General features: G+C 71.5%; 53 protein-coding genes and 1 rRNA gene (1 of these 54 only partly in view). 16 read left to right on the top strand and 38 right to left on the bottom strand.

Annotation, left to right across the window (positions count from 1 at the left end; genetic code table 11):
* Positions 1-7, bottom strand: the 5' portion of a protein-coding gene (locus ACWD2L_RS31695) for a DUF5685 family protein (protein ID WP_351341853.1). 1,244 nt of this gene lie to the left of the window's left edge; only the first 7 of its 1,251 coding nucleotides appear in the window; its start codon is at positions 5-7; the stop codon falls past the left edge of the window.
* A 335-nt stretch (positions 8-342) separates the two neighbouring features.
* On the opposite strand from ACWD2L_RS31695, the gene ACWD2L_RS31690 reads away from it, so the two are divergent.
* Positions 343-792 carry a cell division protein SepF gene (locus ACWD2L_RS31690; protein ID WP_351341851.1) on the top strand — a complete coding sequence of 150 codons (450 nt, stop codon included), beginning with the start codon at positions 343-345 and terminating at the stop codon, positions 790-792.
* Positions 793-823: 31 nt separating this feature from the next.
* On the opposite strand, the gene ACWD2L_RS31685 is transcribed toward ACWD2L_RS31690, so the two are convergent.
* Positions 824-2,446, bottom strand: a complete 1,623-nt coding sequence (locus ACWD2L_RS31685; protein ID WP_351341850.1) for an MFS transporter — start codon at positions 2,444-2,446, stop codon at positions 824-826.
* A gap of 260 nt (positions 2,447-2,706) precedes the next feature.
* Between ACWD2L_RS31685 and ACWD2L_RS31680 the strand changes: the two genes are divergently transcribed.
* Entirely contained in the window at positions 2,707-3,840 is a 1,134-nt protein-coding gene (locus ACWD2L_RS31680; protein ID WP_351341848.1) for a hypothetical protein, read from the top strand.
* A gap of 222 nt (positions 3,841-4,062) precedes the next feature.
* Positions 4,063-5,049: a phosphatase PAP2 family protein gene (locus ACWD2L_RS31675; protein ID WP_351341846.1), complete on the top strand. Its 987-nt coding sequence runs from the start codon at positions 4,063-4,065 to the stop codon at positions 5,047-5,049.
* A gap of 127 nt (positions 5,050-5,176) precedes the next feature.
* Here the strand turns inward: ACWD2L_RS31675 and ACWD2L_RS31670 are convergent, their stop codons facing one another.
* Entirely contained in the window at positions 5,177-5,392 is a 216-nt protein-coding gene (locus tag ACWD2L_RS31670; RefSeq protein ID WP_351341844.1) for an I78 family peptidase inhibitor, read from the bottom strand.
* A gap of 375 nt (positions 5,393-5,767) precedes the next feature.
* Here ACWD2L_RS31670 and ctaD point away from each other — a divergent pair, with 375 nt between their 5' ends.
* Positions 5,768-7,453: an aa3-type cytochrome oxidase subunit I gene (gene ctaD / locus ACWD2L_RS31665; RefSeq protein ID WP_351341842.1), complete on the top strand. Its 1,686-nt coding sequence runs from the start codon at positions 5,768-5,770 to the stop codon at positions 7,451-7,453.
* Between the two features lie 10 nt (positions 7,454-7,463).
* On the opposite strand, the gene ACWD2L_RS31660 is transcribed toward ctaD, so the two are convergent.
* From ACWD2L_RS31660 to ACWD2L_RS31645, 4 genes are all read right to left on the bottom strand, one after another.
* The gene (locus ACWD2L_RS31660) at positions 7,464-8,252 is read right to left on the bottom strand and encodes a hypothetical protein (RefSeq protein WP_351341840.1); all 789 of its coding nucleotides are present in this window, start codon (positions 8,250-8,252) and stop codon (positions 7,464-7,466) included.
* Positions 8,253-8,308: 56 nt separating this feature from the next.
* The gene (locus ACWD2L_RS31655) at positions 8,309-9,556 is read right to left on the bottom strand and encodes a glycosyltransferase family 4 protein (protein ID WP_351341839.1); all 1,248 of its coding nucleotides are present in this window, start codon (positions 9,554-9,556) and stop codon (positions 8,309-8,311) included.
* 178 nt (positions 9,557-9,734) lie between these two features.
* Positions 9,735-11,027, bottom strand: coding sequence for an ABC transporter substrate-binding protein (locus tag ACWD2L_RS31650; RefSeq protein ID WP_351341837.1), 1,293 nt, complete (start codon positions 11,025-11,027; stop codon positions 9,735-9,737).
* Entirely contained in the window at positions 11,002-11,583 is a 582-nt protein-coding gene (locus tag ACWD2L_RS31645) for a hypothetical protein (RefSeq protein WP_351341835.1), read from the bottom strand. Before ACWD2L_RS31645 ends, ACWD2L_RS31650 begins: the two co-directional genes overlap by 26 nt.
* A 155-nt stretch (positions 11,584-11,738) precedes the next feature.
* Between ACWD2L_RS31645 and ACWD2L_RS31640 the strand changes: the two genes are divergently transcribed.
* Genes ACWD2L_RS31640 through ACWD2L_RS31630 form a run of 3 tightly spaced genes read left to right on the top strand, consistent with a single transcriptional unit; the run spans position 11,739 to position 15,613 of the window.
* On the top strand, positions 11,739-12,203 hold the full coding sequence (locus ACWD2L_RS31640; protein ID WP_351341833.1) for a hypothetical protein: 465 nt from the start codon (positions 11,739-11,741) through the stop codon (positions 12,201-12,203).
* 12 nt (positions 12,204-12,215) lie between these two features.
* A complete protein-coding gene (locus ACWD2L_RS31635) occupies positions 12,216-14,903 on the top strand; it encodes an ABC transporter permease subunit (RefSeq protein WP_351341831.1) in 2,688 nt (895 codons plus the stop codon).
* Positions 14,900-15,613, top strand: a complete 714-nt coding sequence (locus ACWD2L_RS31630) for an ATP-binding cassette domain-containing protein (RefSeq protein ID WP_351341829.1) — start codon at positions 14,900-14,902, stop codon at positions 15,611-15,613. The genes ACWD2L_RS31635 and ACWD2L_RS31630 overlap by 4 nt, the downstream gene beginning before the upstream one ends.
* Here the strand turns inward: ACWD2L_RS31630 and ACWD2L_RS31625 are convergent.
* Complete coding sequence (locus tag ACWD2L_RS31625; RefSeq protein WP_351341868.1) at positions 15,591-16,148, bottom strand: transglycosylase family protein; 558 nt, start codon at positions 16,146-16,148, stop codon at positions 15,591-15,593. The two genes, ACWD2L_RS31630 and ACWD2L_RS31625, sit on opposite strands and share 23 nt — an antisense overlap.
* Before the next feature lie 110 nt (positions 16,149-16,258).
* Positions 16,259-16,861: a transglycosylase family protein gene (locus tag ACWD2L_RS31620; protein ID WP_351342264.1), complete on the bottom strand. Its 603-nt coding sequence runs from the start codon at positions 16,859-16,861 to the stop codon at positions 16,259-16,261.
* Positions 16,862-17,260: 399 nt separating this feature from the next.
* Between ACWD2L_RS31620 and ACWD2L_RS31615 the strand changes: the two genes are divergently transcribed.
* Complete coding sequence (locus ACWD2L_RS31615; protein WP_351342263.1) at positions 17,261-18,064, top strand: hypothetical protein; 804 nt, start codon at positions 17,261-17,263, stop codon at positions 18,062-18,064.
* A gap of 256 nt (positions 18,065-18,320) precedes the next feature.
* Positions 18,321-18,539, top strand: coding sequence for a hypothetical protein (locus ACWD2L_RS31610; RefSeq protein WP_451192695.1), 219 nt, complete (start codon positions 18,321-18,323; stop codon positions 18,537-18,539).
* Between the two features lie 110 nt (positions 18,540-18,649).
* On the opposite strand, the gene der is transcribed toward ACWD2L_RS31610, so the two are convergent.
* The 5 genes from der to aroH all read right to left on the bottom strand — a co-directional run bounded on the left by der (position 18,650) and on the right by aroH (position 23,101).
* On the bottom strand, positions 18,650-20,125 hold the full coding sequence (der, locus tag ACWD2L_RS31605) for a ribosome biogenesis GTPase Der (protein WP_351342259.1): 1,476 nt from the start codon (positions 20,123-20,125) through the stop codon (positions 18,650-18,652).
* Between the two features lie 81 nt (positions 20,126-20,206).
* Positions 20,207-20,854 (bottom strand): lysophospholipid acyltransferase family protein, encoded by a 648-nt coding sequence (locus ACWD2L_RS31600; RefSeq protein ID WP_351342257.1) that lies wholly within the window; start codon positions 20,852-20,854, stop codon positions 20,207-20,209.
* Entirely contained in the window at positions 20,851-21,543 is a 693-nt protein-coding gene (cmk, locus tag ACWD2L_RS31595; RefSeq protein ID WP_351342255.1) for a (d)CMP kinase, read from the bottom strand. The genes ACWD2L_RS31600 and cmk overlap by 4 nt, the downstream gene beginning before the upstream one ends.
* A gap of 113 nt (positions 21,544-21,656) precedes the next feature.
* Positions 21,657-22,742 carry a prephenate dehydrogenase gene (locus tag ACWD2L_RS31590; protein ID WP_351342253.1) on the bottom strand — a complete coding sequence of 362 codons (1,086 nt, stop codon included), beginning with the start codon at positions 22,740-22,742 and terminating at the stop codon, positions 21,657-21,659.
* Complete coding sequence (aroH, locus tag ACWD2L_RS31585; protein WP_351342251.1) at positions 22,739-23,101, bottom strand: chorismate mutase; 363 nt, start codon at positions 23,099-23,101, stop codon at positions 22,739-22,741. The genes ACWD2L_RS31590 and aroH overlap by 4 nt, the downstream gene beginning before the upstream one ends.
* A gap of 227 nt (positions 23,102-23,328) precedes the next feature.
* Here aroH and ACWD2L_RS31580 point away from each other — a divergent pair, with 227 nt between their 5' ends.
* From ACWD2L_RS31580 to ACWD2L_RS31570, 3 genes are read left to right on the top strand one after another with little or no spacing between them, the layout of a single operon-like run.
* A complete protein-coding gene (locus ACWD2L_RS31580; RefSeq protein ID WP_351342250.1) occupies positions 23,329-24,000 on the top strand; it encodes a hypothetical protein in 672 nt (223 codons plus the stop codon).
* 34 nt (positions 24,001-24,034) lie between these two features.
* On the top strand, positions 24,035-24,613 hold the full coding sequence (locus tag ACWD2L_RS31575; protein ID WP_351342248.1) for a DUF6529 family protein: 579 nt from the start codon (positions 24,035-24,037) through the stop codon (positions 24,611-24,613).
* Positions 24,610-25,074 carry a Rieske (2Fe-2S) protein gene (locus ACWD2L_RS31570; protein WP_351342246.1) on the top strand — a complete coding sequence of 155 codons (465 nt, stop codon included), beginning with the start codon at positions 24,610-24,612 and terminating at the stop codon, positions 25,072-25,074. The genes ACWD2L_RS31575 and ACWD2L_RS31570 overlap by 4 nt, the downstream gene beginning before the upstream one ends.
* A gap of 13 nt (positions 25,075-25,087) precedes the next feature.
* On the opposite strand, the gene ACWD2L_RS31565 is transcribed toward ACWD2L_RS31570, so the two are convergent.
* The 11 genes from ACWD2L_RS31565 to ACWD2L_RS31515 form a co-directional block, all read right to left on the bottom strand.
* Positions 25,088-26,098 carry an ADP-ribosylglycohydrolase family protein gene (locus ACWD2L_RS31565; RefSeq protein WP_351342244.1) on the bottom strand — a complete coding sequence of 337 codons (1,011 nt, stop codon included), beginning with the start codon at positions 26,096-26,098 and terminating at the stop codon, positions 25,088-25,090.
* Complete coding sequence (locus tag ACWD2L_RS31560) at positions 26,095-26,856, bottom strand: NUDIX hydrolase (protein WP_351342242.1); 762 nt, start codon at positions 26,854-26,856, stop codon at positions 26,095-26,097. The genes ACWD2L_RS31565 and ACWD2L_RS31560 overlap by 4 nt, the downstream gene beginning before the upstream one ends.
* A 79-nt stretch (positions 26,857-26,935) precedes the next feature.
* Positions 26,936-28,129, bottom strand: a complete 1,194-nt coding sequence (locus tag ACWD2L_RS31555; protein ID WP_351342240.1) for a pseudouridine synthase — start codon at positions 28,127-28,129, stop codon at positions 26,936-26,938.
* Positions 28,130-28,139: 10 nt separating this feature from the next.
* Positions 28,140-28,781 carry an SMC-Scp complex subunit ScpB gene (gene scpB, locus ACWD2L_RS31550; RefSeq protein ID WP_351342269.1) on the bottom strand — a complete coding sequence of 214 codons (642 nt, stop codon included), beginning with the start codon at positions 28,779-28,781 and terminating at the stop codon, positions 28,140-28,142.
* 20 nt (positions 28,782-28,801) lie between these two features.
* Positions 28,802-29,836 carry a segregation and condensation protein A gene (locus ACWD2L_RS31545; RefSeq protein WP_351342238.1) on the bottom strand — a complete coding sequence of 345 codons (1,035 nt, stop codon included), beginning with the start codon at positions 29,834-29,836 and terminating at the stop codon, positions 28,802-28,804.
* Positions 29,837-29,863: 27 nt separating this feature from the next.
* Complete coding sequence (locus ACWD2L_RS31540; RefSeq protein ID WP_351342236.1) at positions 29,864-30,442, bottom strand: hypothetical protein; 579 nt, start codon at positions 30,440-30,442, stop codon at positions 29,864-29,866.
* Entirely contained in the window at positions 30,427-31,605 is a 1,179-nt protein-coding gene (locus ACWD2L_RS31535; RefSeq protein WP_351342235.1) for a ParA family protein, read from the bottom strand. Before ACWD2L_RS31535 ends, ACWD2L_RS31540 begins: the two co-directional genes overlap by 16 nt.
* 342 nt (positions 31,606-31,947) lie before the next feature.
* Positions 31,948-33,063, bottom strand: coding sequence for an alanine dehydrogenase (gene ald / locus ACWD2L_RS31530; protein ID WP_351342233.1), 1,116 nt, complete (start codon positions 33,061-33,063; stop codon positions 31,948-31,950).
* Positions 33,064-33,207: 144 nt separating this feature from the next.
* Positions 33,208-35,190, bottom strand: a complete 1,983-nt coding sequence (locus tag ACWD2L_RS31525; RefSeq protein WP_351342268.1) for a tetratricopeptide repeat protein — start codon at positions 35,188-35,190, stop codon at positions 33,208-33,210.
* 478 nt (positions 35,191-35,668) lie between these two features.
* The gene (locus ACWD2L_RS31520; RefSeq protein WP_351342231.1) at positions 35,669-36,307 is read right to left on the bottom strand and encodes an NUDIX hydrolase; all 639 of its coding nucleotides are present in this window, start codon (positions 36,305-36,307) and stop codon (positions 35,669-35,671) included.
* Between the two features lie 118 nt (positions 36,308-36,425).
* Positions 36,426-38,120: a CTP synthase gene (locus ACWD2L_RS31515; RefSeq protein ID WP_351342229.1), complete on the bottom strand. Its 1,695-nt coding sequence runs from the start codon at positions 38,118-38,120 to the stop codon at positions 36,426-36,428.
* Positions 38,121-38,642: 522 nt separating this feature from the next.
* Between ACWD2L_RS31515 and ACWD2L_RS31510 the strand changes: the two genes are divergently transcribed.
* On the top strand, positions 38,643-40,451 hold the full coding sequence (locus ACWD2L_RS31510) for a glycoside hydrolase family 15 protein (protein ID WP_351342266.1): 1,809 nt from the start codon (positions 38,643-38,645) through the stop codon (positions 40,449-40,451).
* A 62-nt stretch (positions 40,452-40,513) separates the two neighbouring features.
* Entirely contained in the window at positions 40,514-42,187 is a 1,674-nt protein-coding gene (locus ACWD2L_RS31505) for a PucR family transcriptional regulator (protein ID WP_351342228.1), read from the top strand.
* Here the strand turns inward: ACWD2L_RS31505 and ACWD2L_RS31500 are convergent.
* The 6 genes from ACWD2L_RS31500 to ACWD2L_RS31475 form a co-directional block, all read right to left on the bottom strand.
* Positions 42,184-43,314, bottom strand: coding sequence for a glycosyltransferase family 4 protein (locus tag ACWD2L_RS31500; protein WP_351342226.1), 1,131 nt, complete (start codon positions 43,312-43,314; stop codon positions 42,184-42,186). The two genes, ACWD2L_RS31505 and ACWD2L_RS31500, sit on opposite strands and share 4 nt — an antisense overlap.
* Before the next feature lie 275 nt (positions 43,315-43,589).
* On the bottom strand, positions 43,590-44,345 hold the full coding sequence (locus ACWD2L_RS31495) for a hypothetical protein (RefSeq protein WP_351344559.1): 756 nt from the start codon (positions 44,343-44,345) through the stop codon (positions 43,590-43,592).
* Positions 44,346-44,532: 187 nt separating this feature from the next.
* Positions 44,533-46,266: a DNA repair protein RecN gene (gene recN / locus ACWD2L_RS31490; protein WP_351344568.1), complete on the bottom strand. Its 1,734-nt coding sequence runs from the start codon at positions 46,264-46,266 to the stop codon at positions 44,533-44,535.
* Positions 46,267-46,402: 136 nt separating this feature from the next.
* A complete protein-coding gene (locus ACWD2L_RS31485; RefSeq protein WP_351344565.1) occupies positions 46,403-47,314 on the bottom strand; it encodes an NAD kinase in 912 nt (303 codons plus the stop codon).
* A gap of 14 nt (positions 47,315-47,328) precedes the next feature.
* Positions 47,329-48,144: a TlyA family RNA methyltransferase gene (locus tag ACWD2L_RS31480; protein WP_351344557.1), complete on the bottom strand. Its 816-nt coding sequence runs from the start codon at positions 48,142-48,144 to the stop codon at positions 47,329-47,331.
* 6 nt (positions 48,145-48,150) lie between these two features.
* Complete coding sequence (locus tag ACWD2L_RS31475) at positions 48,151-48,435, bottom strand: hypothetical protein (RefSeq protein ID WP_351344555.1); 285 nt, start codon at positions 48,433-48,435, stop codon at positions 48,151-48,153.
* A 42-nt stretch (positions 48,436-48,477) separates the two neighbouring features.
* Between ACWD2L_RS31475 and ACWD2L_RS31470 the strand changes: the two genes are divergently transcribed.
* Positions 48,478-48,825 carry an SCP2 sterol-binding domain-containing protein gene (locus tag ACWD2L_RS31470; RefSeq protein WP_351344552.1) on the top strand — a complete coding sequence of 116 codons (348 nt, stop codon included), beginning with the start codon at positions 48,478-48,480 and terminating at the stop codon, positions 48,823-48,825.
* Here the strand turns inward: ACWD2L_RS31470 and ACWD2L_RS31465 are convergent.
* From ACWD2L_RS31465 to ACWD2L_RS31450, 4 genes are all read right to left on the bottom strand, one after another.
* The gene (locus tag ACWD2L_RS31465) at positions 48,809-49,684 is read right to left on the bottom strand and encodes an ABC transporter ATP-binding protein (protein ID WP_351344550.1); all 876 of its coding nucleotides are present in this window, start codon (positions 49,682-49,684) and stop codon (positions 48,809-48,811) included. The genes ACWD2L_RS31470 and ACWD2L_RS31465 overlap by 17 nt on opposite strands.
* Positions 49,681-50,745 (bottom strand): FecCD family ABC transporter permease, encoded by a 1,065-nt coding sequence (locus ACWD2L_RS31460; RefSeq protein ID WP_451192687.1) that lies wholly within the window; start codon positions 50,743-50,745, stop codon positions 49,681-49,683. Before ACWD2L_RS31460 ends, ACWD2L_RS31465 begins: the two co-directional genes overlap by 4 nt.
* Positions 50,742-51,788 carry a FecCD family ABC transporter permease gene (locus ACWD2L_RS31455; protein ID WP_351344547.1) on the bottom strand — a complete coding sequence of 349 codons (1,047 nt, stop codon included), beginning with the start codon at positions 51,786-51,788 and terminating at the stop codon, positions 50,742-50,744. The genes ACWD2L_RS31460 and ACWD2L_RS31455 overlap by 4 nt, the downstream gene beginning before the upstream one ends.
* A gap of 194 nt (positions 51,789-51,982) precedes the next feature.
* Positions 51,983-53,050 carry an HAD hydrolase-like protein gene (locus tag ACWD2L_RS31450; protein WP_351344544.1) on the bottom strand — a complete coding sequence of 356 codons (1,068 nt, stop codon included), beginning with the start codon at positions 53,048-53,050 and terminating at the stop codon, positions 51,983-51,985.
* A 72-nt stretch (positions 53,051-53,122) separates the two neighbouring features.
* Here ACWD2L_RS31450 and ACWD2L_RS31445 point away from each other — a divergent pair, with 72 nt between their 5' ends.
* Complete coding sequence (locus ACWD2L_RS31445) at positions 53,123-54,424, top strand: DUF1015 domain-containing protein (RefSeq protein ID WP_351344541.1); 1,302 nt, start codon at positions 53,123-53,125, stop codon at positions 54,422-54,424.
* A gap of 77 nt (positions 54,425-54,501) precedes the next feature.
* On the opposite strand, the gene ACWD2L_RS31440 is transcribed toward ACWD2L_RS31445, so the two are convergent.
* The 3 genes from ACWD2L_RS31440 to rrf all read right to left on the bottom strand — a co-directional run.
* On the bottom strand, positions 54,502-55,212 hold the full coding sequence (locus tag ACWD2L_RS31440) for a tetratricopeptide repeat protein (RefSeq protein ID WP_351344538.1): 711 nt from the start codon (positions 55,210-55,212) through the stop codon (positions 54,502-54,504).
* On the bottom strand, positions 55,158-56,234 hold the full coding sequence (locus tag ACWD2L_RS31435; RefSeq protein WP_451192684.1) for a hypothetical protein: 1,077 nt from the start codon (positions 56,232-56,234) through the stop codon (positions 55,158-55,160). The genes ACWD2L_RS31440 and ACWD2L_RS31435 overlap by 55 nt, the downstream gene beginning before the upstream one ends.
* A gap of 157 nt (positions 56,235-56,391) precedes the next feature.
* Positions 56,392-56,484 (bottom strand): 5S ribosomal RNA (gene rrf / locus ACWD2L_RS31430); the annotation flags it as partial.

Genomic DNA, 56,484 nt, shown 5'->3' with positions numbered 1-56,484 from the left:
CGAACAAGAAGACTCCCCCGTACACCGAGTGACGGCCCGTCAACCCGGGCGCGCGACGACGGCATCGTATCGAGCCCTTGCGCGGCACCTTCGTTCACCCGTACGCACCGAAGGTCACCCATACGCCGTGAAGAATCATATTTCACTCACCATCAGCAGCCGTATCCCGTACAACCCTTGGGAACTGGGGGACAACGTCACGCAGACTGTGCACCAGTACCGTCACGAAACCCCCGCGCGGCGACTATCCCCTTGGCGTCGCATCTGCATCATGGACGAACATTGGGGATGCACGACATGCGGAGTGCGGAACGCAGAGGAACCGCTTGAGAGGAGGCGTCCATGGGATCGGTGCGCAAGGCGAGTGCCTGGCTTGGCCTCGTCGACGACAACGATGAAGAGCGTTACTACGACGACGACTACGACGAGGGGCCCGAGCCCGCCGCCGCCGGCGACGCGGCCTGGGTCACGGACCCGCGCGTGAAGGTCGCCTCCGAGGAGGCCCAGGAGAAGGGCCGCCGGATCGGCACGGTGACCCCCGACAGCTTCCGGGACGCGCGCAGGATCGGCGAGATGTTCCGGGACGGGGTTCCGGTCATCATCAACCTCACGTCGATGGAGGCGACCGACGCCAAGCGCGTGGTGGACTTCGCGGCGGGCCTGATCTTCGGGCTCCGGGGTTCGATCGACCGGGTCGCCACGCGGGTGTTCCTGCTGAGTCCCGCGGATACGCAGATCGTCTCGGGCCGTGACGCCAAGGAACCGACGGACGGTTTCTTCAATCAGAGCTGAGCGGTTCGGGGGCCTCCCCCCGGACCGCGCGTCACGCGGCCGAGGACTCCGCCGGTGACGAAGCCCGCCGCGGCGCCGCCACGTCCGCGTCGTCCGCCGCGGGGGCCTCGCACTCCATCCGCCGGGGCAGCCGCAGCGCGGCGAGCGCCCCGAGGAACAGCAGCACCCCACTGACGATCAGCGTGACGTGCAGACCATGCACGAACGCGGCGCGCGCGGCATCCTGCAGCGCGTCCCCCGCCGTGCCCCCGAGCCGCGCGGCGATCTGGTACGCCTCCCCCAGAGAGTGCCCCGCGGCCGTCGACGTGCCGTCCGAGACCCCCGGCACATGGCCGAGGCCGGGCGCGTACGCCGCGTTCATCACGGAGCCGAGCAGTGCGATGCCCATGCCGGCGCCCAGCTGGTACGAGGTCTCGCCGATCGCGGCCGCGCCCCCGGCGTCGTCCGCGGGAGCCTCCGTGAGCATCGACTCGTAGGCCCCGAACAGCGTGCTCTGGAAGCCGAAGCCGAGCAGTACGAAGCCGAGGCCGAGCAGCCACGGCTGGTCCCGCTGGCCCATCGCGCAGAGCATCAGCACGGCGCAGGCGGTCAGCGCGAAGCCGGACGCCACCATGGCGCGCGGGCCGAAGCGGCGCAGGACCGCCGAGCCGAGGACGCCCGCGGTCATCGCGGCGAAGGTCAGCGGCAGCATCCGCAGGCCGGTCTCGAGCGGGCTGAGTCCGAGTACCAGCTGGAGGTACTGGACCGCGATCAGTTCGAGGCCGACGAGGGCGAGCATCGCGATGACGATGCAGCCGATGGATGTCGAGAAGGCGACCCGCGAGAACAGCTTCATGTCGATGAGCGGGTGCTCGCGGCGGCGCTGGCGGCGCACGAAGAGGAAGAGCAGCACGACGCCGACGACGAACGGCAGGATGGCCTCGGCGTCGAGCAGATCGCGCTTGGTGCCCAGCTCCTTGATGCCGTAGACGACACCGAGCACACCGAGCGCGGCGAGCAGCGCGCCGAACAGGTCCCACGGGCCGTCGCTGCGCCCCTTTGACTCGGGCACGAGGACCCGGCACAGCGGCAGCATGATCAGCATCAGCGGGATGTTGATGAGGAAGACGGAGCCCCACCAGAAGTGCTCGACGAGGAAGCCGCCGAGCACGGGGCCCGCGGCGGCGCCGACCGCGGCGACCGCGGTCCACACGCCGATCGCGACGGCCCGCTCGTGCCGGTCGGGGAAGACGTCGCGCAGGATCGAGAGCGTCGCGGGCATGATCATCGCGCCGCCGATGCCGAGGATGGCGCGGGCCACGATGAGTACCTGTGCGGTGTCGGAGAACACGGCGAGCGCGGAGGCCGCGCCGAACAGGGCGTAGCCGAGCAGCAGGATCTTCCGGCGGCCCACTCTGTCGCCCAGCGTGCCGAACAGGATCAGCAGCGAGGCGCACACCAGCGGATAGGCGTCGCCGATCCACAGGAGCTCGACGGACGTGGGCTTGAGGTCCTCGGTGACCGAGGGCAGCGCCACGTAGAGGATGGTCGAGTCGAGGGCGACCAGGAGGAGGCTCGTGCACAGGACGACGAGGACGACCCAGCGGTGCGGACGGGTGCCCATGGCGGCCAGGCGCCCGAGCGCGCGCCCGGAGGCCGTGTTCGTCCCGGACATGTACGTACCTCCCAGTGGTCCTCGCGTTCGGCGGATCCCAGGACTGGGGACGGCATAAGGCCTTGTCTGGGTATCCGGCTCGGGAGGAGCGGTCTCCCGGCCCTGCGGCGAAAGGCGAGTAAGCCGTCAGCGTACGCGAGTTCTCGCCAATGACACGTGGCGGACCTCTCACGGCATCCGCACGCTGGTGTGGCGTGCACCACTCCAGAGGAGGGGGCCTGCTGGTGGGGCGGACGGGGCGGATGTCGATAATCGGGGCCGTGACGGACGTGGACCAACGACATCGACCCTCGCCGCGGCACGCCGCGCCCGCCCTGCTCGGATACGCCGCCGTGCGGGCGTTCGGCCTACTGGTGCTCTGGGTGTGGAGCGCGGCGACGGGCAAGAGCGCGCACACACTGCTCACGGCCCGCTGGGACTCGCTCTGGTACACGCGGATCGCCGAGCACGGCTACGGCTGGTCGGTGACGCTGCCCGACGGCACCGTGCACTCGAACCTCGCGTTCTTTCCGCTGCTTCCGTGGCTCGAACGCGCCGTCTCGGCGGTCAGCCCCCTGCCGTACGCGGACGCGGGTCTCGTGGTGAGTCTGCTCGCCTCGCTCGCGGCGGCGTGGGGGATCTTCGCCGTCGGGGATCTGCTGCACGGGCGGGCCGCCGGGATCTGGCTCGCGGTGCTGTGGGGTGCGCTGCCCGTCGGGATCGTGGCGTCGATGGCGTACAGCGAGGCGCTGTTCACGGCGCTCGCGGCGTGGGGCCTGCACGCGGTGCTGCGCCGGCACTGGGTGGGCGCGGGGTCGCTCGCCGCGCTCGCGGGCCTGACCCGGCCGATCGGGGCGGCCGTCGTGGTGGCGGTGTGGGTGGCGGCGGCGCTGTGGGTCCGGCGGGAGCGGCGGGTCTCGTGGCGGCTCGTGCTCGGGGTGCTGCTCGCTCCGGCGGGCGCCGCGGCGTACGTGCTGTGGGTCGGGCGGCGGACCGGTGGCGGGCTCTTCGGCTATCTCGACGTGCAGGCGCAGTGGGGCAACGGCTTCGACGGGGGCGCGGCCTTCGCCGGGTTCGTCGCCGAGCAGTTCACGTCACCGCTGGGCGCGCTCACCGGGGTGGGTCTGATCGTCGGGGTCGCGCTGGTGATCTGGCTGTACGTCGCCGGTGTGCGGCAGCGCCAGCCGCTGCCGGTGCTCGTCTACACGGGCGTCGTGGTCGTGCTCGCGCTGTGCGCCTCGGGGTACTTCGGCTCGAAGCCGCGGCTGCTGCTGCCCGCGTTCCCGCTGCTGCTGCCGCTCGCGGTGGCGCTCGCCCGGTGGCGTACGGCCAGGGCGGCGTGGGTGGTCGGCGGTCTCGCAGTGTTGTCGGCGGCCTACGGAGCGTTCTGGCTGAACGGGTCGGGTCCGCCGTGAGCGGTGGGTGAACGGCCAATTCCGCACGGGTATCAGGTGAACGCATTCATAAGCGTCATATAATGAGCCCCGGAAACGATCTTTGAATTCGGGAACCTTTCCTTCCGGGTAACTGAAATCGTGGGAATATTCGGCCATCTGAGATCAATCCCACATCACATCGTCATCACAAAGCCCCTGATTCGCGTCGGTCCACCTGTCGGTCGCTGTAGCGTCGATTGGGTGCGTACCGAACGAAACCTGACCCGCCGTGTGGAGCGGGTCTTCGCCAGGCTCGATCGCGAGCCCGAACGACCGGCTCATGTGGACATCCCCCACATGAGCCGGCACCGGGTCGTACTCTTCGGGCTGACCCTGTCCTTCTACCTCGCGATCGTGCTGGCGGTGCTCGTCACCTCGCAGCTGGTCGCGATCGACTGGCAGGTCATGTTCTTCCGGCCGTACCAGCAGTGGCCCGGCATCCACGCCTTTCTCGACTACTGGGTCGTCCTCGGCCAGCGCGGCCCGACGGCCGTCATGGTGACGGCGTGGCTCGGCTGGCGCTCCTGGAGACAGCACACGCTGCGGCCGCTGCTGATGTTCGGCACCGCGCTGCTGCTGCTCAACGTGACGGTGGGCGCCGCCAAGTACGGTATGGGCCGCGCCGGCCCGCACTACGCCACCACCATCGGGTCGAGCGAGATGTGGCAGGGCGGCGACATATTCCCCTCGGGCCACACCTCGAACGCGGTGGTGACCTGGGGCATCCTCGCCTTCCTCGCCTCCACCCCGCGGGCCAGGCGCTGGCTGTCCGCGGCCTCCGCGGTGATCTCCCTGAGCGTCGGCCTGACCACGGTCTATCTCGGTACGCACTGGCTGAGCGACGTACTGCTCGGCTGGGCCGCGGGCCTGCTCATCCTGCTCGCGCTGCCCTGGCTCGAGCCGCTGGTGACCCGCGTCGAGGCGTGGATCCTCGCGTGGCGCGACCGGCTGCGCGGCCGCTCCGGCGCCCGGCTGCCACGACCGGAGTCCGATCCCGTCCCGGTCCCCGCGATGAGCCCGACCCGCACGCGCGAGTCCGTCGGCGCCACCAGGTCGAAACGCCAGCTGCTTCCGCAGGGCCCGCACACCCCGCGCGGCGAGCGCACGCCGATCACCCCGGCGGGCAGCCGCCGACCGGCCACGGAGCGAGTCACGCGCGCGACGCCGTCGACCAGACCGGTGTCCTGAGCGCGCCCACCAGACGGCGGGGCCCGGTACGCACAGCCAAGCCCCGCACCGCGAAGGCCCCCGAACCTCTTTCAGGTTCGGGGGCCTTCGCATGTCTCAGGGGCCGCGGACGGCAGGCCGGGGGCCCTCAGCCCTTCCAGCAGCGCGTCACCTTTCCCTCGGTGACCTCGAAGTTGAGCCGCCCTGCCAGGTACTCCATGGTGATGATCGCGCCCGGCGGCAGCTGCCTGACCGTGGACCAGCCACGCGCGCCCGCCTGCGACTCGGCGCTGTGCGCGTCGAGCCCGACGTACGTGTCCGGATTGTCCTGTGGTTCCGCCGGCGGGGTGGGGATGGGTGCCATGCGGCCAACGGTAGGCCGCGGGTCACGCTTTTGTCACAAGATCACGACAGTTGTTTTTTAAGAGTTCCTCACACGATCGAGCGTTCCTTGCCTCTTACTTGTCCCTTACTTTCGCCCGTAACGCCCGACCCTATCGAATTGTCGCGGTCCACCGAATATCCTCCGCCGGACCGTCTACACGAGCCCCGCACCCTTTAGCGCAATTCCCCGCGCCTTTTCGAATCCGACGGCCGCACGGGCGAGTTGAGGCCGTCCGGGAATTATCTGTCCATGCCAGAAACAGGGGTACGCCCTCTGTCGCCACGGGGGTGCACGCGCGCATCATGTCGTGAGTCCGCAGCAGGCCCGAGGCGCGCAGCAGCGAGGGGGCAAGCGATGGGTACGACCGGGGTGCAGGCCGGGCCTGCGACGGTGGGGGTGCCGCGCGAGCGACACCCGGGGCGGATCGTCGTGGACTGGCTGACCACGACCGACCACAAGAAGATCGGCCACCTCTACCTGATCACGTCGTTCGGCTTCTTCCTGATCGGCGGGGTCATGGCCCTGCTCATGCGGGCCGAACTCGCCCGCCCCGGCCTGCAGATGCTCTCCAACGAGGAGTACAACCAGCTGTTCACGATGCACGGCACGATCATGCTGCTGCTGTTCGCGACGCCGACCTTCGCGGGCTTCGCCAACGAGATCATGCCGCTGCAGATCGGCTCGCCCGACGTCGCGTTCCCGCGCCTGAACATGTTCTCGTACTGGCTGTTCCTCTTCGGCGGCCTGATCGTGCTCGGCTCGCTCGTGGTGCCGGGCGGGGCCGCGGACTTCGGCTGGTTCGCGTACGCGCCGCTGAACAGCCTGACCCGCTCCCCCGGTGTCGGCGCCGACCTGTGGATCATGGGGCTCGCGCTCGCCGGGTTCGGCACGATCCTCGGCTCGGTGAACTTCCTGACCACGATCATCGGGATGCGGGCGCCCGGCATGACGATGTTCCGGATGCCGATCTTCACGTGGAACACGCTGTTCACGTCGATCCTGGTGCTGCTCGCGTTCCCCGTCCTCGCGGCCGCGCTGCTCTGCCTGGAGGCGGACCGGCGGTTCGGCTCCGTGGTGTTCGAGGCCCAGTACGGGGGGGCGCTGCTGTGGCAGCACCTCTTCTGGTTCTTCGGGCATCCGGAGGTCTACATCATCGCGCTGCCCTTCTTCGGGATCATCAGCGAGATCCTGCCGGTCTTCAGCCGCAAGCCGATCTGGGGCTACACGATGCTGGTCGGCGCGACGATGGCGATCACGGGCCTGTCGGTGGTCGTGTGGGCGCACCACATGTTCGCCACCGGCGGGGTGCTGCTGCCCTTCTTCTCGTTCATGTCGTTCCTGATCGCGGTGCCCACGGGCGTGAAGTTCTTCAACTGGACCGGGACGATGCTGAAGGGCTCGCTGTCCTTCGAGACGCCGATGCTGTGGTCGGTCGGCTTCCTGACCACGTTCCTCTTCGGGGGCCTGACCGGCGTCATCCTCGCCTCGCCGCCGATGGACTTCCATGTCACCGACTCGTACTTCGTGGTGGCGCACTTCCACTACGTGGTGTTCGGCACGGTCGTCTTCGCGACCTTCGCCGGCTTCTACTTCTGGTGGCCGAAGCTGACGGGGAAGCTGCTCGACGAACGGCTCGGCAAGATCCACTTCTGGACGCTGTTCGTCGGCTTCCACACGACGTTCCTGGTCCAGCACTGGCTGGGCGCGGAGGGCATGCCGCGCCGGTACGCGGACTATCTGGCGGCGGACGGCTTCACGCTGCTCAACACCCTCTCGTCGATCGGAGCGTTCCTGCTCGGCCTGTCCACGCTGCCGTTCCTCTACAACGTGTGGCGGACGACGAAGTACGGCGTGAAGGTCGAGGTCGACGACCCGTGGGGGTACGGCCGTTCCCTGGAGTGGGCGACGGCCTGCCCACCGCCGCGCCACAACTTCGTCACGCTGCCGAGGATCCGCTCGGAGTCCCCGGCCTTCGACCTGCACCACCCGGAGTTCGCGGCCTTCGAGGACCGGCCGCTGGAGTCCGGGCACAAGAACTAGGACGCCTGGTTCAGGTCTGGTCCTGGACCGAACTCACCTGCACCGAAAGGTCGTTGGCCCCCGTGTAGTAGGCCTCCGCGGCCAGTTCGCCGCGGCCCGCGACGGCCACCCGCGACACCGGGTACGCAAAGATCGGCTTCTTGTCGGCTATGTCGTCGAGCAGCCGGGCGAGCCGCACCTGGGGCCCGTCGTCCCCCGCGGGCCGCAGCCACAGGTCCCAACGGCCCTCGCGCAGCTCGTCGTAGCCGATGCGGAGCGTGAACCTCGGCCCGTCCCAGTCCAGTTCGCCGCGGAGTACGGGGCCGCGCACCGCGCGGGAGCGGATCTCCGCGTACGCCTTCGCCGTGAACCCGGCGCCGTAGACCCGCCCCTGAACGGTCAGTTCGCCGTCGTCGATGAGCAGTTCACCGGCCTCCGCGTGCGGCGCCCGCAGCCAGCTGCGCACGGTGAGGTTGCCGTTCTTGGTGACGTACGGGATGCGTACGGCGACGTAGCCGCGCGAGCCGCTCGGCGCCCGGTCCACCAGGGAGCGCAGATCGTTGACTCCCGGCACGAGCCGCACCGGATCGTCCCCCGCGACCTGTGCGTACGCGTCCCAGCGGCCCTCCTCGAGGGAGACGCTTATCGGCAGCGACGCGCGCAGCCGCCCCTCGCCCGTCGGCGTGAGCGGCAGCCGCACCGTGTGCCCGGAGGCCCGGTCGACGAGCACCAGGCTGGCCGGGTCGGGCGAACCGTGGTCGGTGACGTCGAAGGTGAGCCCGCCGGCGGAGTCGGCGATGCAGTCGGCTCGGGGCGGCATGCGGACGCTCCTGTCGCTGTCTTCGGGGCACGGCGGGGGCGGGGCCGTGGGGGCTGTCATGCGGGGTGTCCCTTCCGCTGCGGTCGTAGGGCGTCGCGCACCGCGTGGGCGCCGTCGATGAGCGAGCCGCGGGCCCGGTGCAGCAGGCCCACGGAGCCGCCGCGCGCGGTGAGCGAGCCGAACAGGTCCTCGTAGCGCTCGGCGATCCGCGCCGGGTCGAAGCGCTCGGAACGGCTGAGGGCGTGGGCGCTCATCTCCTGGCGCAGGGCGTCGTTGTTGATGAGTTCGAGCAGGCCACCGGAGATGGCCTCGACGCTGCCGACCTCGACGAGCCGGCCGTCGACACCGTTGTCGATGATCTCGCCGGGACCGTGCGGGCAGTCGGTGGCGACCACCGGAAGACCGCAGCGCATCGCCTCGACGATCGTCATCCCGAAGGACTCGTAGGTCGAGGTCACGGCGGCGATGGAACCTTTCGCCCACTCCGGCTCGATGGGGTGGGCGGGCCCCATGAGGTACACGTGGTTGTAGAGGCCGAGCTCGTCGATGAGCGTGCGCAGCTTGTCCTTCTGCTTGCCGCCCCCGTAGATGCGCAGGCGCCAGTCGGGCCGCTCGGCGCGCACCTGGTCGAAGGCGCGCACCAGCAGGTCGTAGCGCTTCACGGGCGCGAGCCTGCCGGCCGCCACGACCCATTTGCCGCTGCCGTCGGCGGGCGCGATGCCGGGCTCCGGTACCGGGTTGGGCATCGCTTGGATGCGCACGCCGGGGAGTCGCAGCCGCTCGCGGTAGGCGTGGGCGTCGGCCTCCGTGGTCGTGGTCAGCGCGTCGAGGGCCCGGTAGCTGCCGCGCAGTTCACCGCGGAGCGCGGCGGAGTGCGTGCCGAGGGTGAGGTGCTCCTGGCCGACGCGCAGCACGCCGCGCCTGGTCTCCCGCGCGAGGTGCACATTGAGGCCGGGCCGGGTGCCGACGACGACATCGGCTTCCAGGGAACCGAGGTGCTCGGCGATCCGCCGGTCGGTGAGCGCGCTGTACTGCTCGTAGCGCCCCTCGCTGCGCGGAAAGACCGTGGCGGAGCGCTGGAACTCCGGGTCATCGCCCTCGTACCCGGCGGAGCCCTTGCGCAGGTCGACCAGGTGGCGCACCCGTATGCGCGGGTCCGGTGCGAACACCGGCTCGTCCCGGTGCCGGAAGACGGACACGACTTCCACGTCGTGATGGTCGGCAAGCGCGCTGGCAAGGTTGTACGTGGTGCGGATCGTCCCTCCGATCCCGTACGCGTTGTGAATCAGAAAAGAAATCTGCATGCGCCCTCGTATCTGTCTGAACAGTCCGCCTTCTCCGCCTACCGGGTAGTTAGACGGGGATGACCTGGCGAGGGTTGTTCCTCATCATCATGTTGTTCCTGAACAGATGCCGGATTGGTAGGCGTTCTCGGGAACCGGCTCGCCCCATCACGCATCCGTAATCACGTCACGAATCACGTCATGGCTGGTAGGAGAGCTGCGGAACGTCCGCACAGGTGTGCGTCATACCACCGTTCCGGGTGACCCATCCTTCTGTGTCGGTCCACCGCGCGACCGACAGGCACGTCTCTCGAGTTCTCGGCGGCTCCGCGAGCCTCTCGAACGTCACGGGAAGCAGCAGGCCATCGGCCGAGTACCGTACGCCGCGCTCCATGAAACGGTCGACGCACGCACGCGTGACCGCGCGCCGGCAGGAGCGGGCGGCGTCCGTGAACCACATGGCGGCGGCCCAGCCCTCCAGTTGCCACTGCGAGTGCGTCTTCAGGTCCTTGGTGGCGGCGCGGAAGGCACGGACGGCGGGGTGCCCGGTGTCCTCGTAGTTGCGGCTCGCGCCGGTGGCCCACAGGGAGGCGCGGCAGTGCGGCGCGTTCTTGTAGGCGGCCCTGACGGACGAGGTCCAGTTCTGTACGTTCGTGACCTTCGCGGTGACGCGGGCGCCGACCTGGTCCATGGCCTCGCAGAGCCGCGCGTTGCCGTGGGCGTCGACGGCGTCGAAGACGAGGTCGGCCTTCGCGTCCTTCAGGTCGGCGGCCGCGGCCCGGAAGTTCGGCAGGGCGAAGTCGAGCTGCTCAGTGACCACCTTGTAGCCCTCAGCCCTGAGGCCGCGCGTCACCAGGCGGGCGTACGCGGCCGAAGCGGCCTGGTTGTAGGAGACGACGGCGGCGGTGCGGGCGCCGTGCTCGCGCTTGAAGTAGCGGTAGACCTCGGTGCCGCCGTACAGCTTCCCGCCCCAACCCGGTTTCCCGTGGCGCGGCGCGAGGCTGCCGTAGATCCCGTACAGATGCGGATACGTGTCGTAGGCCGCGCCGATCGGCTGGCCGCCGATGTCGGGCACGCGCGCGTGGGAGACGCGTTCCGCGCCCGCGTAGTCCAGCGACGTGGTGGCCACCAGGGCGACGACCTTCTGCTCGTCGACGAGCTTGTGCACGCAGGAGGTGTTGCCGACGCCGCTGCCGCCGTCGTCGCACAGGTGCACCTCGACGCGGCGCCCCTGGATGCCGCCCCGTCGATTCAGGTTCCGGAAGTACGCCTGTGCGCCGTCGCGGGTGTCGGTGAAGGTGGCGCCGCCGACGGGGCTCGTGGCGCTGGTGACGATGCCGACACGGAGCGGCGCGGTGGAGCGCGGCGTCGGCGTTCCTCGGCCCTCGAAGTCACTCTCCGGCAGCCGGGACCCGCAGGCCGCGAGGGCCACCAGGGCCAGGCCCGTCAGGCTCGCGGCGAGCGCCTCAGCAGCCCGGGCCCGGCGACGCATTGCCGCTCAACTGCACCAGCGCGCACAGGGTGTTCACGGACACCTTCCAGGTGCCGCCCTGCTCGACGGACGTCCCCTTGGCGTCGGGCAGCACGGTGGCGCCCTTGAGGGCGAGTGCGTACGTCACGTCCGCCTCGGTCCCCGAGGTGAAGGCGACCTTGGTGACGGTGGCCTCCACCTGGCCGCCGCGCTTGTCGCCGCTGAAGCTCTTGAGGACCGGACCCATCTTGGCTCCGTCCTCCAGGACGCCGGTCTTCTCCTCCATCGACACCTTCGGGTCGAAGAACTTCTTCCAGTTGGTCTTGATCTCCTTCTCCGCGCCGGCCCGGTCCTCGGGCGCGCGGTCGCTCGGCCGCTGCGACGAGGGCTCCGCACTCGTCGGCTCCTTGCTCGTGGGCGGCTTCGAGCTCGGCGTCGGCGGGGCGCTGTCGTCACCGCCGCTGTCGTCGCCGCAGGCCGCCAGGGCGGGGCCGAGGACCAGGGCGAGGGCGAGCGCGAACGCCGCTCCCCGTCCGCGCGCCGCGCGGGGTGTACGAGGTGTGCTCCCGAAAACCATCAGGCTCACCGCCGGGTGTCGGTCCGGGCGGGGCCGACGGGATCGAAGCGATCGGCCAACTGTCCCCGGAGCTTTCCGAGTTGGACTCCAGAAGGCATAGTGCAAGCGATCGGCGGACAAGGCCAGACACACGCGCGCACCAGTGGGGGCCGGCGATGCGGACTGCCCGACTACGTTCTGTGCACCCTGCCCTGTGGGCGGGGACCGCGGCGCTCGCGGGCGGGGCGGCGCTCTGCGTGGTCGGCTGGTACGGCATCTCGGGCGAACGCTTCGCCGAGCGTCAACTCCCCTACCTGGCCTCCTGTACGGTGCCGGGCGCGGCCCTGATCATCGCGGGCGCGGTGCTCCTCACGCACGGCAGGAACACGCTCGCCGCGTCGCGCGTGGAGCGCCTCTACGAGCTGCTGATCACGGCCGATCCGGCGCCAAGCCCCCCGGATCCCGCGCCCCCGCTCGCCTCCAGCGGCCGGCTGCTGATGGTGCCCGGCGGCACGCTGTGGCACCGCGCCGACTGCCCGCTCGTCGAGGGCAAGCCGCGGGCGGTCCCCGCGGACGCGGGCGCGATCGCGGAGGCGGGCCTCGGCTCGTGCCCCATCTGCGAACCTCCCACCGGGAGTTGAGGAGCCGGGTTGGTGTCGTCCCTCACGTACGACCTCACGCTCGCCGGTCTCTCGGTGGGAGCGGCGGCGGCGCTCACCGGGATCGGCCTGATCGTCACCTACCGGGCGACGGGCGTCCTGAACTTCGCGCACGGCGCGATCGCGATGCTCTGCGCGTATCTGCTGCGGCAGTTGGTGGTCGTGTGGGACGCACCCCTGTGGGCGGCCGCGGCGCTGGTGCTCCTGGTGGTGGCGCCGGGGTTCGGACTCGCCCTGGAACGCTGGGTGTTCAGGCCGCTGGCTCTGTCGGGCGGCGACGATCCGGCGCGCCCCCTGGTCGCGTCGATCGGCGTCTTCGTCCTCCTGGTCGGGGCGGCAGCGCTGCTGTGGGGCACGGGAGCGCAGGAGGACGCGCCGAGGCTGGTCCCCGGGGAGCCGTGGGGGCAGCTCGCGGTGGCCTGCGCGATCGGGGGCGCGGTGTGGGCGGTGACGCGGTGGACGCTGTTCGGCGGTGAGCTGCGGGCGGTCGTCGACAACCGTCCGCTGGCCGTGCTCGGCGGGATCGACGCGGACCGGGTCGCGGCGGCGGGCTGGGCGTTCGGCACGTTCACCGCGGGCCTGACGGGCGTACTCCTGGCCCCCTACGTACGCCTTGACCCGTACGGTCTGCCGTTGCTGGTGATGGAGGTCGTGGCGGTGGCGGTCGCGGCGGGGATGCGGCGGCTCGGGGTGGCGGTGGGGGCGGCGCTCGCGATCGGGGTCGCACAGAGCCAGTTGACGCGGCTGCATCCGCGCGGGTGGGCCGAGCCGCTCGTCCAGGCGGTGGGGGCGAATCTGTTCGTGGTGGCGCTGCTGGTCGCGGCGCTCGCGCTGCCGGGGGTGGGCGGGAAGGGGGCGCTGCCGACGGCGGTGACGCGCCGGACGCGGGCCGCTCCGCGGGAGGCGTGGCTGGTGGCGGGGGTGCTGTTCCTGCTGCCGCTCGGGTTCGCGGGTTCGGACCTGCGGACGTCGATCCAGGTGCCGGCGCTGGCACTGATCCTCCTTTCGCTGGTGGTGGTAACAGGTAGAGCAGGCCAACTCGCCCTTGGTCAGAGCGCATTCGCAGGCCTGGGCGCCCTCTTCGCGTCGCTGCTCACCACGGGCAACTTCCCGGGCTTTCCCCAACTCCCGGGCCTGCCGGCCCTCTTCATAGCCGCGGCGATGGTGGCACCCCTGGGGCTACTGACCGCCGCGCCCGCGATCCGGCGGCACGGCCTCGCGCTGGCGCTGGCGACGTTCGCGGTGGGGGGCGGAGTGAGCCGGTTCGTGTTCGCGCAGCCGTACGCGGCGTCGGGCCTCACACCGGCGCGACCCGCGGGCTTCGCGGACGACCGGGCGTTCTACGTACTCGAACTCGCTCTGCTGGGCGGGGCGTTGGCGGTCGTGGCGGCCCTGCGTCGGGGGCGGACGGGGCGGGCGCTCGCGGCGGTCCGGGACCATGAGGCGGGGGCGTCGGCGGCGGGGGTCGGGGTGCCGGGTCTGAAGGTCGCGGTGTTCGTGGCGGGGGCGGGGCTCGCGGCGCTGGGAGGCGGGCTGCTGACGTTCGGCCTTGGCTCCTTCGACCCGTCGGCGTACGACCCGGTGCGGGGCCTGTTGTGGTTCGCGGCGGTGGTCGTCCTGGGCGCGGACAACCCCTTCGCCGCGTTGGTCGGGGCGGGACTGTTGGTGGGCCTCGACGCCGGTGCCCGGGGCGGAGTGGCGGCACTGACGGTCGGCGTCCTGGCGGTCCTGGTGGTCCGTGGCCTGGGCCCCCCGCTCCGTCGCGCGGCACCGTGGGCCGCCTTGCCCACCCTGCCGCCCAAGGCGACAGATTGCCCAAGGCGCCAACGGCCAACCGCAGCCCCTCAAGCCCCTGCGGCGATTGAGCAGACCTTCCAAGCCCCGGCGGCAGACGGGCAAAATCAAGCATCGACGACAGACGAGCCAAACCAAGCCCCTGCGGCGATTGAGCAGCGGGGTCCGGGGCGGAGCCCCGTGGCGTCGGGACGGCCCACCGCGACAAGACCGGTACTCACCGCCACCCACCTCACCGTCACCTACGCCACCCGCCCCGTCCTCCAGGACATAGGCATTCGGATCCCCACCGGCAAGGTAACCGCCGTCACAGGCCCCAACGGCGCCGGCAAAACCACCCTCTTCCACTGCCTCGCCGGCACCGTCCGCCCCGACACCGGCCACGTCCACCTCGGACCGCACGACGTGACCCGGCTCCCGGCCCACGCCCGGACCCGGCTCGGAATCGCCCGAACCTTCCAACAACTCGTCGTCTTCCCCTCGTTGACCGTGGCCGACAACATCCGCATCGGCGCCGAACAGGCCCGCGTACGAGACCCGGCAGCCACGGAACGGATGACCCGCCTGTTCGGCCTCCAGGCCGAGCAGGACACGACCGGCCTCCCCACGGGAACACTGCGCCGCGTCGAACTCGCCCGCGCCCTCGCCGGCGACCCCCACGTGCTCCTGCTCGACGAACCGACCGCCGGGCTCGACCCCGCCGAGGTCGCCACCCTCACCCGACTACTGAGGGCACTCGCCGCCGACGGCACCGCCGTACTCGTCGTCGAACACGATCTGGACCTCGTCGCCGCACTCGCGGACACCGTGCACGTGATGGCGGCGGGCCGCATCGTGGCCTCGGGCGCCCCGGACTCCGTCCTCGACCGCGCCCCGGAGCCCTCGTGACACCCGGCCCCGGCGGCGGCATCCAACTGCGCGACGCCCGCGTCCGCTACGGCCCCCTGGAAGCGCTCCACGGCATCACCCTCGCCGCCCCCGCCCACGCGGTCACCGTGCTGCTCGGGCCCAACGGATCCGGCCGCACCACCGCCCTGCGCGCCCTCGCCGGCACCGTACGGCTCACGGCCGGCTCCGTGGTGTGGGACGGAGCCGACGTCACCCGGCACACCGCCCACGCCCGCGCCGCCGCCGGCCTGCGCTTCGTGCCCGACCGGCAGGCCGTCTTCGCCGACCTCACCGTCACCGAGAACCTCCGACTGGCCACGGGCCCAGGCCCAGGCGACGTCACCACGGCCCTCGACGCCTACCCCGAACTGCGCCCCCTCCTCGCCCGCCGCGCCGGCACCCTCTCCGGCGGCGAGCAGCGGATGCTCGCCGTCTCCCGCGCCCTGCTCGCCCCCGCCCGCGTCGTCCTCGTCGACGAGCCCACCCAGGGCATGGCCCCACCGGTCGCCACCCGCACGTACGCCCTGCTGCGCGAACTCGACGCCTGCGTGGTGCTCGCCGAGCAACGCCTGCCGCCCGGCCTGCGCGGGACACCGGTGTTCGTCTACGAACTCCGGCGCGGCACGGTCGTGTTCCGGGGCGAAGCCACCGAACTCCCGCCGAACCTGCCAGCCCCACCAGCCCCTACTACTCCCCCGGCTCGGGAATGACCAGCGTCGCGCCCTCCTCAAGCCGGTCCGGGTGGTCCCCGATCACGTCGCGGTTGGCCTTGTAGAGCGCCTGCGCGCCGCCCTGCACCTCGAAGCGCCGCGCGACGGACGCCAGCGTGTCGCCGCGCTGCACCACATGGACGCGGCCCTCAAGGCCGTACCGCTTGGAGCAGACCGGCCACGCCTCCCAGCCCTGGGTGCGCAGCACCTCCTCCGCGACCTTGATCTGCTCGGCACGGGTCGCGAGGTCGGCGCGCGGCGCGTACTTCAGGCCACCGTGCTCCTCCCAGGTGGACTGCCGGAACTGGAGGCCCCCGTAGAAGGAGTTGCCGCTGTTCTCGTCCCAGTCACCACCGCTCTCGCACTCCGCGAGGCAGGACCACGGCCACTCCGTCTTGGCGCAGTCGGACGGCTCGGCGGCGTCCGCCCCGGTGGCGAGGGCCGGCAGCGCGGCCAGTGCGAGCAGCACGCCCAGCAGAGCCGCCGCCCACCGCCGCGGGCCGTACGCCTTCGGAAACGTAGCGATCAGGTCCATGGCGCGGACGCTAGGCAGCCGGTGCGCGGCGACCCGTCGTGCCGCGCCGCGCCCGCCGCGCGGCCCCACCCGGTCGGCGGACCGGGTGGGGCCGCGCGGCGCACATGCGGTCAGCGCAGCCGCAGCCGCTGCCCCGGCATGATCAGGTCGGGGTCACCGCCGATCACCGCCTTGTTCGTGGCGTACAGGCGCTGCCAGTTGGTGCCGTGGGCCGCGGCGATGCGGCCCAGGGTGTCGCCGCCTCGGACGACGTAGCCGCCACGCCGGGCGGCGCCGCGGTCGGTGTGGCCTGAACCCCGCTGCTGCGGCGCGGCCTTGGGGGCCGACTGGGCGCCCGGCGCGCTGCCGTACGCCCCGGCCCGTGCCGCGCACGTGGGCCAGGCGCCCCAGCCCTGCGCGCGCTGCACCTTGGTCGCGACGGCGATCTGCTGGGCCCTGGAGGCCCGGTCGGCGGTCGCAGCGTAGGCCCCGCCGCCGTACGCGCGCCAGGTGCCGGCCGAGAACTGGAGCCCGCCGTAGTAGCCGTTCCCGGTGTTGATCTGCCAGTTGCCGCCGCTCTCGCAGCGTGCGATGCGGTCCCAGACGCCGCCGTCCGCCGCTGGGGCGGGTCCGGCGAGGGCGAGGAGACCGAGTGGGGCGGCGAGTGCCACCCCGGCGAGGACCGCTGTCGTGCGTGCCGTTGTCGTGCGAGCCGTACGAATCGGCGCGGACATGAGAATCCCTCTCGTGGACTGCTCGTTGCGGACGGCGGTGGAATCTAGGCAGCCCACGGCGGTCACGACAACCAACGGCCCGTCCCGCCAGGCCAGTTCGCCGTTACCCGGGGTACCGGCGATTTCAAGCCACCCGATACATACAACGATTTCAGTATTTGTCGACCTGCCACCCTGACGATCTGTGACTCACCTCACCGGTCCAACTTCCTTGGAAATCCCACAAGTTGGCGGGGAGTGACGGATTCCGGGCGGTCGTTCACGGTGTGCGCCGGATGAGACGATTCCGTTCCGATCCGGGCGTGACCGAGGACACAGATCGTCCGTTGTCCTTCATAAGCACTCGCCTGACCGCGACCGATCACCCCGATCGGCCCAACAGATCCCTGAGGAGTCCCCGTGCCTCGCTTGCTCGACGTCAGCAACGACGTACGCGCCGAGATCGGCGACGAAGAAGCCGACCGCCTGATGACCGGCGACAACGCCCCCGGCAGCTACGACTGCACCTCCTGCCGCACGCCGGGCGACTCGCAGCAGCAGCCGACCAGCACCGTCCTCTTCGTCGGCGACGAGACCGCCGTGCTCGCCTTCGCCCATGCCACCTGCCTGCCCTCGCAGGTCGTCCAGGTCGCGGAGGACCAGCTGCAGGGCGCCGTGCAGTCCATCAGCGGCGGTGGGCAGGACGCCGCGGCCGCACAGCCGGACGGCGGCGGCCCCGCCGCGCCCTCGCAGGCCGTACTCGGCGTGACCAGCGGCCTCGTACTGATCGGCGACACGACGCACCCCGCGCTCGTCGTCGAGCCGACGGGCCCCATCGCCCGCCCCGGCACGACCACGGACGGGGACGACTTCCTGCCGCTCCTGATCGAGCAGGGCTTCATGCCGGCCACCACGCTGGACGGGGTCCCCTCGGTCCTCGGCGGCTGGTCGGTGCTGCTCGCGATGGGCCAGCTGCACGCGATCCTGCAGCCCGGCACCGGGGGCTCCCCCGCCCAGGTCGCCTGGTGGCAGGCACACCAGCCGCTGTTGGTCACGGAGGGCTGGCGGACCGCGGCGAACAAGACGCAGACGGTGCTCCTCTTCGCCGCCTCCGCCGGCTCGATCGGCCACCAGCCGCGCGAGGACCTGCTCCGCCAGGCCCTCGACAAGGCGGCGGCGAACGGACGCCTGGTGGCCGCCGCCATGCCGCTCGCCGGCACCTGAGCCGACCGGGACACACCCCCGGGGCCCCCACGAATGCACCGGTCACACCGCTGACAGCCCGCAACAGCGCAGGCCAAGGGCGCATCCGTCGGGGGCCCGGTTCGTTGGCACACACGTGCACCCATACGACCCGACCTCATCCCCCGCGCCCGGAACCGCCCCTTCGTCCCGACGGCACCAGCCGTATCAGAACCCGATCCCGTCGATGCGCCCCGCGGAGGACCAACCGGGCGGCCACGCGAGGAGCGGCCCCTCGGTGACCCCCATCTACGACGCCCTGTTCGCGGAGTGGCGCCGATCCTTCCGGACGCTGCCGGGCGACCGCAGCGGCGAGGACGACCTGGGGTTCAGGGGCTTCGACCCGCTGCACGGCCCGCGCCCGCACCATCCGCCGCGCTGGCAGCCGCACCCGCAGCAGCACACCACGGGACGGCACTTCCCGGCCCTGCCGCCAGGGCCACGCCGGGAGTACTAAGAGCCTGTGTCATAGCCCCGGTCGGGCGCCCCGCGCCCCGCACAGAAAACGCCGCCGAGTGGATGTCTCCACCGGCGGCGTTCGTCCGAGCTGCCTACTTCAAGGGACCGCTACTTCTTCCTGCCGCGCTTCTCACGCACGCGTACGGAGATGTGGATCGGCGTGCCCTCGAAGCCGAACTCCTCGCGCAGGCGGCGCTCCACGAAGCGGCGGTAGCCGTGCTCGATGAAGCCGGAGGCGAAGAGCACGAACCGGGGCGGCTTGGAGGCGGCCTGCGTGCCGAACAGGATGCGGGGCTGCTTGCCGCCGCGGACCGGGTGCGGGTGGGAGGCGACGAGCTCGCCGAGGAAGGCGTTGAGCCGGCCCGTCGGGATGCGCGTCTCCCAGCCGTCGAGGGCGGCCTCGATCGCGGGGACCAGCTTCTCCATGTGGCGGCCGGTGTGCGCCGACACGTTCACCCGGGGCGCCCAGGCGACCTGGCCGAGCTCGGTCTCGATCTCGCGCTCCAGGTAGTAGCGACGCTCCTCGTCGAGGGTGTCCCACTTGTTGAACGCGAGGACGATCGCGCGGCCCGCCTCGACCGCCATCGTCACGATCCGCTGGTCCTGGATGGAGATCGACTCGGAGGCGTCGATCAGGATGACCGCGACCTCCGCCTTCTCCACGGCGGCGGCGGTGCGCAGCGACGCGTAGTAGTCGGCGCCCTGCTGGAGGTGGACGCGCTTGCGGATGCCCGCCGTGTCGATGAACTTCCAGGTGATGCCGCCGAGCTCGATCAGCTCGTCGACGGGGTCGCGGGTGGTGCCCGCCAGCTCGTTGACGACGACGCGGTCCTCGTCGGCCACCTTGTTCAGGAGCGAGGACTTGCCGACGTTCGGGCGGCCGATCAGGGCGATCCGGCGCGGCCCGCCGAGCCCCGCACCGCCGAAGGTCTGCATCGGGGCCTCGGGGAGGGCCGCGATGACGGCGTCGAGCATGTCGCCGGTGCCGCGGCCGTGCAGCGAGGAGACCGGGTGCGGCTCGCCGATGCCGAGGGACCACAGGTACGAGGCGTCCGCCTCGCCGCTCGGGCCGTCGACCTTGTTGGCGCAGAGCACGACCGGCTTGTTGGCCTTGCGCAGCAGGCGCACGACGGCCTCGTCGGTGTCGGTGACGCCGACCTTGGCGTCGACGACGAAGACGACGGCGTCGGCGGCCTCGATCGCGTACTCGGCCTGCGCGGCCACGGACGCGTCGATGCCGAGGACGTCCTGCTCCCAGCCGCCGGTGTCGACGAGCTTGAAGCGGCGGCCCGCCCACTCGGCCTCATAGGTGACGCGGTCACGCGTGACACCCGGCTTGTCCTCGACGACGGCCTCGCGGCGCCCGATGATGCGGTTCACCAGGGTCGACTTGCCGACATTCGGGCGGCCGACGACGGCGAGGACGGGCAGCGGGCCGTGGCCCGCGTCGTCGAGCGCGCCGTCGACGTCCTCGAGGTCGAAGCCCTCCTCCGCGGCGAGCTCCATGAACTCCGCGTACTCAGCGTCGCCGAGTTCCCCGTGCTCGTGCTCCGGGGATCCCTCGGGCTGGATCTGGTCGTTCATGAAGTCCGTACCTCGTCGTTCATTCGTGGTGATCGGTGGACCGCCGTTTCGTGTGCCGCGTTCCACTACTGAAAGTCTCGCTCAGCGCCCGGTCAGGCGCCTGGCATCGTCCAGGTGGCCGCTGAGCCGCGCCTGGATGCGTACGGTGGCTTCGTCGAGGGCCTTGCGGGTACGCCGTCCGCTGCCGTCGCCCGCCTCGAAGGGGTCGCCGAAGACGACGTCGACCCGGCTTCTGAGCGGGGGCAGCCGCTTTATCAACCGTCCGGACCGCTCCGTGCTTCCCAGGACGGCGACCGGGACGATCGGCGCCCCGCTGCGCACCGCGAAGTACGCGAGTCCGGCCCGCAGCGACGCGAAGTCGCCCTCGCCCCGGGTGCCCTCGGGGAAGATGCCGAGAACGCCGCCGTCGGCGAGGACGCCCAGCGTCCGGGTGATGGCCGTGCGGTCCGCGCTCGTGCGGTCGACCTTGACCTGCCCGATCCCTTCGAGGAAGGGGCCGAGCGGTCCGACGAACGCCTCCTGCTTGATCAGGAAGTGCGTCGGGCGCGGAGCGACGCCCATGACCATGGGGCCGTCGATGTTGTGGGAGTGGTTCACCGCGAGGATCACCGGACCGGCCGCCGGGACCCGCCAGGATCCCAGGACCCGCGGCTTCCACAGCCCGTACATGAGGCCGACGCCGATGCGCCGACCCACTTCGGCGCCTCGCTCGGAGGGCGCATCGGTCACTTGGAGGCTCGCTTCTCCTCGACCAGCGTGACGACGCACTCGATGACCTGCTGCAGCGTGAGGTCGCTGGTGTCGACCTCGACGGCGTCGTCGGCCTTGGCCAGCGGCGACGTCTTGCGGCTCGAGTCGGCCTTGTCACGGGCGACGAGGGCCTCCTGCGTGGCCTTCACGTCGGAGCCCTTGAGCTCGCCGGAGCGGCGGGCGGCGCGGGCCTCGGGCGAGGCGGTGAGGAAGATCTTCAGGTCGGCGTCGGGCAGCACGGTCGTACCGATGTCGCGGCCCTCGACGACGATGCCCTTCTCGGCGCCGAGCGCGATGGTGCGCTGCAGCTCGGTGATCCGGGCGCGCACCTCGGGGACGGCGCTGACGGCGCTGACCTTGGAGGTGACCTCGCCGGTGCGGATCGGGGCGGCGACGTCCGTGCCGTCCACCGTGATGGTGGGGGCGCCCGGGTCGGTGCCGGAGACGATGTCGGCCTTGCCGGCGACGGCGGCGATCGCGGACGGGTCGTCCAACTCGATGCCGTTGTTCACCATCCACCAGGTGATCGCCCGGTACTGGGCGCCGGTGTCCAGGTAGCTCAGGCCGAGCTGCGCGGCGACGGCCTTGGAGGTGCTCGACTTGCCCGTGCCGGAGGGTCCGTCGATGGCGACGATCACTGCTGCGGCGGCGGTCGCGGCGGTTTCCATAGGTGACGGACACCTTTCTCAGTGCACGGGGGCATGGGTGCGGGGCGCGGGAGCGCCCCGCACAAGGTTACTGGCTCCGGAAGACCCCTTCTTACGTGCCTCCACCGGCCCCGCTACTGACGCATCGCCCAGCCGCGCTCGCGCAGCGCCGCGGCCAGCTTCGGCGCCTGCGCCGGCTGCACCATGAGCTGGACGAAACCGGCCTGCTGCCCGGTCGCGTGCTCGATCCGCACGTCCTCGATGTTGACGCCGGCCGAGCCCGCGTCGGCGAAGATCCGGGCCAGCTCGCCCGGCTGGTCGGAGATGAGGACGGCCACGATCTCGTACGCCGCCGGTGCCGCGCCGTGCTTGCCGGGGACCCGGGACTGGCCCGCGTTGCCCCGCCGCAGCATCGTCTCGACGCCGTCCGCGCCCTCGCGGCGCTTGGCGTCGTCGGAGGACTGCAGGGAGCGCAGGGACTGCACGGTCTCCTCCAGGTCGCCCGCGACGGCGGAGAGCAGGTCGGCGACCGGGCCCGGGTTCGCGGAGAGGATGTCGATCCACATCCGCGGGTCCGATGCGGCGATCCGTGTCACATCACGGATGCCCTGCCCGCACAGCCGGACGGCGGCGTCCTCGGCGTTCTCCAGGCGGGCCGCGACCATGCTGGAGACCAGGTGCGGCATGTGCGAGACGAGCGCGACGGCCCGGTCGTGGGCGTCGGCGTCCATGACGACCGGGACGGCCCGGCACAGGGCGACCAGTTCCAGGGCGAGGTTCAGGACCTCGGTGTCCGTGTCGCGGGTCGGGGTCAGGACCCACGGCCGCCCCTCGAAGAGGTCGGCGTCGGCCGCGAGCGGGCCGCTGCGCTCACGGCCCGACATCGGGTGCGTACCGATGTACGGGGTGAGGTCGAGGCCCAGCTCCTCCAGCTCGCTGCGCGGGCCGCCCTTGACGCTGGCGACGTCGATGTAGGCGCGGGCGAGGCCGCGGCGCATCGCGTCGGCGAGCGAGGTGGCGACGTGCGCGGGCGGCACGGCCACGATGCACAGGTCGACGGGTCCCTCGGGCGCCTCGTCGGTCCCGGCGCCGAGCGCGGCGGCGGTGCGGGCCTGCCCGGGGTCGTGGTCGACGAGGTGCACGGTGACGCCGCGCGAGGCGAGGGCCAGGGCGGCGGAGGTGCCGATCAGGCCGGTGCCGACGACGAGTGCGGTTCTCACTGGGCGATGTCCTTGCGGAGGGTGGCCGCCGCGCCGAGGTAGACGTGCGCGACCTCGGCCTTGGGCCGCTCGGTCTCGATGTGCGCGAGGATCCGGACGACGCGCGGCAGGGCGCCGGCGATGTCGAGTTCCTGCGCGCAGATCAGCGGTACGTCGACGATGCCGAGCTTGCGGGCGGCGGCCGCCGGGAAGTCGGAGTGCAGATCGGGCGTGGCCGTGAACCAGATGGAGATCAGGTCGTCGGCGGTCAGCTCGTTGCGCTCAAGGACGGCGGTGAGCAGCTCGCTCACCTGCTCGTCCATGTGGCCGGCCTCGTCCCGTTCGAGTTGGACGGCGCCCCGGACCGCTCGTACCGCCACGTCACTGCCCCTTTGCTGATCTTCTGCGTACACGCAATCGGAATAGGAGACCAGCGTAATCAAGGTGGGAGGCGGGGGTGCACGGCGCCCGTCTACCGAGACGCCCGCCTCTGGGGCGCCGGAAACCCGGACCACCTCAATGTCACCCGAACCGCCCCCTGTCGCCACCCGGCCGAAGCTGCTTGCATGGAGGCGGTACCGCTGCCGCCTCGGGGGGAGGCTCGGCCATGAAGCGCTCCGGGCCGCTGTTCACACTGCTCGCCGGACTGGCCCTCGGCCTGTTCGTGCTGTCGCTCAACGCGACGACCGGCGAGGGCACTTCGTCGTACGGGGAGGCTCCCGCGGCGACGGTCACGCCGTCCGCCTCCGCGTCGCCCTCCAAGGCGAGCCCGTCGCCCACGAAACCTTCGGAGGCGAGCCCGACGCGGACGGCCCGCCCGAAGACGGGCTACGCGGGCCGCACCGACGACGACACGTCCGCGATCTCCATATCCGTGCGCGGCGACAAGGCGATCGCCTACTTCTGCGACGGCCGCTCCAAGGAGTCGTGGCTGAAGGGGAACGTCGAGGAAGACGGCGAGATGAAGCTCTCCGGCAAGCACGGCGCGAAGCTGGACGGCAGGCTCGCCGGCGATCGGGTGCGCGGCACCACGACCATCGACAAGCACCCCTACGGCTTCACGGCGAAGAAGGCCGTCAAGCCGTCCGGCCTGTACCGCGCGACCACCGAGGTGCGCGGCGCGAAGATCGACGGCGGCTGGATCGTGCTGCCCGACGGCCGCCAGGTGGGCATCGTGCGCCGCGACGACAAGCCGTCCGCCGCGCCGCGCATCGACCCGGACTCGGGGGCGGTCACGGTCGACGGCGACCGCCTGACGGCCCGCCCGGTCGTCCCCTGAGCAGCACACGCCGAGCCGTTCAGAGAGGGCTCCCATGACCGTCGACCCGAACGCCGCCACCCAGAGCTTCCCGAACCCCGACCACCGCCGCCCGTCCGCGGCCCGCTATCTGGTCCCCGCGCTCGTCGCGGCGGTGGTGGCCGTGGCGCTCGGCGCGTACGGCAAGGTGCACGACCCGGAGGGCACGGCGTTCAACCTCGCCGGCTTCTCCAGCACGAGCGCGGTGAAGTCCTGGCTGGCGACGGCGGCCTTCGCCTTCGCGCTCGTCCAGATCGTCTCGGCGTTCATGGTCTACGGGAAGCTGCGCGGCCCGTCCTGGGCACCGGTGCTGCACCGCTGGTCGGGCCGGATCGCGTTTCTTCTCGCGGTCCCGGTGGCGGTGCACTGCCTCTACGCGCTCGGCTACCAGACGTACTCGACACGGGTCATGTGGCACTCGCTCCTGGGCTGCTTCTTCTTCGGGGCGTTCAGCGCCAAGATGCTGCTGCTGCGCACGGAGCGGCTGCCGGGCTGGCTGCTGCCGGTGGTGGGCGGTCTCGCGTTCGCGGTCCTGACGCTGCTGTGGCTGACGTCGGCGCTGTGGTTCTTCCGGACGGTGGGAGTGACGACATGAGGCGCACCGCGTCCCGCAGGAGCGTCCTGGTCGCGGGCGCGGCGGCCCTGGCGGCGGGCTGCAGCAAGTACGGCGACGAGAACCAGGGCGGCGGGGGCGAGCAGGCGTCCACGTCGGAGACCACCGCCTCGGCCTCGAAACCGACCGACGGAGGCTCCCAAAAGCCGCCCGCGGCAAAGGAGTTGACGAAGACCTCCGACATCCCCGTCGGCGGCGGCAAGGTCTTCCCCGCCGACAAGGTCGTGGTGACCCAGCCGGCCAAGGGCGACTTCAAGGCCTTCTCCGCGGCCTGCACGCATCAGGGCTGCACCGTCAAGGACGTCTCCGGCGGCACCATCAACTGCCCCTGCCACGGCTCCAAGTTCAAGGTCGCCGACGCCTCGGTGGCGGGTGGCCCGGCCCCCCGCCCCCTGGACACCCGCCAGATCAAGGTCACCGGGGACTCGATCACGCTGACCTGACGGGCGCCGCGCCTCACGCCACGTCCCACCCCGCCCCGAACTCCAGCAGCTCGTCCCGGTGCTCGATACGTTCGACCCACTCCTTCGGCCACGCGCCGGCGCCGAGGTGGGCGCCCGCGAACGCCCCGGCGAGGGCCGCGATCGAGTCCGAGTCGCCGGAGGTGCAGGCGGCTCGGCGCAGGGCCAGGACCGGTTCGTCGACGAACATCAGGAAACACAACAGACCAGTGGCCAGCGCCTGTTCGGCGATCCAGCCGGCGCCCGTGGCGAGGCACGGGTCGGTCTCGGGGGACGGTTCGCGCAGCGCGTCCCGCAGCCGGTCGAGGACGCCGAGGCACTCGTCCCAGCCGTGCGCGATGAAGCTCTGCGGCGTCGATTGCTCTCCACGCCGCCACAGGTCACCGAGCCAGGCCTCGTGGTACGTCTCCCGGTTCTCGTAGGCGTAGGAGCGGAGCAGGCCGACCAGGCCCGTCGGCTCCGCGCCCTCGGCGAGGAGGCGTACGGCGTGCGCGGTGAGGTCGGCGGCGGCGAGGCCCGTGGGGTGGCCATGCGTCAGCCCCGCCTGCAACTGGGCGCCGCCCGCCCGCTGTTCGTCACTCAGGCCGGGGGCGAGCCCGAGCGGGGTGACGCGCATATTGGCCCCGCAGCCCTTGGAGTGGATCTGGCTGGCGTCCTGCCAGGTCCGGCTCCCGGTCTCCAGAAGCCCGCACGCGCGCAGGCAGGTGTTGCCGGGCGCCCGGTCGTTGTCGGGCGACCGGTACCAGTCGACGAACTCCCCGCGCAGCGGCCCCTCGAAGCGCTCCGGCGAGAGAGGCACCCCGCTCGAGCGCAGCGCCCGCGCCACGGCGAGCGCCATCTGCGTGTCGTCGGTGATGTACGCGACGGGGTGGCCTGGCAGCTCCATCTGCCGCCAGGGCCCGTGCCCGGCGAGGATGGCGGGTACGTCGCTGAACTCTGTCGGGTAGCCGAGGGCGTCCCCGAGGGCGAGGCCGAGCAGCGATCCGGTGGCGGCGGTCTTCGTCATCGGCGGGTTCCTTCCGAAGGCTCGTGCGCGGGGCGCAGCAGCGGTGGATGCAAGGACGTGGCGTCGCCGGCCCGGTACAGCGCCGCGGGCTTGCCGCGCCCGCCGGTGAGCCGGGACGCGCCGGGGATCTGCTCGACGAAGCCGGGCGTCGCGAGCACCTTGCGCCGGAAGTTCGCCGGGTCGAGGTCGGTCCCCCACACCACCTCGTAGACCTGCCGCAGCTCGCCGAGCGTGAACTCGGGCGGGCAGAACGCGGTGGCCAGGCAGGTGTACTCGAGCTTCCCGCCGATCCGGATCTGGGCGTCGGCGAGGATCCGGTCGTGATCGAAGGCGAGCGGGCCCTGCGCCTCGTACGGCAGCCAGGCGGCCCGCGCCGCGTCCCCGCCGCCGTGCGCCTGCGGGGCGTCCGGCACGAGCGCGGCGAACGCGACGGACACCACGCGCATCCGGGGATCGCGCCCCGGTTCGCTGTACGTACGCAGCTGTTCCAGATGCAGCCCGGCGACATCGGCGAGCCCGGTCTCCTCGGCGAGTTCGCGCCGCGCCGCGTCCTCCGCGGACTCGTGCGGCTCCAGGAACCCGCCGGGCAGCGCCCAGCGCCCCGCGTACGGCTCGTGACCGCGCTCGACGAGCAGGATGTGCAGCCGCCCCGACCTGAGCGTGAACACGGCCAGGTCGACGGTGACGGCGAAGGGCTCGTAGGCGTGCTTGTCGTAACCCGCCACTGGGCCAGTGCCGGGCAGACCGTTGTCGGACATGCGGAGACCCCCTCCCTTATTGGTCCAATGGACTCTAAAAGGAGGGGGTCGCCGCACACAAGACCCGCGAAGGTACGACCTACAGGTCGACCTCCTGCATCAGCATGCCGACCTCGGTGTTCGAGAGCCGCCGCAGCCAGCCCGACTTCTGGTCGCCCAGCGTGATCGGGCCGAAGGCGACCCGCACCAGCTTGTCGACCGGGAAGCCGGCCTCGGCCAGCATCCGCCGCACGATGTGCTTGCGCCCCTCGTGCAGGGTGACCTCGACCAGGTAGTTCTTGCCGGTCTGCTCGACGATGCGGAAGTGGTCCGCACGCGCGTACCCGTCCTCCAGCTCGATGCCGTCCTTGAGCCGCTTGCCCAGGTCGCGCGGGATCGGGCCCACGAGGTGCGCGAGGTAGACCTTCTTCACGCCGTACTTGGGGTGTGTGAGGCGGTGGGCCAGCTCACCGTGGTTGGTGAGCAGGATGACGCCCTCGGTCTCGGTGTCCAGCCGTCCGACGTGGAAGAGCCGCGTCTCACGGTTGTTCGTGTAGTCCCCGAGACACTGCCGCCCCTCGTTGTCCTCCATCGTGGAGACGACACCAACCGGCTTGTTCAGCGCGAAGAACTGGTACGACTGCGTGGCCACGGTCAGGCCGTCGACCTTGATCTCGTCCTTCTCCGTGTCGACGCGCAGCCCCTGCTCGACCACGATCTCGCCGTTGACCTCGACACGGGACTCGTCGACCAGCTCCTCGCAGGCGCGCCGCGAGCCGTAACCGGCACGGGCCAGCACCTTCTGCAGCCGCTCGCCCTCCTGCTCGGCGCCCGGGAAGGTCTTCGGGAGCTTGACCTCCGGCTTGCCCGCGTACCGCTCGCGGTTGCGCTCCTCGGTCCGCGTCTCGTACTCACGCGAACGGGAGGGAGCCGTACGCGCGGCCCGGCCCGTGGGCGGCTGCTGCCCGCGCTTGGGCCCGCCCTTGGCACCACCGCGCGCGGAGGCGCCGCGGCCCGACTTCGAACCCTCCCTCGAGGCGTTCGGGCCTACGTCGTAGAGCCTCTCCTCGGGGCGCGGCCGCTTCGGGCGAGCGGGCCTGTCGTCACGCTTGTCGTCGCGCTTGTCATCACGCCTGTCGTCGCGGTTGCTGCTGCCGCCGCGCCTGTCGTCGCGGTTGTTGCCGGCGCCGCGCTGGTTACCGCGGCCCCCGCTGTTCCCGCCGCGGCCGCTGCTGTTGCCACCACGGCTCCCGCCGTTGTTTCCGCTGCTGTTCCTGCCGCTACTGCTTCGCATCAAATTTCCGTTAGTCGGCTGTCTGCTCGATGGACTCCGAACCCGGTGCATCGGGTGCGTCCGGGTCGAACGACGGAATCCCTTCCTGCGTATCGCCCTCGATCGCGTCCGCCTCGGGGAGGAAGGGCGCGAGTTCCGGCAGTTCGTCCAGGCCGCGCAGGCCCATCCGCTCCAGGAAATAGTTCGTCGTCCTGTACAGGATCGCACCTGTTTCGGGTTCCGCGCCCGCCTCCTCCACCAGACCCCGCTGCAACAGGGTCCTCATGACCCCGTCACAGTTCACTCCGCGCACCGCGGAGACCCGGGAACGGCTGACCGGCTGCCGGTACGCGACGACGGCGAGGGTCTCCAGAGCCGCCTGAGTGAGCCTCGCCACCTGCCCGTCCAACACGAAGCCCTCGACGGCGGCGGCGTACTCGGGCCGGGTGTAGAACCGCCAGCCGCCCGCCACGAGCCGCAGCTCGAAGCCGCGCCCCTGCATGCGGTACTCGTCGGCCAGCTCCCGCAGAGCGTCGCTCACGGCCCTCCTGGGCCGCTGCAGGATCTTGGCCAGATGCTCCTCGGTGGCGGGTTCGTCGACCACCATGAGTACGGCTTCCAGGGCGGGCTTGAGGTCGAGCTCCGCCACGCCACCGGGGTCCTGCTCGCTCATGCGCTCGCTCACGTGCTCACTCACGGGGCGGCCTCCTTCCGCTCGGGCACCTCGGGCACCTCCGGCGCCCGGTCGAACTCGTCCGTGACCACGGGCTCCTCGACGCCGTCGCCGCCGGTCCAGCGCACGATCAGCTCCCCGAGCGCGGTCTCCTGCTCCAGCCCCACGGCCTTCTCCCGGTACAGCTCGAGCAGCGCGAGGAACCGGGCGACGACGGTGAGCGTGTCGTCGGTGTCGGCCACGAGCTCCCGGAACGGGGCCTCGCCGACCTCCTTCAGCCGGGCCACCACGTACTGGGCCTGCTCCTGCACGCTCACCAGCGGCGCGTGGATGTGCTCCACGTACACCTGGGGCTTGGGCTTCGGCTGCATCGCCTTCACGGCCAGCTTGGCGAATCCCTCGGCGCCGATGTTGATGACGACGTCGGGCAGCAGCTCGGCGTGGTGCGGTTCGAGCCCGACGGTCCGCGGATAGCGCCGCGCCTCGTCCTCAAGACGCCCGCTGAAGATATCGGCGATCTGTTTGTACGCGCGGTACTGCAGCAGCCGCGCGAACAGCAGGTCCCGCGCCTCCAGGAGGGCCAGGTCGGCCTCGTCCTCCACCTCGGCGGTGGGCAGCAGGCGGGCGGCCTTCAGATCGAGCAGTGTCGCGGCGACGACGAGGAACTCCGTCGTCTGGTCGAGGTCCCAGTCGGCCCCCATGGCCCGGATGTGGGCCATGAACTCATCGGTGACCTTGGACAGCGCGACCTCGGTGACATCGAGCTTGTGCCGGGAGATGAGCTGCAGCAGAAGATCGAACGGCCCCTCGAAATTATCGAGCCGAACCTTGAACTTCCCGTCATCGACCTCGGCCTCAGCCTCCGCCGACTCCGCCGCCTTGGGCAAGCTGCCGCCTTGGGCGGCAGGGTGGGCAAGGCGGCCCCCGGTCCCGCCCGAAGGCTCCGACGGCACCGGCACCGGCTCAGGTGCAGAGACCGCACCCCGGCCGAGCGCACGCCGACGACCCGCCGACGGCGGCTGCGACGGCGGACCGGAGGATTCGTTGACGGACATCAACCCAGGACGCTACCCGCCCAGCGCCTAGCGCCCCCGCAGCCGACGCACAAGAATGCTCGCGTCCCCACGGGACTCCAGGTCGGCCAGGACCACGGCGACCGCCTCGCGCACGATGCGCCCCCGGTCGACCGCGAGCCCGTGCTCACCGCGCAGCACGAGCCGCGCGTGCTCGAGGTCCATCAGTTCCTCGGCGGAGACGTACACGGTGATCTTCTCGTCGTGCCGCTCACGCCCACTGGGCCGCCGGTTGGCCGCACGCGCCCGCTTCCGCGCCGCAGCGGACGAGCCTCGCCCACCGGAACCTTCCTGCGCCCCGGAGGCCCTGCGCCCCGCCTTCTCCGCGCCGTCCGCGGCGGCGCCGCGGGTCCGCGACCCGGCGTCCGACTCGGCCTCGGCGGCGGAGTGCTCACCGGAACCGGAGGAGGCGGGTCCCGCCTCCTCTTCGCTGTCGGACGAGGCCGCCGCCTCGTCGCTCTCCCCGGCAGGCGGGGGGACCCGCGCCTCCCCGTTCGCCGGGCGTCGTGGCGACGACGATTGCAGCCCCATGCCCCCGGTCGTACGGAACAGTTCGTCGGCCCCCGGCAGACTCACTCGGCGTGACACCGGGCGAGCACCTCCCTGGCGAGCTGGCGATAGGCCGCGGCACCGACCGAGTTCGAGGCGTACGTGGTGATCGGCTCACCGGCGACCGTGGTCTCCGGGAAGCGAACGGTTCTGCCGATCACCGTGTGGTAGACGTTGTCGTCGAACGCCTCGACCACGCGCGCGAGCACCTCACGGCTGTGCACGGTCCGCGAGTCGTACATGGTGGCGAGGATCCCGTCGAGCTCCAGGTCCGGGTTGAGCCGCTCCTGGACCTTCTCGATCGTCTCGGTCAGCAGGGCCACACCACGCAGCGCGAAGAACTCGCACTCCAGCGGGACGATGACCTTGTGAGCGGCCGTCAGCGCGTTCACGGTCAGCAGGCCGAGCGAGGGCTGACAGTCGATCACGATGTAGTCGTAGTCGGCCATCAGCGGCTTGAGCGCCCGCTGCAACGTGGACTCGCGCGCCACCTCGCTGACCAACTGCACCTCGGCAGCGGACAAGTCGATATTGCTGGGAAGCAGGTCCATGTTCGGAACCGCGGTCTTCAGCAGGACCTCGTCCGCGGCCATCCCCCGCTCCATGAGCAGGTTGTAGACCGTGAGGTCGAGCTCCATCGGGTTCACGCCGAGGCCGACCGACAGGGCTCCCTGTGGATCGAAGTCGACGAGCAGGACCCGGCGGCCGTACTCGGCGAGCGCGGCACCCAGGTTGATGGTCGACGTGGTCTTGCCGACGCCGCCCTTCTGGTTGCACATCGCGATGATCTTCGCCGGGCCGTGGTCCGTCAGCGGTCCTGGAATCGGGAAGTACGGCAGTGGACGCCCGGTGGGGCCGACGCGCTCGCGGCGCTGGCGTGCAGCGTCGGGTGCGAGCGTGGCCGCGTACTCGGGGTCCGGCTCGTATTCGGCGTCGGGGTCGTAGAAAGACCCCTCGGGCAGGGCGTCGTAGTCGGCGAAGTGGCTTTGTGTGTCGCCACTTCGGTCTCCGGCCATGGCGTTCACGTGATGGCCATCCATGCTCTGGGCTGCTGTCTGCGTCGGCGTCTGCTGGGGGATGCCCTGATAACTGCTCTGGTGGGCAGTGAAGGTACGCACAGCGACGGGGCCGACAGCCTGAAGCCCCGCGGGAACCTGTCCGCCTGGCTGGCCACCTCCGGGAGTAAATGTCGACTCATTCACAAGTCGTCTTACCTCCTTGGATGTAGCCAGGAACATTTATCGATAGGTCAGCGTGGCACCATGCCGACGGTTGGCGACTCTATGGCGTGTCACCACTCCGCAGCAACACAATCCGCCGGACCCGGCACGATGTGTCGGTAACGAAACACCCTCATGTCAAGGGCGTACGACGGCTCTTCGGTGCATTTCGTCGCCGTGCGAATCGGGTAAAGGGTTACGTTCAAGGCGAGTTGACCATGTCCGGACCCGTACCTTTCCCCTACACGTACGGCCGGACCCCTCGCAAGGTCCGGCCGTAGGCGTGAGATTGACGACTTTTGTTGACGTCGCCCTCGAGGCGGGTCAGCCGAGGAGGCTCTCCAGCTCGAGGTGCTCGAGGCCGTGCGCCTCCGCGACCTCCTTATAAACGACCTTGCCGTCATGGGTGTTGAGGCCCAGGGCGAGGGCCGCGTCGCGGCGCAGAGCCTCGGCCCAGCCGCGATTGGCCAGCTCAACGATGTACGGGAGCGTGGCGTTGGTCAGCGCGTACGTCGACGTGTTCGGCACCGCGCCGGGCATGTTGGCGACGCAGTAGAAGACCGAATTGTGCACCTTGAAGGTCGGCTCGGCGTGCGTGGTCGCGTGTGAGTCCTCGAAGCAGCCGCCCTGGTCGATCGCGATGTCGACAAGGACACTCCCGGGCTTCATGCGGGACACGAGCTCGTTGGTGACCAGCTTCGGCGCCTTGGCGCCGGGGATCAGAACGGCGCCGACGACGAGGTCGGCCTCCAGGCATGCCTTCTCCAGCTCGAAGGCGTTGGAGACGACCGTCTGGATCTTCGTGCCGAAGATCTTGTCGGCTTCCTTAAGCTTATTGATGTCCTTGTCGAGCAGGGTCACATGGAAGCCCATGCCGATGGCGATCGTCGCGGCGTTCCAGCCGGAGACGCCACCGCCGATGACGACGGCCTTGCCCGCGTGCACACCGGGAACGCCGCCGGGCAGCACACCGCGGCCCCCGTTGGCGGCCAGCAGGTGGTAGGCGCCGACCTGCGGGGCGAGACGGCCCGCGACCTCGGACATCGGGGCGAGCAGCGGCAGCTGGCGGTTCGCGGTCTCGACCGTCTCGTACGCGATGGCGGTCGTGCCCGACTCCAGGAGCGCGTCCGTGCACTCCTTGGACGCGGCCAGGTGCAGGTACGTGAAGAGCGTCTGGTCCTTACGGAGGCGGTGGTACTCCTCCGCGATCGGCTCCTTGACCTTCAGCAGCAGGTCCGCCGTGGCCCAGACCTCGTCGGCGGTGGGGAGGATCCGCGCACCGGCCGAGACGTACTCGTCGTCCGTGATCGAGGAGCCCACTCCGGCGTTCTGCTCGACGAAGACCTGGTGGCCGTGGCGTACCAGCTCATGGACGCCGGCGGGGGTGATGGCCACCCGGAACTCGTTGTTCTTGACCTCGCGGGGGATGCCGACCTTCATCGTCGATCACGGTCCTTGGCTCAGGGATTCAACGGGCAATGCACTGCATACCGGCACACCGCAGGACGCACCGGGAGACGCCACGGATGGCCGCGGCAGAGCCAGTCTAATGAAGGTCTTTGAGCTGTCTAGCCTTTCGATGCATCAATCTTCTGCGGATGTGCTACGGATTTCGCAGGTGTTAGCGGCTTGTTCCGAAGGATCTGCTTCCGCTCCGACAGCGCCGGTGAGCTCCTCTCCCAGCATGCGCTCGGCCGCACCCCGGTGCAGCTTGGCGGCGGCGGGGTCGCCGAGCCGGTCCAGCGTGTCGGCGAGGCGCAGCTGGAGCGCGGCCTGCAGCCGTACGTCCCCGGCCTGGCGCGCCCACTCGACCGCCTCCTGGCAGGTGTGCAGCGACTCCTCGGGCCGGCCTGCGTATTCGAGCACCCGCGCCAGTTCGCTCAACGCCCGTGCCTGCGCGGGCACATCGCCCTCCTTGCGGTACCCGGCGACGGCCGAGCGCAGGGACCGCTGCGCCTCGCCGTAGCGGCCCGCGTAGGTGTGGACTCCCGCGATACGTCCATGGAGGCGCGCGGCGTCGGCCCGCTCGCCTCGCGTGAGCCGCTGGGCGAGGGCCCGCCCGTACCAGTCGGCGGCCCGCTGCCAGTCCCCGAGCGACTGGTGGGCGCCGCCTACGGATTCCATCGCGCGGCCCGTCGCGTACGGGTCCCGCGCGGCGCGCCCCGCGTCGAGAGCGGCCCGGTAGCGGGCCAGCGCCTCGTGCGTGCGGCCGGTCCTGGCGTCGAGGTCGGCGAGGTTGAGCAGGGCCGCGGCCTTCTCCCTCGGCAGGTTCCTGCGCTCGGCGACGTCGAGCACGAGCCGGTGGATCCCGTACAGCTCGGCCGCCGCGTCCTCGGTCCCCCGGTGCGCCACCATCGCCCGTACGAGAGCGGCCAGGAGGCGCCGGGCCAGCGTGTCCAACTCCCCGTCGGCGACGGCGAGGCGGGCCGCGGCGAGCAGCGCGGGCTGCCGCGCGCGCAGCCACTCGGCGGCCGCCTCCCGGTCGGCGAAGCGCAGGGCGCTCGGCAGTCCCGCGAGCTTCTTGCGGGCCGGAGAGTCGAAGGGCTCGGTGACGGCGCGGCACGAGGTGAGCAGCCGCACGGTCCGCTCCAGCATCCGGGCGCGGGCCAGCTGCACCTCGGCAGGACGGTCGACGGTCTCGGTGAGGCCGCGCAGGAACGGCGCGAGGCAGCCCGGCACCTCGTACTGCGGCAGCTCGGAGTCCACGCCGCGGACCAGGCCGAGCGTGACGAAGGCGTCGAGGGTGGAGTGGGCCGCCGCGACCGAGCAGCCGGCGAGCGCCGACGCGGTGTGCGGGTCGACGCAGGCCTCGGGGGCGAGGCACAGGTAGCGCAGTATCCGGGCGGCGGGACCGGGCAATGACTCGTAGGCGAACCGGAACACGCGCGCGAGGGCGGAACCGTCCGGCTCCAAGGCGTGCAGCTGCTTGGCCAGATCGGCGACGGACTCCTTGGGGCGCGCGGCGAGCCAGCCCCCCGCGATCTCCAGGGCGGCGGGTCCCGCCCCGCACAGCTCCACCAGGGACTCCGCCGAGCGCGGGTCGCAGGTGACACGGACCGAACCGGTGTGCCGGGTGAGGAGTTCGAGGGCGGCCTTGGTGTCGAGGCCCCCGAGCGTGCAGGGCCGCACGTCCGGGATGCCGGTGAGCGGGCCCTCGGCCACGGCCACGGCGAGGCAGTCCGGGGTGTCGGGGAGCAGCGGGTCGACCTGCTCGGCGCTGACCGCGTCGTCGAGCAGCAGCACCACGCGGCGCACCGCGAGGCCCTCGCGCAGCCGCTCGGACAGGTCGTCGGCGGTCTCGCCCGGCGGGGCGGGGAGTTCGAGGGCGTCGAGCAGATCGCGCAGGACACGTTCGGTGGGGACGGGGGTGCCGTCGGGGGCAGTGAGGCGGGTCTGGAGGGTGCCGTCCGGGTACTGCTCGCGGACGTCCCGCAACAGTTCTTCGGCGAGGGCGGTACGTCCCGTGCCCGGGCGGCCGGCGATCAGGAGCACCCGGGCACGCGGCGTCTTGCGCCCCGAGAGCGTGTCGAGCCCGGCCCGCTCGATGTCGGACCTGAGCTGAGCCAACTCCCGCTTGCGCCCCAGGAACTGACGCTCCGCCACCTCTTTTCCCCGACGGGTGCGACGCCGCTTGCGGGACCGTCCGGGGGCCGAATCGACCTCCGTCACGTCGTCCGACTCGACCGCCTGATCCGTCACGGGCCACGCTCCGTCTCACCCAGCCCCTGGCGGGGATCGGCAGGGGCGTTCCCGAGCCTAGTTGAGCGGATCCGGCTCCCCCTGGCGGACGGCGCGCCCATGTCGCCTGATCGGATCAGCGGATGGTCCGACCGGCTCCGCCGCCTTGGGCAATCTGCCTTCCCCAAGCTCTCGAACAACCTCGAGCAGGGGAGACCCCATCGGGCGGCAGGGTGGGCAAGGCGGCCCCCGGTGCCGCGCGCCGAATCGGAGGCCCATGCCCCGGCGTGGTTACGGTCCCGGGGCTCCGCCCCGGACCCCGCTGCTCAATCGCCGCAGGGGCTTGATTCGGCCCACCCCGGAGGGGTTACGCCTCGAAGGGCCTCGCCGGCCACTCCGCCAGCGCCGGGCGGAGGGCGTCAAGACCGTCACCCGCCAGAGCCGCCGCAAGCGAAAGCGCGCCTACCACAAGGCAGTTGTTGTGCAGCTCACCCGCGAGCACACCCCGCACCAGCTCCGCCAGAGGCACCCGCGCGAACTCCATGTCCGCCTCTTCCTCCTCCACCTCGAACCGCTCGCCGTCCGCCTCGGAGAGGTCCCGCGCGAGGAAGATGCGTACGGCCTCGGAGCAACCGCCCGGCGTCGTGTAGACGTCCGTGAGGACCCGCCAGTCCTCGGCCTTGACGTGCACCTCTTCGTACAGCTCGCGCTGCGCCGCGTGCAGCGGATTCTCACCGGGGATGTCGAGCAGGCCCGCCGGGATCTCCCAGAGCTTCATGCTCACGGGGTGCCGGTACTGCTTGAGGAGGAGCACCCGGTCCTGGTCGTCGAGGGCCACCACGGCCACCGAGCCGGGGTGCACCTGGTAGTCGCGCCGGGCGACGGAGCCGTCCGGCATCACGACGTCGTCCGTGCGCACGGAGGTCTTGTTCCCGACGAAGGGGGTGTCGGTCGCCCGGACCTCCCACTCCTCGGCGGTGTCCACGAGCGGCGTGTTGGCCGTCATACCGAAAGCCCTCCTACGTACGCATGAGCGGTACTCATAAGAAACCGGGGCGCACGCCGCAAAAAGGCGTACACCCCGGTAACCGTACATCGCTGGTGCGACAGGCCCCGCAGAGCCCTTACTTGGCCTTCTTGGCCCCCGCGGAACCGGCCGAGCCGCCCTTCGCGGCAGCGACCTTGAGCTCCACGGCCGCCTTCACCAGACCGGCGAACAGCGGGTGCGGACGCGTCGGACGCGAGCGCAGCTCCGGGTGCGCCTGCGTGGCGACCAGGTACGGGTGGACCTCGCGCGGGTACTCGACGTACTCGACGAGCTTGCCGTCCGGGGAGACGCCGGAGAACTGCAGGCCCGCCTTCTTCTCCAGCTCGGCGCGGTACGCGTTGTTCACCTCGTAGCGGTGACGGTGGCGCTCCTCGACGTACTCCTTGTTGTCGTACACCTCGCGCACGATGGAGCCCTCGGCGAGCTTCGCCGGGTACATGCCGAGCCGCATCGTGCCGCCCATGTCGCCTTCACCGGCGACGATGTCGAGCTGCTCCGCCATGGTCGAGATGACCGGGTGGGCGGTCGCGGCGTCGAACTCCGTCGAGTTGGCGTCCGGGATGTCGGCCAGGTTCCGCGCGGCCTCGATCACCGTGCACTGCAGGCCCAGGCAGAGACCGAGCAGCGGGATCTTGTTCTCGCGGGCGAACTGGATCGCGCCGACCTTGCCGGCCACGCCGCGGTCGCCGAAGCCGCCGGGGATGCAGATCGCGTCGACGTCGCCGAGCGTCTTCTTGGCACCGGCCGGCGTCTTGCAGTCGTCCGAGGTGACCCACTTGATCTTGACCTTGGCCCGGTTGGCGAAGCCGCCCGCGCGCAGCGCCTCGGTCACCGACAGGTAGGCGTCGGGCAGGTCGATGTACTTGCCGACCAGGGCCATGACGATCTCGTGGTCCGGCTTGTGGACGCGGCCGAGCAGATCGTCCCACTGCGTCCAGTCCACGTCTCGGAACGGCAGGTCCAGCTTGCGGACGGCGTACGCGTCCAGGCCCTCTGCGTGCACGACCTTCGGGATGTCGTAGATCGAGGGGGCGTCGGGGCAGGCGACGACCGCGGCCTCGTCGACGTCGCACATCAGGCTGATCTTGCGCTTGATCGCGGTCGGGACCTCACGGTCGCTGCGCAGCACGATGGCGTCCGGCTGGATACCGATGTTGCGCAGAGCCGCAACCGAGTGCTGCGTCGGCTTCGTCTTCAACTCACCCGAAGGACCGATGTACGGCAGGAGGGAAATGTGGACGACCAGCACGTTGTCACGGCCGACCTCGTGGCGGACCTGGCGGACGGTCTCCAGGAACGGCAGCGACTCGATGTCGCCGACGGTGCCGCCGACCTCGGTGATCACGACGTCGACCTCGTCCGTCGCCATGCGGCGGATGCGGTGCTTGATCTCGTTCGTGATGTGCGGGATGACCTGGACGGTGTCGCCCAGGTACTCGCCGCGCCGCTCCTTGGCGATGACCTGCGAGTACACCTGGCCGGTGGTCACGTTGGCCGAGCCGTCGAAGTCGATGTCGAGGAAGCGCTCGTAGTGGCCGATGTCCAGGTCGGTCTCGGCGCCGTCGTTGGTGACGAACACCTCGCCGTGCTGGAAGGGGTTCATCGTGCCAGGGTCGACATTCAGGTACGGGTCGAGCTTCTGCATGACGACGCGGAGGCCACGGGCCTTGAGCAGCATGCCGAGGCTGGAGGCGGTGAGGCCCTTACCGAGGGACGAGGCGACACCCCCAGTGACGAAGATGTGCTTGGTCGTCGAGGATTTCGGCTGCATGGCCAAGAGGGGGCTCCCGTGGTCGCGGTCGTGGGGTGCGGGCCGACGCGCTCGCCCGAGTTTTCGGGAGGCGCCGTCGCTGCGGTTCGGGGGTTCTATGACCACCGGCTCACGGGCTACCAGGGTATCAGCGACAAGAGGAGGCTGCTTCCGGCCACGCTCCGCGCACGGCCCACCACGCAGGTGGGACAAGGTCCTGACACTCACCCGTACGGCCCAGACGCGATGCAGTGAGCGGCACGCGGATCACTTGAGCGCGTCGTATCCTGCTCGGACACTCGGCTGGCGAGTCACAACGGAAAACGGCGTCACGACGGCAACACCCCCGCCCGTACCCCACCGTGCATCGGAACACTCCGTCCGTTCGCCGCGATCCCACCCGGAACGACCGGCTCATCAGTTCGTTTGACAAGCACGTATCCGGACGGCGTATCAACGGGACAGCACGATCCGTCGTCTCATCCCTCACCCCACAACCTTTCGCTCCACCTTTTTCCTGCAACCGTGGCCGTTCGACTGGAGATGCACGTGGCCGGGCGCATCGAGGATTACGCACTCATCGGAGACATGCAGACCGCCGCCCTGGTCTGCCGGGACGGCACAGTCGACTGGCTGTGCCTGCCCCGCTTCGACTCGCATGCCATTTTCGCCGGGTTGCTCGGCACCGAGGACCACGGCTTCTGGCGCCTGGGTCCCGCCCACGCGTCCGATGCCGAGCCACCGAGAGCGGCGCGGCGCGGATATCGCGGCGACACGCTCGTCCTGGAGTCGGAGTGGGACACGCCCCGCGGCACCGTCCGGGTCACCGACTTCATGCCGCCGCGCGACGGCGCACCCCAACTGACCCGGATCGTGGAGGGCGTGAGCGGGCGCGTGCCGATGCGCTCCGCGCTGCGCATGCGCTTCAGCTACGGCCGGATCACTCCCTGGGTGCACAAGGTGGACGGCCGTACGGTCGCCGTGGCCGGGCCCGACTCCGTGTGGCTGGACTCGGAGACCGAGACGTACGGCAAGGACCTGACGACGTACTCGGACTTCACGGTGGCGCCCGGTGACCGGGTCGCCTTCACCATCCAGTGGCAGCCCTCGCACAAGGGGCAGCCGCCGGTGCCCGACCCCGAGTCCGCCCTCGCGGCGACGGAGGAGTTCTGGCAGCAGTGGGTGGAGCACGGCACGTACCACGGCCCGTACCGCGAGGCCGTCGTCCGCTCGCTCATCACCCTCAAGGCCCTGACCTACGCGCCGACCGGCGGCATCGTCGCCGCGCCGACGACCTCGCTGCCCGAGGAGATCGGCGGCGTACGGAACTGGGACTACCGGTACACGTGGTTGCGGGACGCCGCCATCACCCTCTCCTCCCTACTGCGCACCGGGTACCGGGAGGAGGCGCGGGCCTGGCGCGAGTGGCTGCTGCGGGCGGTCGCGGGCGACCCGGAGAACCTGCAGATCATGTACGGCATCGCGGGCGAGCGGGAGTTGGGCGAGGCCGAGCTCGACTGGCTGCCCGGCTACGAGAACTCGACGCCCGTACGCGTCGGGAACGGGGCGGCGGGCCAGCTCCAGCTCGACGTGTACGGCGAGGTCACCGAGGCGCTGCACCTGGCGCACATGACGGGCCTCACGAGGAACGACTACGCCTCGCTGCTCCAGCTCAAGCTCATCCGGTACCTCGAAGGCCACTGGGACGAGCCGGACGAGGGCATCTGGGAGGTGCGCGGTCCGCGCCGGCACTTCGTGCACTCGAAGGTCATGGCATGGGTGGCCGTGGACCGCACCATCAAGCTCATCGAGTCCGGGGACGCGGACGGCCCGCTGGAGAAGTGGCGCGACCTGCGCGACGACATCCACCGGGACGTCTGCGAGAAGGGCTACGACAAGGAGCGCAACACCTTCACTCAGTCGTACGGCAGCAAGGAGCTGGACGCGTCGCTGCTGCTGATTCCGCAGATGGGCTTCCTGCCGCCCGACGACAAGCGGGTCATCGGCACCATCGAGGCGATCCAGCGGGAACTGTCGACGCCGGACGGCTTCATCATGCGGTACCCGACGGACGGCGACGACGCCGGTGTCGACGGTCTTCCGGGTGACGAAGGGGCGTTCCTCGCCTGCTCGTTCTGGATGGCGGACGACCTCGCGATGATCGGCCGGGTCGACGAGGCCCGCAAGCTGTTCGAGAGGCTGCTCGCGCTCCGCAACGACCTGGGCCTGCTCGCCGAGGAGTGGGATCCGCGGCTGCAGCGCCAGGTCGGCAACTTCCCGCAGGCGTTCAGCCACGTGCCACTGATCGACACGGCACTGCGGCTGACGTCTTCGGGCGCGTACGCAGGGTAGAGCGCGGGAACGGGCGGGGGCGGAGATGTTGCACGGGCGTGTGCGCCGGTAGCGTCCGTGTCATGGACAGCACCTCGCCCGAGTTCTCCGCCTTCTCCTCGCCCGGCGGCATCACCGTGCGGCGCGCCCTGGAACTGCCCGGGCTGCGCAGCGGGCTGCCCGAGGTGGTGGCGGGCGGGGAGCGGCTGCAGCGGACCGTGCGCTGGGTGCACGCCGGTGAGGTGCCGAACATCGCGTCGCTGCTCAAGGGCGGCGAACTGCTGCTGACCACGGGCTACGGGGTCGGGACGCGCCCCGCCGAACAGCGCGCCTTCGTGCGCAAGCTGGCCGAGCGGGGCATCGCCGCACTCGTCATCGAGCTGGGCCAGCGGTTCGCGCGGCTGCCCGCGGCCCTCGTGGAGACGGCGCGGGCGGCGGGCCTTCCGCTGGTGCAACTGCACCGCGAGGTGCCGTTCGTGACGGTGACGGAGGAGATCCACACCGAGATCGTCAACGGTCATTACGCGCTGTTGCAGCGGGCGGAGGAGGTCCACCGGCGCTGCACGGACGCCCTCCTTGGCGGCGGCGGAGTGCCTCAAGTCCTGCGGATTCTGGCCGAGTTCAGCGGGAACCCGGTCTTCCTTGAGACCGCCGACGGCCAACTGCTCTACGCCGCCGGGGCCGAGGACGACATCACCGATCCGCTCCAGGTGTGGGAGGGCATGCGCGGCACGCACCAGGACGAGCCGCCGGGCGGCGCCGTCCTCGTGGATGTGCCGGGCGGCGGCCCCGGAGCGGGTTCCGTACGGGCCAGGCTCGTGCTGCTGCCCGTGTCGGGGGCGCTCGCGCCCGTGCACCGGATCGCCGCGGAGCGGGCCGCCGGGTCGCTCGCCGTGGTGCTGATGCAGGCCCGCCAGGAGGAGGAGCTGGCCGCGCGCGGGCGCGGCGACTTCCTCACCGACCTCGCGGAGGGCCGGATCGCGCCGGACGACGCCCCGGCGCAGGCCCGCGTCCTCGGCTTCAAGCCGACCGGGAGCGGGCCGCTGCTGCCGGTGGTGATGCGGTTGCCGGAGACCGGCATGGGGCTTTCGCCGGGCGGCGGCTGGGCGGTGCTCGCGCGGGCCGTATCCGAGGAGCTGGCCTCGGTCGGGGTGCCGGCGCTGCTCGGCGTGCGCCCTGTGGAGGGGCGGGTGCCGCTGCTGCTCGGGCTCCGCTCTGAGTCGGAGCGGGCCGCGGTCGCGGACCGGGTCGCGGCGGCGCTGCGGGCGGGCGTTGCGCGAGCCGGGATGCAGCGGGCGGGCGCGCTGCCGCCGGTCGTGGTGGTCGGCGGGGCGGGCGGCTGGGCCGCGGCGGCGGCAGGGCTGCGGCACGCGGCGGAGACGGCGACGGCGGCGCAGGGCCTGGACGACCGGCCGTGGTTCGACGCGCGGCGCCTCGACATCGACCTGCTGCTGTGGCGGCTGCGGGAGCATCCGGACCTTGCGGCGTTCGTGGAGCGGGCGATCGGCCCGCTCCAGGAGCACGACAGACGGGCGAAGCCGCCGCTGCTGCCCACGCTCCAGACCTATCTGGCGCACGCGGGCCGCAAGGCGGAGACGGCGCGCGAACTCCATCTGAACCGGCAGACGCTCTACAACCGCCTCGCGCGGATAGGCGAGTTGCTCGGCACGGACCTGGACGATCCGCAGACGGTGCTCGCGCTGAGCCTGGCGCTGCGGGCCCGCCGGCACACTCCGGCCACGCCCCAGGCCCCCTAGTGAAAGCCCGTCAATTCGTCATAGACACTGAGCACTTGGGCGACCGTCGCATCCTCGGTCGGCCAGGACGCCGCCTGCGCGGAGCCTCGTTCCTTGAGCTGTTCGCGCCGCACGGGGTCGGCGAGGATCCCCGCCACGGCGCGGGCGAGCGCGGGCGCGTCTCCGGAGGGGACCAACTCCGCGCCGTCCCCGACCAGTTCGGAGACGCCGCCGACATCCGTCGCCACGAGCGGTACGCGCGCGTGCAGCGCCTCCTGCGCGAGCAGCGAGCGGGACTCCCAACTGCTGGGCAGCACGGCGACATCGGCCGCGTGCAGCAGTTCGGCCACGTCGCCGCGGCGCCCCGCGAGCCGCACCGGCAGCCCCTCGGCCTCGATGCGCCGCTGGAGCGCGGGCCGCTCGGGGCCCTCCCCCGCGATCACCAGCAGCGGCACGGGGTCGAGCCCGAGCAGCGCGTGCGCGGCGTCGAGCAGCACGTCGTACCCGCGGTGCCGCTCCAGGCTGCCGACGGCCATCAGTAACGGGCGGTCCACACAGCCGAGTTCGGCCCGCGTCTTGTTGCGGGTGCGCTCGGCCTCCTCGCCCTGCGGGAGCGGTCCGTGCGGCGCCGGAAAGGACACCGCTGCGAGCCGGGCGTCCCGCGCGCCGCGCGCCCGCGCCCGGTCCACCAGGTCGGAGGAGGTGCCGAGGACGACGGCCGCCGCCCTGGCCACGCGCCGCTCCAGCGCGCGCAGCAGGTGGGAGCGGGCGCCCTCGGCGTGCGAGCGGGTGTGCCAGGTGACGACGAGCGGGACGCGGCGGCCGCTGAGCGCCACGGCCGCACGAAGCGAGGCGTGCAGCCCGTGCGCGTGCACGAGGTCGGCGTCGGTGCAGGCGACGCGGAGCGCGGCGACGGACGCCGGGTCGCCGCGGCGCGGCACCGGAAGGTGGTGCGCGCCCGCGTCCGCGAACCCGTACGCCCGCTCGGCCGCCATCGGCGCGCACACCGTGACACGCACCCCGCGGGCCACCAACCCCGCGGTCAGGGACCGGACATGGGCACTGCTGCCCGCGCTGCCGCCGCCCAGCACCTGCACGGTGCGCAGCGTCGGCTTTCCGTGCGCTGACGGGCTGCTGGGGTGGCTCACGCGGCCGGGCTCCTGAGGGGTGTCGGCGAATTCGGTAGGTACGGAAGGGGCTAGGGTCTGTCGTTTGGGTCAGGCCGGGCTCGTGGGGTCTGGCCTGACCCAAACGACAGACCCTAGGTATACGGAGAGTACGGGCTCAGGGATACGTATACCGTCGGCCCCCAGGATGCCAGCCCGTACCGACATTCCGGCACCGGCCGCCGTCCGGCACCGCCCGGGCCTGGGCAACACGACGCACCGGACCACCCACATGGGTGAGTTGAGGGGCCCGATGCTTACGTAAGTGGGCGCTGGGCCAGTGCGCTCACCCGGTCCCCGTACACGGTCGCGGCGACGAGCCCGGCGGCGTGCGCCACGAGGCCGGGCCGTCCGTTCCCCGCGACGATGGCGACGCCGACGGCGGCACCGAGCGCGTGCGCGCCCGCGTCGCCGAGCATCCCGCGCTCGGCGAGGTCGTCGGGCAGTACGGCAGCGGCGGCGCCCATCGGCGCGGCGGCGAGCGAGCCGCGCAACAGCCCCGGAACGCCGAGCGCCAGGGCGACTTGGGCCGCGCGCCCCGGTCGCACGTCGACGAGGTTGACGAAGTGCGCGGTGCCCGCGATGACGACGCCTGCGAGCGCTTTGTCGACGTAGCGCTCCTTGAGCAGTGCGCCGGCCACGAGCCCCGCCGCCGAGATCCCGAACAACTTCACGGCGCCGCTGGTGAGTTCGCCGTCCCGCAGCGCGCCGAGGTGATCCCGGAAGCCACGCCGCGGGTCACCGTGCCCCGCCACGTCGTCGTATCCGCCGCAGGCCCCGGCCACGAACGTGGCAAGCACCGCGGCACCCCTCACCTCCGGCTCGGCGACGAGCGCCCCCGCCGCCGCACCCACGGTGACGGCGGGCCCGGGACACAGGTCGACGGTGCGGCCGGCGTAGTTCTTGCGGTCCCACATACCGCCCGGCTTGGTGCGGCGCAGCGCCGTACGGACGGCGCCGGTGACACCGGCGGCGAGGGCGGCGGACCGCAAAGCACGATTGACGTCGATCATGCCCTCACCCTAGGCCGCCCCGCCTTGGGCAATCTGCCTTCCCCAAGCTCTCGAACAAGCTCGAGCAGGGGGAGGCCCCATCGGGCGGCAGGGTGGGCAAGGCGGCACCCCGGTGCAGCGCACCGTTCACGGCGGCCCAGGCCCCGGCGCGGTTGCGGCCTCGGGGCTCCGCCCCGGACCCCGCTGCTCAATCGCCGCAGGGGCTTGATTTGGCCGCCGCCAACAACTCCTCCGCATGGGCCCGCGCCGTCTCCGAGTCCTCCTGGCCCGCCAGCATCCGGGACAACTCCCGTACCCGGTCCTCGCCCTCGAGCACCGTCACACCGGAACTCGTCACGGAGCCGTCGTTGGTCTTCTCGACCAGGAGCTGACGGTCGGCGAACGCGGCGACCTGCGGCAGGTGCGTGACGACCACGACCTGCGCCGACCTGGCGAGCTTGGCCAGACGCCGGCCGATCTCGACGGCGGCCTTGCCGCCCACACCCGCATCTACCTCGTCGAAGAGATACGTAGGTACCGGATCGTTGCCCGCGAAGACGACCTCCACGGCGAGCATCACACGCGACAGCTCACCGCCGGACGCGCCCTTCGCGATGGGCCGGGCCGGCGCGCCGGGGTGCGGGGCGAGCAGCAGCTCCACCTCGTCGACACCGCTGGGGCCGCAGGCCACGTTCCTGCCGTCGACCTCGACACCGTCCGCCGCGTCCGTCTCCGCCTGCCGGATGTCGAAGGAGACCCGGGCGTGCGGCATCGCGAGCGAGGACAGCTCCTCGGTGACCGCGGCCGCGAAGCGGTCGGCCGCCTCCACGCGCGCGTGCGTCAATTCCTGCGCCAGTACGCCCAGTTCGCCGCGCAGCGAGTCGCGCTCCGCGGTCAGCTCGCCGATCCGCTCGTCGTCGCCGTCGAGTTCGAGAAGGCGCGCGGCGCTCGTCTCGGCCCAGGCCAGCACCGCCGTCACGTCCTCGCCGTACTTGCGGGTGAGCGCCGTGAGCGCGGCCCGCCGCTCCTCCACCGCGGACAGCCGCAGCGGGTCGGCGTCCAAGTCGTCGGCGTAACCGGCCAGTTCGGCGGCGACGTCCGTGAGCAGGATCTGCACCTCGCCGATCCGCTCCGCGAGCGTGCCGAGCGCCGAGTCGTGGGAGCGCACGGCCTCCAGGGCCCGGTGCGCGCCGCCGACCAGCGTCTGCGCGTCGACACCCTCCGGGTCCTCGGGGTTTCCGGCGAGCGCGGCGTGCGCGACGGCCGCCGCCGAGGCCAGCGCCTCCGCGTGGCCGAGCCGGGAGGCCTCCTCGGCCAGCTCCACGTCCTCGCCCGCCCTGGGCTCCACCGCGCCGATCTCGTCGAGCCCGAAGCGCAGCAGATCCGCCTCCTGCGCCCGCTCCCGCGCGCGCGTGGTGATCTCGTCCAGCTCGGCGCCGACGGCCCTCAGCCGCTTGTAGACGGTCCCGTACTTGGCGAGCGGCGCCGCGACGGCGTCCCCCGCGTACCGGTCGAGCGCCTGCCGCTGCCGGCCGAGCTTCAAAAGTCCCTGCTGGTCGGTCTGGCCGTGCACGGCGACCAGGTCGTCCGCCAGCTCGCTCAGCACACCCACCGGAACGGACCGCCCGCCCAGGTGCGCCCGGGAGCGCCCCTCGGCGGACACGGTGCGGCTGAGCAGCAGCACCCCGTCGTCGAGCTCGGCCCCGGCCTCCTCGGCCCGCCCGCGCGCGCCCGAGCCCGCGGGTACGGCGATGCGCCCCTCGACCACGGCGTTCTTCGCCCCGATCCGTACGAGCGCGGCGTCGGCGCGACCGCCGAGCAGCAAACCGAGACTGGTGACGACCATGGTCTTGCCCGCGCCCGTTTCACCGGTGACCGCCGTGAAGCCGGGCGAAAGCTCGACCACGGCGTCGTCGATGACTCCGAGCGACCGTATCCGCATCTCCTCCAACACGCCTCTGACCTTACGAGGTCGAAGGCCGTCCGTGCGACGGACCCCGGCCCCCTCCCCCGATTCAGCAGGTGGAAGGGGACTTCCGGCGACAAACCTTCACGCCGCCGTCACTCGAACGTGCCGCTCACTGCGGTGCGCCGCGCCACCCGGCGACCGGGAGCGCGAACTTGGCCACGAGCCGGTCGGTGAACACCGCGTGGTGCAGCCGCGCGAGCCGCACCGGCACCTCGCCCCGGCGCACCTCGATCCGCGCGCCCGGCGGCAGCTCCACGGTCCGCCGCCCGTCGCACCACAGCACGCCGTGCGGCGTGTGCTGCTGCACCTCGACGGCGAGCACCGAATCCGGCGAGGTGATGAGCGGCTTCGCGAACAGGGCGTGCGCGCTGATCGGCACCATGAGCAGCGCCTCGACCTCGGGCCACACCACGGGCCCGCCGGCCGAGAACGCGTACGCGGTGGACCCGGTCGGGGTGGCGCACACGATGCCGTCGCACCCGAACCCGGTTACCGGCCGACCGTCGATCTCAAGGACGACCTCGAGCATCCGCTCGGGCTCGATCTTCTGCACGGCCGCCTCATTGAGCGCCCAGTCCCGGTGCACGACGTCGCCGTTGCGGTGCACGGCGACGTCGATCGTCATGCGCTCCTCGACCGCGTACTCCTTGGTGACGACGCGGTCGACGACCTTGTCCAGGTCGTCGCGCTCCGCCTCCGCGAGGAAGCCGACACGGCCCAGGTTCACCCCGAGCATCGGCACCCCGGACGCCCGCGCGAACTCGGCGCCGCGCAGCAGCGTCCCGTCACCGCCGAGCACGATGAGCAGCTCGCAGCCGTCGAGGCAGGCGGGCGTCGCCTCGGACTCCTTCACCAGTTCCACGGTGTCGGGCAGCGGCAGGTCCTGCGCCTCCGTCTCCAGGACCCGCACCCCGAGGCCGCTGCGCAGGAGCCCCTGCACGACGAGTTCGGCGCTGCGGATCGCGGCGGGCCGGCCCGTGTGGGCGAGCAGGAACACCGTCCGATCCCGGGTCTGCGGCAACTGATTCGGCTTGGTCAACGGGGGCCCTCCGCCACTGCGCGATCCACGTCGGCCGGGTCGAGCTGATCCGCCCCGGCACGCAGCCACAGAAAGTACTCGACGTTCCCGGACGGTCCCGGCAGGGGGCTCGCGGTCACCCCGCGCGCGCCGTACCCGAGCTTCCATGCCTGCTCGGCGACCCTGCGCACCGCCTCGGCCCGCAGTTCGGGGCTGCGCACGACGCCCCCGCTGCCGAGCCGCTCCTTGCCCACCTCGAACTGCGGCTTGACCATCAGCACGAGATCCGCCTCCGGTGCCGCGCAGCGCGCGAGGGCGGGCAGCACAAGGCCGAGCGGGATGAAGGACAGGTCCCCGACCACGATGTCCACGGGTACGTCATCGACCGCCTCCAACGTCAATTCGCGTACGTTCGTACGGTCCTTGACGGTGACGCGTTCATCGCTCTGCAGCGACCACGCGAGTTGCCCGTAGCCGACATCGACGGCGACGACGTGCGCGACCCCGGCCCGCAGCAGCACATCGGTGAAGCCACCGGTGGACGCTCCCGCGTCCAGCGCCCTGCGCCCCTGGACCTCGAGGCCCTGCGGACCGAACGCCTCCAGCGCGCCCGCGAGCTTGTGCCCGCCGCGCGAGACGTAGTCGGGGTCGCCGTCGTCCGCCGCGACCACGATCGACACGCCCTCGTTGACCTGCGTCGCGGGTTTGGTTGCGACGATCTTGGAGACGCTGACCCGACCGGCCGCGATCAGCTGGCTCGCGTGCTCGCGCGAGCGCGCCAGTTTGCGGTTGACGAGTTCGGCGTCGAGGCGGCGACGTGCCACACCTGCCACGGTGGTTCAGCTCCTGTTGTCGTACGGAGACGGGGAAGTCGGGTGTGCGTCCAGCGCGGTCAGCGCGTTCCGCAGGCCCTGATGTACATCCTCGTACACCTCTGCGTGCCCGTCCGCGGCGAGGTGGTCCACATCGCCGAGCCGCTCCAGCTGCGCGTCCACCTCGGCGTTGCCCGTGGGGGTGCGCCCGATGCCGAGCGGGGCGGGGGCCGCGGGGTCGTACGAAGGCTCCGCGGCCGGCTCGGCTGCGGGTTCCGGCACGTCGGTGGGCTCGGTGGGCGTCTCGCTCATGCCCCGACGCTACCCCGAAGCGCCGGTGTACCGTCGATCACGATGGCGACGATGGAGCAGTGCCGGGCAGCGCTCGACAAACTCTCGGACAACATGGCGGGGGCCGGCGGGGACGTGCGCACGGCCGCGGCCCTGGACCGCTCGCTGAGCTGCCGCATCACCGACCTCGACGTGACGTTTTCCGGCCGACTCAAGGACGGCCGGATCGAGGTCCTCGACACCCGCCAGGGGCCGCCTGCCGAGAAGGCGCAGATCCGGCTCGCGCTGACCGGGGACGACCTGGTGGCGATGGTCGACGGCGAGCTGAACTTCGCAAAGGCGTGGGCGTCGGGACGCGTCAAGCTCGAGGCGTCCTTCCGCGACCTCCTGCGGCTCAGGACGCTGCTGTAGCGATCTCCTTGCGGCGCGCCTTGCGCGCGGCCGGCACCACCAGCGGGGTCCCCGTCTCCGGGTCGTCGATGACCTGGCACTTCATGCCGAAGAGCCGCTCGACGAGTTCGGCCGTGACGATGTCCTTGGGCGCACCCTCCGCGATCACCTCGCCCTCGCGCAGGGCGATGAGGTGGGTGGCGTAGCGGGCCGCGTGGTTGAGGTCGTGCAGGACGGCGACGAGCGTGCGCCCCTGCTCCTCGTGCAGCTCGGCGCAGAGGTCGAGAACGTCGATCTGGTGCTGGATGTCGAGGTACGTCGTCGGCTCGTCGAGCAGCAGCAGCGGCGTCTGCTGGGCGAGCGCCATCGCGATCCACACGCGCTGGCGCTGGCCGCCGGAGAGCTCGTCGACGTACCGCTCGGCGAGCTCGGCGACACCGGTGGAGCCCATCGACTCCTGGACGATCCGCTCGTCGTCGGACGACCACTGGCGCAGCAGACCCTGGTGCGGGTAGCGGCCGCGGGCCACGAGGTCGCCGACGGTGATGCCGTCGGGCGCCGTCGACGACTGCGGCAGCAGGCCGAGCGTCTTGGCGACCTTCTTGGCGGGCATCGACTGGATGACGCTGCCGTCGAGCAGGACGCGGCCGGCGCTCGGCTTGAGCATCCGCGACAGGGCGCGCAGCAGCGTGGACTTGCCGCAGGCGTTGGGGCCGACGATCACCGTGAACGAGTTGTCGGGGATCTCCACCGACAGCTTCTCGGCGATGACGCGCTGGTCGTATCCGAGGGTCACGTCGTCGGCTATCAGCCTGTTCACTGCGGTGCTCCTTTGGTTCGTACGAGAGTCATCGGGCCGGTGTCCGTCACGGGGGCTCATATGCGGCCCGCCTTGCGCTCGGTCACCAGCAGCCACAGCAGATAGATGCCGCCGACGACGCCTGTGACCACGCCGACGGGCAGCTGGTCGGCGCCGAACGCCCGCTGCGAGACCAGGTCGGCGACGATCAGCAGGGCCGCGCCCAGGATCGTCGACGCCGCCAGGTTCGGCCCCGGCGACTTGGTCAGCCGCCGGACGATCTGCGGCGCGGTCAGCGCGACGAAGGTGACCGGGCCCGCGGCCGCGGTGGCGGCGGCCGTCAGCACGACGGAGGCCGTGAGGAGCAGCAGCCGAGTGCGCTCGACGCGTACGCCGAGGCCGCCCGCCGCGTCGTCGCCCATCTCCAGCATCCGCAGCGGGCGCGCGGCCGCGGCGACGAGCGGGATCAGCACGACGAACATGATCAGCAGCGGCCAGACCTGCGCCCAGTCGCGGCCGTTGAGCGAGCCGGTCATCCACACGGTGGCGCGGGCGGCGTCCACGAAGTCGGCCTTCGTGAGCAGATACCCGTTGACCGCGGTCACAAAGGCGGAGACACCGATACCGACAAGGACGAGCCGGTAGCCGTGCACGCCCCGCTTCCAGGCGAGTACGTAGATGGCGACGCCGGTGACGAGACCGCCGACGAGCGCACCGAGGGCGACCTGCGTGGCGCTGCCCCCGAAGATCACGATCATCACGAGCGCGCCCGCGGTCGAGCCCTGCCCGAGGCCGAGCACATCGGGGCTGCCCAGCGGGTTGCGGGACACGGACTGGAAGAGCGCTCCGGACAGGCCGAGCGCGGCGCCGACGAGCAGACCGACGAGGACCCGCGGCAGGCGCAGGTCGTTGATGATGAATTCCTGCCCGGCGTCCCCGTTGCCCGCGAGGGTGCGCAGCACGTCGGAGACCGGGATCGGGAAGTCGCCGGTGCCGATGAGGAAGACGCTCGCGGCGAGCGCCGCCACGAGGAGGACGGCGACGACGAGGAGCGAGCGGACGTCGAGCCGGAAGGAGAGGCCGCCCGGGGTGCGTATCGCCTTGGCCCTGGACTTCTTGATACGGGTCTCGGTCGCGTTCACAGCTGGGCCATCCTTCGGCGACGTACGAGCACGATGAAGACCGGCGCGCCGATGACGGCCGTGACGATGCCGACCTGGAGCTCGGACGGACGGGCCACGAGCCGGCCGACGACGTCGGCGCCGAGCAGCAGCACGGGCGAGAGGACCGCCGCGTACGGCATGATCCAGCGCATGTCGGGCCCGGTGAACGAGCGGACCATGTGCGGCACCATCAGGCCGACGAAGGCGATCGGTCCGCAGGCCGCGGTGGCCGCGCCGCACAGCAGCGTCGCGGCGACCATGCTCAGGGCGCGGGTGCGGCCGAGGTGGGCGCCGAGCGCGCGGGCGGTGTCGTCGCCCATGGCCATGGCGTTGAGCGGGCGCGAGAGCAGCAGCGCGAGCACGGCGCCGACGGCGATGAACGGCCACACCTGCTCGATGGTGTGCATGGTGGACGTGGCCAGCGAGCCGACCTGCCAGAACCGCATCCGGTTGAGGGCCATGTCATCGGTGATCATCACCGCGTAGAGATAGCCGGAGAGCGCCGCGTTGATCGCGGTACCGGCGAGCGCGAGCCGCACGGGCGTCGCGTTGCGGGTGCCGCCGAGCGCGTAGACGAGGACGCCCACGGCCGCCGCGCCCGCGAAGGCGAACCATACGTAGCCGGTGAGCGAGGTCACCCCGAAGAAACTGATGGCGGAGACGACGGCGGCCGACGCGCCCATGTTGATGCCGAGGATGCCGGGGTCCGCGAGGGGGTTGCGGGTCAGCGCCTGCAGCACGGCGCCGGCGAGGCCGAGCGCGATCCCGGCCAGCAGGCCGAGCAGGGTGCGCGACACACGCTCACCGACGACCACGTCCGCGTAGTTCCCGGTGTCCTGGAACAGGCCGTGCCAGACCTGGTCGAGCGCGAGCGGTTTGGCGCCCACGGCGATGCTCGCCACAAGGACGGCCACCAGCACCAGGACAGACGCGAGCAGCCCGACGGTGCGTATCGCCGCACGACGGCCGGGGGGCGCGGGAGCGGTCACCGCGCTGGCTTCGGGAGGACTGTCGACCAACACGAAGTTAGGTTAGCCTACCCTGCAACTCCCCGACATCACGGTCCCACCCCGCCTTGGTAATCCGCTGCCACCCGGCCGCCTTGGGCAATCTGCCGCCAGGGGCGGCAGGGTGGGCAAGGCGGCACCCCGGTGCGGGGCAAGCACACGCCCAGCCCAACCCCGTCGCCTCCCCGAAGCGCAGGGCGCAGGGCGCGCTATAGCCCCAGCCGCGCCACCGCCTTCCCCGCATCCAGCTCGCACACACCATCCCCGGCCACACCCCACGCCGCCCCACACAGCGCCCGCAACCCGTCGATCGCCTCACCGTCCCCCTCGACACGCAACTCCCCGCCCCCGGCAACCGCCGTCCAGCCCCCGCACCGGAACCCCCCGTCCCCACCCTGAACTTCCTCGACCTCCGGCTGCCCGGTAAGCAGCCCCCGCAGATCCACATCCACATACGTGGGCCGATGCTGCGGCGGCGCGGCGAGCAACTGCGCGGCATCGGTGACACCGGTCAGCACGAGCAGCGAGTCCACGCCCCCGTTGAACGCCCCCTCGATATCCGTATCGAGCCGATCCCCCACCACCAGCGGAGCCTCCGCCCCGGTCCGCAGAATCGTCTCCTTGTGCATCGGGGGCAACGGCTTCCCCGCGACCTGCGGCTCGGCACCCGTCGCGATCCGGACGACCTCCACCGCCGCCCCGTTCCCCGGCGCGATCCCACGCGCACTCGGAATCGTCAGGTCAGTGTTGGAGGCGAACCAGGGCACACCGCGCGCGATGCCGTAACAGGCCTCCGCGAACCGCCCCCACGCCATGTCGGGCCCGCCGTACCCCTGCGCCACGGCGGCCGGGTCCTCGTCGGCGGAGTCCACCGGCACGAGCCCACGCTCCCGCAGGGCCACCCGCAGGCCCTCGCCGCCGATCACCAACACCCGCGCCCCTTCGGGCACTTGCTCGCTGATGAGCCGCGCGACGGCCTGCGCCGAAGTGATGACATCGGCGGCCCCTGTCGGGATCCCGAGCTCGGTCAGATGCTCGGCGACGGCGTCCGGCGTACGCAGCGCGTTGTTCGTGACGTACGCGAGCCCCATCCCGCCGTCGCGCGCCACGGCCAGCGAATCGACGGCATGCGCGATGGCAAGCCCACCCGCGTACACGACCCCGTCGAGATCGAGCAGCGCGGTGTCGTACGCCTCGTTCAACGCCCGCGCACTGTCACCGGGCCGCACCCGGGCCCCACCGTCGGCCGCCGCGCTCGCGCTGTGGACCTGGCTCATTCCGCATCTCTCCTCGCTCGATCCCACTCCCCCGATCATCCCCCACGGCACTGACACTCGTACGATGCGGGGATGAACACTGCAGGTCGCACGGCACAGTCGGGCAGCAACGGCCTGGACCTGATCCCGTTCAGGGGTGTCCGCTACGTCCCCGAGCAGGTGGGCAGCCTCGCCGCCGTGACCTCGCCCCCGTACGACGTAGTCGTACGGCCCGACGGTCTGCTGCACCTGGAGAACGCGGACCCGCACAACATCGTCCGCCTGATCCTGCCGCAGGCCGTGGAGCCCGGGGCCCGCAACGACCTGGCGGCCGCCACCCTGCACCGCTGGCTCGCCGAGGGCGTCCTCGCCCCCGACGCCGAACCCGCCTTCTACGTATACGAGCAGCGAAACGGCGACATGCTGCAACGCGGCATCATCGGCGCCCTCCACCTCTCCGAGGCCTCGGAAGGTGTGGTCCTGCCCCACGAGGACGTCATGCCTCATGTGGTCGAGGACCGGGCAGGGCTCATGCGCACGACGGCCGCGAACCTCGAACCGCTCCTGCTGACCTATCGGGGCAACGGAAACGCGACCGGCGCCACCGCCGTCATCGAGCGCACGGTCCAGCGCGCCCCCCTCCTCGCCACGACCACCGAGGACGGTTACAGCCACCGCCTCTGGGCCCTCACGGACCCCGCCGACCAGCGCCAGGTCCGAGGCGGCCTCGCCGCCCACCAGGCGCTGATCGCGGACGGCCACCACCGCTGGGCCACCTACCTGCGCCTGCGCACCGAACACACGTCGCCGGGCCGCACCCCCTGGGACTACGGCCTGGTCCTCCTGGTCGACACGGCCCGCTACCCCCTCCGGGTCCGCGCCATCCACCGCCTCCTCGGCCGCCTCCCCCTCGACCGGGCACTGGCGGCGGCCCGCCCCCACTTCCGCGTACGCGAGATCACGGGCCCGCTCCCGCACGCGATGGAGACCCTGGCGCAGGCGGCATCCCACGGCAACGCCTTCCTCCTCACCGGCACCGAGGACACGTACCACCTCCTGGACCGCCCCGACCCGGCGCTCCTGGACCGTACGATTCCGGCCGATCGCCCCGAGGCCTGGCGCACCCTCGACGCCACGGTGCTGCACTCCACGCTCCTCGGCGACGTCTGGGGCATCCCGGAGGACTCCCCCGCCGACGTCTCGTACATCCACGACACGCAGGCCACGGTCGACAAGGCGCGCCGCGACGGCGGCACGGCGGTCCTGATGCACCCGGTCCGCGAGGAGGTCGTCCGCGAACTGGCCCGCCAGGGCGTGACGATGCCCCGCAAGTCCACGTCGTTCGGCCCGAAGCCGGCCACGGGCCTGGTACTGCGCACACTGACGGACGACTGAGAAACAACCCGGTACAACGACGAACGGGCGGGCCCCCGAGGGAGCCCGCCCGTTCGTCATCGTCATGCCATCACGCTCTACCGCTCGTCGCGCTCCTCGCGCTCGTCAGCGGCACTGTCGCCCTCAGGCGCCGGGGCGCCGTCCTCGTCACTGTCGTCGAAGGCGTCCACGAACTCCACACCGTCCAGCTCGGCGAGCCGGTCGGACGCGTCCGTGCTGCCCTCCTTGTCGGACTCGACGGCCTTGGCGAACCACTCCCGCGCCTCGCCCTCGCGCCCGGCCTCCAGCAGTGCGTCGGCGTACGCGTAGCGCAGGCGCGCGGTCCACGGTTGCGTGGCGTTCGAGGCCAGCTCCGGGCTCTGCAGCGTCACGATGGCGGCGTCCAGCTGCCCCATGTCCCGCCGCGCGCCTGCGGCCACGAGCCGCATCTCGACCTGCCCGGCCTTGTCCAGCTTCGACACCTCGGGAGCACCGGCCATGTCCAGCGCCTTCTCGGGACGGCCGAGCCCACGCTCACAGTCGGCCATGAGCGGCCACAGCTCCGCGCTCCCGGTCATCCGCCGCGCGGCCCTGAACTCGGCGAGCGCCTCGCTGTACTTCTGGGTCCCGTACGCGGCGAACCCTGCGGCCTCCCGCACGGCAGCGACCCGCGACGCGAGACGCAGCGCGATCCTGGAGTACGCGTACGCCTGCTCCGGGTCCTCGTCGATCAGCCGGGCCACCATCACGAGGTTCATCGCGACGTCCTCGGCGAGCCCCCTCGGCAGGGACTGAAGCTCCTGCTGCACGCTCTTGTCGAGCTCGCCGCCGGAAACATCCTCCGGAATCGGCAACCGCTTGATCGGCTCACGGTCCCGCTCCCGGTCATCCCGGCCCCGGGGCCCACCGCGCCGGTCGTCCCGCCTGTCATCACGCCTGTCGTCCCGACGGTCATCCCGCCCACGGAACCCCCCGGGCCGCCCACCCCGGTCATCACGGCTCGGCGCACGCCCACGGTCGTCCCGCCGGTCATCGCGCCGGAAGCCACCACCACGGCTGTCGTCCCGCCGGAAGCCACCACCGCGGTTGTCATCACGCCGGTCATCCCGACGCGGCCCACGGTCACGGTCCCGATCCCCGTACGAACGGTCATCGCGCCGCTCATCCCGACGGAACCCGCCACCACGGTTGTCATCACGCCGACTGTCGTCACGCCGGAAGCCACCACCACGGTTGTCGTCGCGACGGCTGTCGTCACGACGCGGCCCACGATCCCGGTCGTCCCGACGGAACCCGCCACCACGGTTGTCGTCCCGCCGGTTGTCGTCACGACGGAACCCGCCACCACGGTTGTCGTCACGGCGGTTGTCATCGCGACGGAACCCGCCACCACGGTTGTCGTCGCGACGGCTGTCGTCACGACGCGGCCCACGATCCCGGTCGTCCCGACGGAACCCGCCACCGCGATTGTCGTCCCGCCGGTTGTCATCGCGACGGAAGCCACCACCACGGTTGTCGTCGCGACGCGGCCCACGATCCCGGTCCCGATCGTCCCGACGGAAGCCGCCGCCACGGTTGTCGTCACGCCGGTTGTCATCGCGACGGAAGCCGCCACCGCGGTTGTCATCACGCCGGCTGTCGTCACGACGCGGCCCACGGTCCCGATCACCGTGGGAACGGTCATCGCGCCGCTCATCACGGCGGAAAGGAGGACGCTCCCGGTCCCCGTCCCGACGGTCCCGACGCGGGGCACCGCTGTTGCCGCGGAACCCGCCCCGGTCCCCCCGATCACCACTGTCCCGTCGGCGCTGATCGCGCTCCGGTCGCTCATCGGGAGAGTTGGTGGCCATCGGTCGACTCCTGTCTTCGGTACCGCAGTCATTCTCGCGCAACCGGGGTGCCGGCGCGCTCCGAGAAAAGCTCTGGAAATACAAAAAGGACCCTTGGTCCCAGCATGTGTGCCGGGACCAAGGGTCCTCTCAAAAATAGTTCGGCGGCGTCCTACTCTCCCACAGGGTCCCCCCTGCAGTACCATCGGCGCTGTGAGGCTTAGCTTCCGGGTTCGGAATGTAACCGGGCGT

This window comes from Streptomyces sp. NPDC002754 (genome assembly GCF_053592315.1).
This window is presented reverse-complemented; position numbering and strand designations above follow the sequence as displayed.

Coding starts and splice junctions, on each gene's coding strand:
- ACWD2L_RS31670 (WP_351341844.1), bottom strand. CDS start 5,392: ATGGCACCCATCCCCACCCCGCCGGCGGAACCACAGGACAATCCGGAC.
- ACWD2L_RS31625 (WP_351341868.1), bottom strand. CDS start 16,148: ATGGACCTGATCGCTACGTTTCCGAAGGCGTACGGCCCGCGGCGGTGG.
- ACWD2L_RS31570 (WP_351342246.1), top strand. CDS start 24,610: ATGAGGCGCACCGCGTCCCGCAGGAGCGTCCTGGTCGCGGGCGCGGCG.
- ACWD2L_RS31640 (WP_351341833.1), top strand. CDS start 11,739: ATGCGGACTGCCCGACTACGTTCTGTGCACCCTGCCCTGTGGGCGGGG.
- ACWD2L_RS31685 (WP_351341850.1), bottom strand. CDS start 2,446: ATGTCCGGGACGAACACGGCCTCCGGGCGCGCGCTCGGGCGCCTGGCC.
- ACWD2L_RS31650 (WP_351341837.1), bottom strand. CDS start 11,027: ATGCGTCGCCGGGCCCGGGCTGCTGAGGCGCTCGCCGCGAGCCTGACG.
- ACWD2L_RS31435 (WP_451192684.1), bottom strand. CDS start 56,234: ATGAGCGACCGGAGCGCGATCAGCGCCGACGGGACAGTGGTGATCGGG.
- ACWD2L_RS31465 (WP_351344550.1), bottom strand. CDS start 49,684: ATGAGCCCCCGTGACGGACACCGGCCCGATGACTCTCGTACGAACCAA.
- ctaD (WP_351341842.1), top strand. CDS start 5,768: ATGGGTACGACCGGGGTGCAGGCCGGGCCTGCGACGGTGGGGGTGCCG.
- ACWD2L_RS31645 (WP_351341835.1), bottom strand. CDS start 11,583: ATGGTTTTCGGGAGCACACCTCGTACACCCCGCGCGGCGCGCGGACGG.
- ACWD2L_RS31445 (WP_351344541.1), top strand. CDS start 53,123: ATGAACACTGCAGGTCGCACGGCACAGTCGGGCAGCAACGGCCTGGAC.
- ald (WP_351342233.1), bottom strand. CDS start 33,063: ATGAAGGTCGGCATCCCCCGCGAGGTCAAGAACAACGAGTTCCGGGTG.
- recN (WP_351344568.1), bottom strand. CDS start 46,266: ATGCGGATACGGTCGCTCGGAGTCATCGACGACGCCGTGGTCGAGCTT.
- ACWD2L_RS31450 (WP_351344544.1), bottom strand. CDS start 53,050: ATGAGCCAGGTCCACAGCGCGAGCGCGGCGGCCGACGGTGGGGCCCGG.
- ACWD2L_RS31505 (WP_351342228.1), top strand. CDS start 40,514: ATGGACAGCACCTCGCCCGAGTTCTCCGCCTTCTCCTCGCCCGGCGGC.
- ACWD2L_RS31575 (WP_351342248.1), top strand. CDS start 24,035: ATGACCGTCGACCCGAACGCCGCCACCCAGAGCTTCCCGAACCCCGAC.
- cmk (WP_351342255.1), bottom strand. CDS start 21,543: ATGGAAACCGCCGCGACCGCCGCCGCAGCAGTGATCGTCGCCATCGAC.
- ACWD2L_RS31495 (WP_351344559.1), bottom strand. CDS start 44,345: ATGATCGACGTCAATCGTGCTTTGCGGTCCGCCGCCCTCGCCGCCGGT.
- ACWD2L_RS31555 (WP_351342240.1), bottom strand. CDS start 28,129: ATGCGAAGCAGTAGCGGCAGGAACAGCAGCGGAAACAACGGCGGGAGC.
- der (WP_351342259.1), bottom strand. CDS start 20,125: ATGAACGACCAGATCCAGCCCGAGGGATCCCCGGAGCACGAGCACGGG.
- ACWD2L_RS31565 (WP_351342244.1), bottom strand. CDS start 26,098: ATGACGAAGACCGCCGCCACCGGATCGCTGCTCGGCCTCGCCCTCGGG.
- ACWD2L_RS31545 (WP_351342238.1), bottom strand. CDS start 29,836: ATGTCCGTCAACGAATCCTCCGGTCCGCCGTCGCAGCCGCCGTCGGCG.
- ACWD2L_RS31520 (WP_351342231.1), bottom strand. CDS start 36,307: ATGACGGCCAACACGCCGCTCGTGGACACCGCCGAGGAGTGGGAGGTC.
- ACWD2L_RS31660 (WP_351341840.1), bottom strand. CDS start 8,252: ATGCCGCCCCGAGCCGACTGCATCGCCGACTCCGCCGGCGGGCTCACC.
- ACWD2L_RS31470 (WP_351344552.1), top strand. CDS start 48,478: ATGGCGACGATGGAGCAGTGCCGGGCAGCGCTCGACAAACTCTCGGAC.
- ACWD2L_RS31475 (WP_351344555.1), bottom strand. CDS start 48,435: ATGAGCGAGACGCCCACCGAGCCCACCGACGTGCCGGAACCCGCAGCC.
- ACWD2L_RS31655 (WP_351341839.1), bottom strand. CDS start 9,556: ATGCAGATTTCTTTTCTGATTCACAACGCGTACGGGATCGGAGGGACG.
- ACWD2L_RS31620 (WP_351342264.1), bottom strand. CDS start 16,861: ATGTCCGCGCCGATTCGTACGGCTCGCACGACAACGGCACGCACGACA.
- ACWD2L_RS31580 (WP_351342250.1), top strand. CDS start 23,329: ATGAAGCGCTCCGGGCCGCTGTTCACACTGCTCGCCGGACTGGCCCTC.
- ACWD2L_RS31515 (WP_351342229.1), bottom strand. CDS start 38,120: ATGCAGCCGAAATCCTCGACGACCAAGCACATCTTCGTCACTGGGGGT.
- ACWD2L_RS31690 (WP_351341851.1), top strand. CDS start 343: ATGGGATCGGTGCGCAAGGCGAGTGCCTGGCTTGGCCTCGTCGACGAC.
- ACWD2L_RS31560 (WP_351342242.1), bottom strand. CDS start 26,856: ATGTCCGACAACGGTCTGCCCGGCACTGGCCCAGTGGCGGGTTACGAC.
- ACWD2L_RS31510 (WP_351342266.1), top strand. CDS start 38,643: ATGCACGTGGCCGGGCGCATCGAGGATTACGCACTCATCGGAGACATG.
- scpB (WP_351342269.1), bottom strand. CDS start 28,781: ATGAGCGAGCAGGACCCCGGTGGCGTGGCGGAGCTCGACCTCAAGCCC.